The following is a 57384-nucleotide window of genomic DNA, read 5'->3' as shown; positions in this document are numbered from 1 at the left end:
CCCGCCAAGCTGAACAATGCTGCAACAAGGGAGAGGTTTTTATTCACCGGCTTGAAAAGATAATAGAAGAGCGCGGTCACTCCGATATAGCAAATTGTGGCGATGAAGTTCGATATATTTCTCCCATTGGCAAACATCAGCGCGGTCGCTCCTGTAACAATCGTTCCCAGATAAAAAACAGCCGCCAGTCTGGCTTGGATAATAATATTCTGAGTTGTCATTTGATTTCTCCTGACTACGAAGCTTCACATGCGAGTTTATTCCATTGATCCACGTTGACACCCTTGAAGAGCAGCCAGAGTATTTGCGACACGCTCCCGATCAGCGCGGCAAACAGTACGTAAATTAGCAACTGGTTTCCAAGCGGCGGATACAGGTAGGTCAGCCACCCCAAACCTCCCAGGATCGATAATACCCCCAGCGCGCGAGGCAGGAAAGTGGATCGAAAGATCAAAACACCGTTCACGAGCGTGGAAAATCCGAAGAATGGAAGTGCCATGCCAGCCGCCTGGTCATTCACTTCGAGCAAAAGGAGGGTTAACGCCTGCAGCTGATCTACATTAAAGGCGCTCAGGTAGTGCGCATTTCCAAGGACGAGCAGGGGGGCGATGTAAAAGAGGCGGCTAAAGGTTTTGATGACGCATCCTCCAAGACCAAAAACCAGTGCAAGGAGGGAAAAGCTCCCGCTGACTGGCTTGAGCAAAACATACATGAATGCCGTCATGGCAATTTGAGAGGTCATTTCAATGAGGTAGAGCGTAAAACCCAATCGAAACAGATTCTCGTGAGCCAAAATGTTGGCTGCCGTCATCGCGGCGTCATCAATCACGACGATCCTGCCACTGATGAACAATTGGGCAATGATTCCCGCGGCAATGACGATCAAATATAGAATTCCGACAGTCCGCGCATAAATTTGCGGTGATAATCCAGTGTATCTGTTGGTCATTTCATTTTCTCTGGGCACTTATTGAGGATTTCGGAAACCCTGGTTAGGATTGTCGAAGAAATATTCAGCGTACACATTTGGTATTAATGGTTGCTTTCGCCGACTTTGATTTAAGGTGTGGATTGCATCATTGTAGGACCCTGCCCCGTAGAAACCCCCTTGACCAGCATCCAAAAGGCAACTGCCACCTCGAAGACCAGCATCGGCAGCCAGAGTATCCACGTGATCGATGAAGCCCAGCCCGTGCCTGCCAATACTCCCACGAGTTGCAACGGCAGGGTCACTGTCAACAAAGCCGATGCAATGACACCCAGCCACGCCATCCAGGCGGGGATCAACCGTCCGCGCAAGAGGAGCCAGCAAAAGAAAAGACTGCCCAATGCAAAAAAGATTTCACTTTCGCCAGACCCAATACCTTCCGCGATGCGGCAGGTCAGTGCCAGCAATGCGAGGACGGGTCCCTGTCCGCGTGTAATCTCATAAAGAGTCACACCCAGCACAAAAGCCGAGAGCGATTGCAGGAAGTACAACAATTCGACTCCCTGCGCTTCGCCGCCAAGCGAGAGGCTGGAAATCCCGGCTGCAATGTAGAAAAGAAATGTGAATCCGGCGACCCTTGCAGAGGTCTGCTGTGAGGTTGTTTGGTTATTCATGGTTTCGATCTCCCGTGAAGAATCAAGTTGGTCTATTGCATCTTCCAAATTTCCCAATTCCCATTCCCTTCGACGGGCATTCCTTCGGCAAGCCATTCGTAAAGGGAGCCGTCGTACACGGCAACATTTTTGTGCCCCGTCATCAGGTGCGCCGCAGCATTTACCGCCGCCGCGATCCCGCCGCCGCAGTAGGTGATGATGCGGTCGTATTTTGCCGTTTCCGCGATTCGAGCCGCAATCTGATCGACCGGCTGAAGATAATCCATGCCTTGAGTAAAATCCCCCTCCATCAAATCCATGCAGGAGAGATTGACCGAGCCGGGGATGCGCGCGCCTTCATAACTGATCGGTGGAAGAACATTCACTATGGCGATTTTCCCGTCATCGATGGATGCTGCGACCTCCTCTTTATCGGCGAACATCCCTTGCCGGATCGAACCCACAAAAACCGACGGCTCATACTGATTGGGCGTCTGCTCGGTGCCGCCCCCAGCTTTTATCCACCCGGTCAATCCGCCGTTGAGAACGCGGACATTGTTATGCCCTGCATACCGCAAGACCCACCAGGCTCGCATCGCATAAGGGATCATCCCACAGGCATACACCACCACTTCCGAATCATTGGAGATGCCCGCCTTGCCGATCGCATCCACGAGCCGCGCTTCGGACAGGATCGTGCAGGTATGCGGACTATCCGGATCCGAAAATCGCTCGTGGTCGAAATAAACCGCGCCGGGGATGTGCCGCTGCAAGTACACATCGTCTGTGATGGTGGCATCGAAGATGCGGAGATTCTTATCGCCGGTCTTTTTCAGCAGTTCGTCTGCTTCGATCAAAATATCCTTGCGCTCCATGTGTTTTTCTCCTTTATGTGCCGCACTATAGCAATCCAATGTGGAGAAATTATGGATGTTCCAGCCAGAGATTGTGGAGACTGCGGAGGTTGCGTTGGAGATTTATTAATGGCTCAACTCCTGTCGATACCCTGTAACTTTTCACCCCTGTAAGCATCTGATACAATCCGGGCGGTAATAGAAGGCGATTTGCCCTCGTCTCAAGAGTGGCTGTATTCAAAATCAGACTGTTTGCGCGTAATTGGTGTTTGCTAGGACCAAATTACTTCGCAATGTTTTGTGAAAATCTAACAGGTAAAAAATGACGGATAACAGACATGTAAAAGTTTTGATCCTGGGGGCGGGACCGGCGGGGCTTTCAGCGGCGTTGTACGCCGCGCGGGCGGAACTTGCCCCGGTCGTCCTCACCGGGATGCAATTGGGCGGCCAGGCGGCATTGACCCATACGATCGAAAACTATCCCGGGTTTCCGGAAGGGGTGGGCGGAGCGCAGCTAGGCGAACTCTTCCAGAAACAGGCGGAACATTTTGGGGCAAGGGTTGAATTCGACATGGCGCACGAAGTGGATTTTTCCCAGCGGCCGTATAAAGTCACTACAGACAGCGGCGAGTACTTTGCCGAATCCATAATCATCACCACCGGCGCGAGCCCTGTGCATCTCAATGTTCCTGGTGAGGTGGAATTGACCGGACGGGGCGTATCCTATTGCGCCACCTGCGATGGCTGGTTCTTCAAGGATAAAAAAGTCGTTGTCGTGGGCGGAGGCGATAGCGCGTTCGAAGAAGGGCTCTTCATCACCCGTTATGCTTCCTCGGTCACGCTCATTCACCGGCGGGATGAATACCGCGCGGGGGCGATCCTGCAAAAGCGCGCCAAGGAGCATCCAAAAATGAACTTCATCATGAACACAGTCATCACGGAAGCGCTCGGTACCGATAAACTCACCGCCCTCAAACTCAAGAACGTTGTCACCGGCGAAGAAAGCAGATTTGAAACAGACGGGTTATTCATCTTCATCGGTCATACGCCCAACACGCAAATGTTCCAGGGCAAGCTCGAAATGAGCGACCTCGGCTACATCAAGGTCAACGATAAAATGGAAACCAACATCCCCGGCGTGTACGCGGCGGGCGAGGCGGCAGACCCGCACTTTCGGCAGGTGGTCACCTCGGCGGGGATGGGCGCGGCGGCGGCGATCCAAGCGACGCGTTATCTCGAGTCGCAGGAAGCCGAATCTGTTCACGGTTAAGAAAGAAGCGGATGAAGTTCATCGCCTCATCCTACGGGATGGTTGATCCCGTCCGAGACCCAGAATCCAACTTTCATACTTTTCCCACCAACAGACTCGTCATCGACGGGTCTGTTTTTTGACTAAAAAAGTGACATTTTGTACTTTTGGCATGGAATGGTTTCGGATAGAATAGGTGAAAATTTACGGCTTTACACGCCGATCCCAAATGGAGGAACGATGAAAAAAATCTCAATTGTTGGCGCGGGCAACACCGGCGCAACCGCTGCGCATTGGATTGCCGAGCGCGAACTTGCGGATGTGGTTCTGCTCGATGTAGTGGAAGGCATGCCGCAGGGCAAGAGCCTCGATATGCTCGAAGCCATGCCCATTATAGGTAAGGATACGCATGTGATGGGGACGAACAATTACGAAGACACCAAAAAATCGGACATTGTCATTATCACCGCTGGAATAGCCCGCAAACCCGGCATGAGCCGCGAGGATTTGTTGAAGACGAATGCCGAGATCGTGGGCAATGCCGCCAGGGAAACCCTGAAACATTCGCCGAATGCGATCTTCATTGTGTTGACCAACCCGCTCGACACGATGGCATACCTCACCATGAAAGTGACCGGCCTGCCGCGCGAACGGGTCATCGGCCAGGCGGGCATTTTGGACTCCGCTCGTATGCGCGCTTTCGTTGCCATGGAAGCCAATGTATCTGTTGAAAATGTCCAGTGCTATGTGCTGGGCGGCCACGGCGATGAAATGGTCCCGCTGACACGGCATTCCAATATTGCGGGCATCCCCTTAAAGGAATATCTTCCCGCCGATAAACTTGCCGCCATCGTGGAACGCACGCGCAAGGGCGGCGGCGAGATCGTGAATCTATTGAAGACCGGTTCCGCCTATTATGCTCCCTCGCTTGCCTGTGTGCAAATGGCGGAGGCGATCCTGAAGGACAAGAAGTTGATCGTGCCGTGCGCCACTTACATGAACGGCGAATACGGCTTGAAGGATATGTATTTCGGCGTCCCAGTAATGCTTGGGGCAAAAGGAATGGAGCGCATCATCGAATACAAATTCGACGCCGAAGAAAAAGCGATGTTCGAGAAGTCCGCGGCTTCAGTGAAGGAGTCGCACGAAGCGTTGAAGAGCGTTGTCAGCCTGTAGTGCCTGATGTGCCATCCGTAATTGGCAGGCGGGTGATAAGGGTCAACAGTTACGGATCGCGCTTCCCATAAATTTTCCAGGAGCCAGTCATGATTCTATATGAAAAGATCGCCGCACAACTTCCCGCATGGCGGGAACGAATTAAATCCCTTGCCAAGGACCACGCCGAAGTCGTGGTCGACAAGGTCACGGTCGGGCAGATCGTCGGCGGGATGCGCGATATCAAATCCCTGCTTACAGATGTCTCTTATGTCGATTCCAACGAAGGCATCCGCTTTCGCGGATTGTCCATCCCTGAAGTGTTGAAGAAACTTCCCAAACCGCGCAGCGCGAAGGTTCCGCTCGTGGGCGGTTTGTATTATCTTTTGATGGTCGGCGAAATCCCCACCATGGAAGAGGCGATGGCCGTCGAAGACGAATGGGATAAACGTGCTGAAATTCCCGACTACGTCTACAAGATGCTGAAGACCATGCCCAAGGATGCGCACCCCATGATCCTTTTGAATCTGGCGGTCATGTCTCTGGAGCGCAACTCTGCCTTTGCAAGAAAATACAGGGAAGGCATGAAGAAGGACGAATATTGGGAACCCGCGCTGGAAGACAGCCTTGATCTGACTGCCAAGATCCCGGTGATCGCGGCATTCATCTACCGCTACAAATATTTCGGCGAGAAGAAGAAACCGGGTTATAACGCCAAGTTGGATTACGGCGCAAATTTCGCGCGCATGATGAAGATCTCGGATAAAAAGGGTTATGCGGATCTTTCGCGCCTTTACTTTATCCTGCATTCCGATCATGAATCAGGGAACGTATCGGCTCATTCCACCCATCTTGTCGGATCATCACTCTCAGACATCTATTTCGCCTATTCCGCCGGTCTGAGCGGACTCGCCGGTCCGCTTCACGGGCTTGCCAACCAGGAATGTCTTGCCTGGCTTCTCGAAGTGATCAAGCGGTTCGACGGCGTGCCTTCGCGCGACGACTTGTATAAGTTTGCATGGGATACGCTGAACAGCGGCAAGGTCATTCCGGGATACGGTCATGCCGTTCTGCGCGTGCCCGATCCCCGCTTCACTGCGCAGATGGAATTCGCCAAGGCTCGCTTTCCGCACGACGATCTCGTCCGCCTCGCGGATATGGTATTTGATGTGGTGCCGACCGTGCTCAAGGAACAGGGCAAGGCGAAGAACCCCGCACCGAACGTGGACGCGATCAGCGGGACGCTTCAATATTATTACGGTGTCCGCGAATTCGATTTTTACACCGTGTTATTCGGCGTCGGCCGTGCTCTCGGCGTGACCGCCAACTACGTCTGGTCGCGCGCGCTAAGCATGCCCATCGAGCGTCCCAAGTCGGTGACGACGAAGATGCTGGAAGAGGCGGTTGCAAAATCCCTGCAACCTTTGTAAATCAATTCGACAACTCCCGGGCTCAAGAGAAACCCGGGAGTTTTTCTTTATTAACCGCTGCGATGATGGGTGTCTTCCTTTGCGCTCCTGAATTTCACAAGCCGTACGATCCGCGCCTTGTCGCGCAAATACCAGGGAACGATCTGGCGCGCATCTTCATGGGTTTCCGCCTCCACGATGGCCCAACCGGTGTGGTCGTTATCCTTGCAGCCCCATTCGAAGTGGTGCAAATACCCGGCGGCGTGGATGTCACGGATGACCTGTTCACAAGCCTCGACCGCATGAGGCGATTCGATCAAAAACCTTTCCATTCTTCTCTCCTTACTTCTAAAGGATTATCGCATCAGTTGAATTTTATTTCGTTTGAAGATATTTATCAATCAGGCTTTTTCGGTCTTTCCAGGTTAAACCGGTCGAGTAGAAATGCGTAATCCAGCGCAATTTCCCTGATGTAGTCGAACCGGCCGCTTGCCCCGGCGTGACCGGAGTTGTAATTGACATAGAAGACCGCGAGATTATCGTCGGTCTTGAGTTCTCGCAATTTCGCCATGAACTTCGCCGGTTCCCAGAACGCCACGCGCGGATCGTTCAAGCCTGTAGTGATGAGCAGGTTTGGGTAGTCCGTCGCTGTCAAATTGTCGTAGGGTGAATACGAAAGCATATATTCGAACATCATCTTATCTTCCGGGTTTCCCCATTGGTCGTATTCCTGCGTGGTGAGCGGTATGGATGGGTCGTTCATGGTCGTGACCACATCCACGAAAGGGACCTTTGCGATGACGACTTTGAACAAGTCCGGGCGCATGGTCATGCACGCGCCGACGAGCAGCCCGCCCGCCGAAGCACCCTGGATGGCGAGTTTATCTTTCGCGACGTATCCTTCTTGAACCAAATGTTCGGCGCAGGCGATGAAGTCGGTGAACGTATTGCGCTTATGTTCCATCCTGCCTTGTTCGTACCAGTCGCGCCCCATATCATAACCGCCGCGGATGTGCGCGACGGCATAGACAAATCCCCGGTCGATCAGGCTGAATCGGTTCGAGTCGAAGTACGGGTCAATCGTCGCGCCGTAAGAGCCGTAACCGTACATCAACGCGGGATTGGCCCCGTCTTTCTTTTGTAAATCCTTCCGATAGGCAATCGTGACCGGCACCTTCGTCCCGTCCGCCGCTATCGCATGGATGCGCTCCAATTGGTAATTGGTTTTGTCGAAACCTCTGACCTCATCCACCTTTTTAATCTCCCATTCGCCTGTGTCCATGTGAACGTCGACGGTCGTATTGGGTGTGATGAGAGAGGAATATTTCAGACGCAAAAGGTTTATCTTGAATTCCGGATTTCCTTCAGGATGCGCGTTATACGACGGTTCGGGGAATTTTACATACCGGACATTGCTTATTCCGTCAGCGTCGCTGATACGTATTTGCCTCAAACCGCCTTTGCGTTCATAGACGACCAGATGATTCTCGAACGTATCGAGGTAATCCACCAACACATCCTCGCGGTGGGGAATGATCTCTTTCCAATTCTCCTTGTTCGGTGCAACAGCGGACGTCACGCTGACTTTGAAATTCTTCGCGCCGTCGTTATGGACGATGAAAAATCTGCCCATGTGATGCGCCGCGTTGTAATCCAATCCTTCTATACGCGGCTGCAAGATGCGAAATCCGCCGGTCGGATCGTTCGCATCCAAAAAACGGATCTCGCGGGTATCCGTGCTGTAATGGTAGGTCATTATCAAAGCGCGGTCGCGTGTCCTGTGGACGTACAAATGAAACGTCTCGTCCGCTTCATGCAGGATCATCATATCGTCTTTGGGGTCGGTGCCGATGATGTGACGGAATAATTTATCGGGGCGCAGCGTCTCATCCAATGTAATGTAAAAGACGGTCTTGTTATCGTTCGCCCATTCCACGCCGAAACGCTCGTATGCGCTGCCGGACACGTTGCCGATCGTTTCAGGGAAATATTCCCCGCTGAGAAGGTCTTTGATATAAAGCGTAAAAACCTCGCTGCCCTCGAAATCCGCCACGTAGGCAAGTTTCGTCCCGTCTGGACTGGTCTCGAACCCGCTGATTCCGCAGAACGCTTTTCCCTCCGCCAGTTGATTTTGGTCGAGCAATATTTCCTCGTCCGCGTCGAGCGATTTGTATCGGCGGCAAAAGATGGGATATTGCTTCCCCTCTTCATGCCTTTCATAATGGAAATATTCGCCTCGCTTCTCCGGGACGGTTGAGTCCGTTTCCTGAATCCTGCCCTTCATCTCGGAGAAGAGCCGCTCCTGCAGGGATTTCGTATGTCCCATCACCTCTTCGAGGTAATCACTCTCGGCGCGGAGATATTTCATCGTCTCCGGATCGTTCCTGTCACGCATCCAGTAGTAATCGTCGATGCGGGTGACGCCGTGCTGGGTCATTTCATGGCGGCGTTTCGGGGCGGATGGCGCGTTTCTTGTTTTGCTCATGATCCTATTCTTTCCTTGTGTTAAGCAGCCGGAAGATATTTTTCGCGCAAGCTCGCCATGTGATGGTCCACATGACCGACGATCATATAAGCCAACGCGCGGGCGCTGATCGGCGCGCCGCTTGCGCTTCCGACTTCGGCAAAGGCGGAGTCTTTCGTATTTTGAACCATACGGATGGTGGCATGGCGGACGGATTCGAATTCATCGAGCAGGCTCGCAAATGGAAGTTCGTCTGCCATGGACTCTCGTACGAAATCATCCTGCTCGAAGCCGGGCAGGGGGGTCTTATCCTTGCGCGAGACGCGCAGGAACCGATAAGAAAAAACCCGTTCGACGTCTATCAGATGAGAAACGACTTCTTTGATGGACCATTCCGCGGGTCCGGGTTTGAAGCGCGCTTGAGAGTCGGATAACGCTCCCAGCGTGGACCGAATTTCATCGAGCTGATTCGACAGGGAGGTGGAGACATCCCCGCGTGCGGCGGCTCGTTGAACGTAGTCGGCATAGAAGGGAGCGTATTCTTCAAGAGGTGGAGGGGTAATTCTCATGGTGGGGTCCTTTTCGATTTTAAATTAATAAACAGGCAGGAGGTTCGTCAGAACGTTCAAAAAGATCGAATAGACGATCATGCCTTTCCAGTAAGATTTCAAGTCGCTGCTTGAGTTATTAAATCCCCAGGCGATGAGCAGGATCAAGACCGGCAGAAAATCCAGCGAAAAGCGCTGGGTGTTGTATTGGATGTAACCGTTGTTATGATAGAACAACGCTGTTAGTAGAGTCAGGAGCACACTGATCCAGGCTCCCCATTGAATCCATTTATCCGTCCTCGCGCGGAAGGCCGCAATGACGAACGGACTTGCTGCGAGTAGGGATACGCCGAAGCGGCTCAGCCCGACAACCTCAAGCATTGTTTTTCCGCCGAATTCGACGTGATACCCTTGGATGAACATGTGGTAGGCGTTGTAGAAAAAATAGACAGGGTCGAATACCCCGAATTCACTGACCCGCTCGCCAAGGAAATTGCCGGGTCCGCCAAATGCCTGGTAGTTCATCAGTTCATAGCCGCTTCCAAAGGTGCCGAATCTGTAATAGTTGAAACCGAGATATAGCGCGATACTGAAACCAAGCGCGGCGAAAAACCAGCCCAGGTTCGTGATCCGATTTTGTTTTCCCTCGTTCCTCCATAAGAGGACGACGATGAAAAGTGCCATGTAAATGGACAATTGGCGCGAAAGGAATGCCGCACCCAGCAGAAGGCCCGCAAGCCAGCCCCTGCCTTTACACATTGATTCGTAAAAGGCGAGCAGCAAGAAAAGCATGGCGGTGATCTGCGCGAACATCCACACCCATTCGCTTCCGCGGAATATCTGCCAGTATCCCGTTCCCAGAGCGAAACCGGCGAGTACCCAGGCTGCGGTCGGACGATCCAGCTCGAATTTAAGGAGGATGCGATAAAGTGTCAGACAGGTGAGGGCTGCCATGACGAAGGCGATCCAATACATTTTCAGATCCCCTCTTCCGAAGACGGCGACAAACGGTGTGAGAATGACCGCGGGGAATGGCGGGAAAGGGATGTAGATCCGTCCGTGATAATCGATCGTTTCGCCGGGCAGTTTATTCGGCTTCTCCTGGATGGCGAAATCGCCACGCAGGAACGCCTCTGCCTGGTAGGCGTATAAATTGGTCGAGCCGTTGTTTTTGTTAAACGTCCCGATGATGCCCGTCAAAAGAAATAATGAAACGATGAGCCAGGAATACCTGATGAGAAAATTGCGGAAGTTTGCGATGGACATCGGCTGGAACGATCTTTCCGATTGTGGAATTCACCCAGTATAGCACAGCCGATTTTCGGGCAATTTTTATTGTATTTTCATCAATTTCTGCGAAACCAGCGTGCTTTGTTCGATCTCGCTCATTCGCGCATACAGGATCTTTTCATTGACTTCGAGGTTGTTGATGACCTTGAGCGCGGAAATGATGCCTTCGCCAATGTGCTCGCCCTGCACTTCGCCGTATTCGATCTCCATCAGGATGTAATCGGCGCGGGAATCGCTGGCGGTTCCTTTCGGGTCCTGCCAGGTGCCGAGCGCGTCGATCTCCGTCGTTGCCTTCATGAAGTTCAGGGCTTCGATCTTCATCCGCGGCACGGTCAGCGAGAGCAGTTCGCGATGGTCGCGTTCGAAGACGGCGTTGAACTCGGCATCGCCGAATAACAAGGCGAACAGCATATCCTTTGCTTGCTGGAGGAGTTGCTTCCCTTTTTCCGTGCGGAATTCATCGCCGAGCATCTCTCCACCTTTGGGCGGCGCATTATCGAGCAGGAATCCTTTCGCGATCAATTCTTCACGGTTAATTTTCCTGTATGCGTCAATGAATTCATTGAGTTTATTATCGTTCAGCGCCAGTTGCTTGACTCTCTCCCCAAACTCGGCGCGTTTGCGATTCTCTTCCTCTTTGTAATGCTTGCGGTCCATTTCCTGCAGGCTGTGCGCGTCGAGGGTCAACCGCACGATCTGCTCGATCAGCCATTCCTTGTCCTGTTCGGCAAGATAGGCGCGCAATTTTTCCTCGAACTGAGGCACGATCTCGCGGTTGATCTGCCGGACGATGGTTTCGATGTTGGGCATGACGCGCTCCTAAAGAGAGATCGATCTTCCTGAATCTTAGACGGTCTCAAACCCGCTCATTTTCCATTTGTTGATGCCGCCATCCGCCTGGATCACATTCTGGAATCCGCGCCGTTTTAATACCGAGATCGCAACCATGGAGCGGTTGCCGCTCGCGCATTGGATCACCAAAGGTTTGTCCTTCGGAAAATTCAAATCGTCCCATGCGACTCTTCCGCCTTCGAAGTGGATCGCGTTGGGGATGTGCCCGTCGTTCCATTCGCTCAACCGCCGCACATCGATTACCGCCACTTCGTCCAACCGTTCGCGCAATTCTTTCGGGCTGATGGATTGCACCGTTTCAACCGGGAGTTCCTTCGCCCAGGCTTCGATTCCCCCTTCGAGATAACCAGCGATGTCATCGTAACCGATGCGGATCAACTGCCGCGCCGCAGACTCCCTTTGGTCTGCGGATTCCGCGAGGAGGATGATTTTGCTCCCGAACGGAATCACCCAACCCGCCCAAACGATGAGCGGAGCATCGACGCGGATACCGTATGAGCCGGGAATGTGCCCCGCGGCAAATTCCTTGTGATGACGAACGTCCAATACAACGACGCCCTCATCCATCATTGACTTAACCTCACCTGCCGATAACGGTTTGAGAATCGGAACGCCGCCGAGGATTTTTGCGCCTTTTTGATTCAACCCGCGCATGTATTTGTAATAAGTGGGGTAATCCGGCAGACCCGTCAATGCGCGTTCGATGAATTCCTCTTCGTTTTGCGGCTGGGCAAGTTGATTCGTTTTTCGCTCGCGCCCGATGGTCGTCGTCCGGTCGGATGAAGCGGGAGCCACACAGAACGAGCCCGCCCCATGGGTGGGGAAGACGTTTACTTCGTCGGGAAGTTTCAGCAATTTATCGTGAATGGTATGAAACAACAGACTCGCCAGCGGGCGCGTGAGTTCCGGCGTGAGTAGATCCGTCCGCGCCGCGCCGCCGACGATGAGCGCGCCGCCGCTGAAGAGAGCGGCTGGAATTTTGCCATCCGCTTCGGTGAGCAAAAACGAAATATGTTCCGGCGTATGTCCAGGCGTCGTCATCACCCGGATTTGGAACGCGCCGAGATCGATGACCGAGTCTTCGGTAAGCGGCGTGTGATCAAAACCGACCCCTGCCTCTGCGCTGGCGCCGATGATTGCGTTTGTTTGATTCGCGATCTCGCGGTTGCCGGAGATGAAATCCGCGTGCAGGTGGGTGTCAAGGACATGCGTCAGTGTAAGACCCCGCTCGGAAGCGGCATTCAGGTATCGGTCCACGTCGCGAAGCGGATCGATCAAAATCCCTTTCTTCGTTGCGTGTGATCCGATCAGGTAAGCAGAGTTGCCGAGTCCGGTGTCTACAAACGTCTCGATAAAATAATCCGGCATGATTTGTGAATTATACCGCCCGGCGGATGGATCGGTCAGGCGGGTAGATTTAACACCTCTTCGAGGAAAGTCACTTCGGGCGGACCTTTAACGCCCGCACTCTGTGTTCTCTCGCGGAATTCCTGCGACTGGAACATCTGCATGGCTTTCTCTTTATCGGAATAATTGCCGAGGATCACAACTTCATTAGGACTGCCCGATTTGCTGAATGCGCGGACGCCCGTCGAACCGAAACTCTTTCGAAGCGAAGCCGCTTCCTCGAACACGGATTTCCATTTATCAATATCCTCGACGGTAAATCGAACAAGCACGTAGGTCATGGTTTTCTCCTTTTATAAGAATAGATAACTATCCATACAACACTCAATGTGTTGCCAGGGTGCTTTACCCGCCCGTCTTTCGCTGTATAATCGTGTCAGATAATGAAACGGAGTTTTGGATGACTTCCAATCACAATCGCAACCCCGGCGTGCCTCTTGACCTCGACTGGGTGATGGGCGCGCACGTCAACAAGAGCGCGGTGGAGCGGCGTATCGAGACCCTGCAAAAGCGCCGCACCGTAAAGAAGGAATGGCAGGCTGCCTGGCTTCTGCGCGCCGTCACCTGCATCGACCTGACCACCCTCGCCGGAGACGACACGCCCGGGCGCGTTCATCGTCTATGCGCGAAAGCCAGACAACCGATCCGCCCGGATATGCTCGAACGGCTCGGACTGGATGGCGAGCGGGTCACCGTCGGCGCGGTCTGCGTTTACCCGAATCGCGTCCGTGATGCGGTGGAGGCGCTTCAAGGTTCTGATATTCCTGTTGCCTCTGTTGCGACAGGTTTCCCTGCGGGGCAGACTCCTCTGCCGCAGCGGATTCAAGAGATCGAACAGGCTGTGGAGGCGGGCGCTCGGGAAATCGACGTGGTCATTGCCCGCAACCATGTGTTGACCGGCGACTGGAGATCGCTTTACGATGAGCTCAAGCAATTCCGCGAAGCCTGCGGTGATGCGCACATGAAGACGATTTTGGCAACCGGTGATCTGGGAACGTTGAAGCAGGTCTATCAAGCGAGTCTCGTCGCCATGATGGCAGGCTCGGACTTTATCAAGACATCGACGGGCAAGGAATCGGTAAACGCCACGCTGGAAGTCAGTTTGGTGATGACGCGCGCCATCCGCGAATATCTCGACCGCTTCGGCTACAAGATCGGTTTCAAGCCCGCAGGGGGAATCAGTTCCGCCAAGCAAGCGATGGCATGGCAGTCGCTGATGAAGGAAGAACTCGGCGACGAATGGCTGATGCCGAATCTGTTCCGCCTTGGGGCGTCCAGTTTGCTCACCGATCTGGAGCGGCAGTTGTATCACTTCATCACGGGCCACTACGCCGCGAAGCATCACATGCCGATGGGATGATAGTATTTACCGCTAAGAGCGCAAAGAAAGGAAAATAGAAATGGCTGAACAAATTATCGTTTCAAACCCAAAAGTGATGATGGGACAGCCCGTCGTTTCAGGGACGCGCATTACAGTTGATCTAATTCTCGAAGAGCTGTCAGCGGGTGAATCATTTGCCCAATTACTAAAAGCCCACCCGCGCTTGACGAAAGAAGGCATTCAAGCCGCATTGAAATTTGCTCAGGAAGCCCTGCGCGCTGACGTGGTTTATCCCATCTCCGAGTCGGTCTGATGAAAATACTCGCCGATGAAAGTGTGGCTCACGAAATTGTCCTGCGCTTGAGGAGTGACGGGCATGATGTCGGCTATGTCGCGGAGATGTCCCCAGGCATAATGGACGAGGAAATTCTTGTTTTGGCGAGCGACGAAAACACTTTGCTCTTGACCGCCGATAAAGATTTCGGCGAGTTGATTTTCCGCCAGGGATACGTCAAACGCGGGATAGTCTTGTATCGCCTCGCGGGACTTTCGTCGCAGGAAAAGGCGGAGATTGTTTCTTCTGCGATTGCCAAACATGCAGATGAATTGCTTTCGGCTTTCAGCGTGATTACCGAAAAAGCAGTTCGTATTCGGAGAGTTTGATGAAAACCGACCTCGAGCGGCTGTTGTATCACTTCATCACGGGTCATTACGCCGCGAAACATCACGTGCCGATGGGATAAAAATCAACCACAGATAAACACAGATGGACACAGATAGAAGGATGAATTGATGGAAGTAAATGACATCACCGAAAAGATTATCGGATGCCTTTATCAGGTGAGTAATACTCTCGGCTGTGGTTTTCTCGAAAAAGTTTATGAGAACGCAAGTGGAATTGCTATTGCGAAGGCTGGGCTGCGCGTGCAACAGCAGTTCCCCATTCAGGTTCGATATGAAGGCGTCATTGTCGGAGATTACTTCGCAGATTTACTGGTGGAGGAATTGGTATTGGTGGAGTTGAAAACCGTCAAAACCTTCGACGATGTTCATACTGCGCAATGCTTGAATTATTTGCGTGCCACAGGCTTACCCGTCTGTCTTCTTGTCAATTTTTACCGTCCAAAACTCGAAATTAAACGAATCGTTCCACATGACTCTTGGAAAATCCAAATGCCCAACCACAGATAAACACGGATGAATACAGATTTTGGTTTCTTTTGTTTATCACCCATCCGCGTTTGTCTGTGTTCATCTGTGGCTCTAATCTGAAAGGAGTTCTTATGTCTACCCTCCTCGACCTCTTCAAAACCATGGAATACGGACCCGCCCCTGAATCTTCCGCCGCGGTGGATAAATGGCTGGAGGAACATGGACGGAAGTTTGGTCTGTTCATTAACAACGAATGGGTGACGCCTAAAGGCGCTAAATATTACGCGTCGTTCAACCCTGCCACCGGCGAGCAGATCGCAGAGACCGCGCAAGCCGAAAAGAAGGATGTCGATGCCGCCATTGCCGCGGCACGGACGGCTTTCGACTCGTGGAGTAAAACTCCTGGTGTCGTTCGCGCGCGATACATGTACGCCATTGCGCGCAACATCCAAAAACATCATCGTCTCCTTGCTGTGTTGGAATCAATGGACAACGGCAAGCCGATCCGCGAGTCGCGAGATGTGGATGTGCCGCTGTTGGCGCGTCACTTTTACTATTACGCGGGCTGGGCTCAACTCATGGAAACCGAACTGCGCGACTATCAGCCCGTTGGCGTGATCGGGCAGATCATCCCGTGGAACTTCCCGTTGATGATGCTGGCGTGGAAGATCGCTCCCGCCATTGCGATGGGAAATACTGTTGTATTAAAGCCTGCGTCATACACACGTTTGAGCGCCTTGCTTTTCGCCGAAGTCGTTGCTGAAGCGGGACTTCCGCCGGGCGTGGTTAACATCATCACGGGCAGCGGCAAAGCGGGCGAGATGATCGTCACGCACCCCGACGTGGACAAGATCGCCTTCACAGGCTCCACCGAGATCGGGCGCACGCTGCGCCATCTCACCGCGGGATCGGGTAAAAAGATTTCGCTGGAGTTGGGAGGCAAGAGTCCCGTTGTCGTGTTCGAAGATGCCGACTTGGACGCGGCCGTTGAAGGTGTGGTCGATGCGATCTGGTTCAACCAGGGTCAGGTCTGCTGTGCAGGCTCAAGGCTCATCGTCCAGGAAAATGTTGCGCCGCGTTTCATCCAAAAGCTCAAAGCGCGCATGGGTCATATGCGCGTCGGCGACTCGCTCGATAAAGCCATCGACATGGGCGCGATTGTTGATAAATCGCAATGGGATACGGTGGATTACTGGGTGAAGATGGGTGAGAAGGAAGGCGGGGACGTTTTCCAACCCGATATTTCTTTGCCCACGAAAGGACTCTTCTACAAACCCACGCTCATCACGGACCTCGACCCTGCCGCGTCGACGGTGCAGGAGGAGATCTTTGGTCCCGTGCTTGTTTCCTTAACATTTAGAACGCCCGAAGAGGCGATCGCGCTTGCGAACAACACGCGCTACGGACTCGGCGGGAGCGTGTGGAGCGATAACATCAATCTCGCGCTTGACGCGGCCAGCAAGATCAAGGCAGGTGCGATGTGGGTTAACTGTCACAACGTCTTCGATGCGGCGGGTGGATTCGGCGGCTATCGCGAATCAGGTTTCGGTCGCGAGGGCGGACGCGAAGGTTTGTTCGAATATGTCAGACCGAAGTGGATGGATCGTCCGCGCCCGGACTTTGCGCTGGATGAATCGAAGAAATGGGGCGAGCACGTGCCCACGCTTCCTTCCAAGCCGACAGCGACTCGTACAAATGGACATGACCTTCCCCGGGTCGACCGCACCCCGAAAATGTACATCGGCGGGAAACAAGTCCGCCCGGACGGTGCGTACAGCACGACCATCCTCAATGCAAAAGGGAAGATCGTCGGTCAGGTTGGTGACGGAAACCGCAAGGACATCCGCGATGCGGTCGAAGCCGCGCACGCGGTCATCGTTGCGAAATCTGGTTGGGCGATGCGGCACGGATACAACCGTTCGCAGATCCTGTATTTCATCGCGGAAAATCTTGACGCGCGCAATGCCGAGTTCGTCAAACGCATTGTGGAGATGACAGGACGCACGCAAAAGTCCGCGCAAGCCGAAGTGGACGCGGCGGTGGAGCGTCTGTTCACCTACGCAGCCTGGGCGGATAAATACGGCGGCAACATCCAAGAGACCACCCTGCGCGGAATCACGGTGGCGGTCAACGAACCTGTCGGCGTGATCGGAATCGCCTGCCCCGACGAAATGCCGTTGCTTGGATTTGTCTCCCTGATGGCGCCTGCGATTGCAAGAGGCAATACTGTGGTGATGATACCGAGTCAAAAATATCCGCTATCTGCCACGGACTTTTATCAGGTGCTGGATACGTCCGATGTGCCTGGCGGTGTGGTCAACATCGTCACAGGCGACCGCGAAGCCCTGACCAAGACTCTCGTCCAGCACGAAGATGTGGACGCGGTCTGGTACTTCGGCTCGGCGGAAGGCAGTTACTGGGTGGAGTACGAGTCCGCCGCCAACATGAAACGCACGTGGGTCGGCTACGGCCTGCCGCGCGATTGGATGGACCGCGAGCAGGGCGAAGGGCATGAGTTCCTGCACGAGGCGACGCAGGTGAAGAATATCTGGGTGCCGACGGGGGAGTGAGGATGGATTATGTATAATTCCTGTAATCACATACTACCAAGGAAAAACATATGAAAAATGGAGTTTGCCCCAAATGTTCTTCATCGGAGGTTTACTTTATAAAGTATGATTACAGCAACCTACGAGGCAGTGCTGCTCATGCTTTGTTAGATAGTTTTGTTTTTCCCAAAGGTCCAGGAATGAATTTTACTTTGTATATTTGTGTCGATTGTGGATATACAGAGCATTACGTTCATGATAAAAAGCAACTAAAACAGGTTGCTCAAAAAGCTGAAAAAATTAGCAAAGATTAACCACTCTATTTTAGTTAAAACTTGAAATGGAACTATGAGTAATCAAATCATTCTTACTACATCTGTTACTATTCTCTTGGCTTTCTTGGGTTATATAGTTACTTATTTGAACAATTTGCGTTTATCTCAAAGAGCTGAAAGGTTACAAAGAATAAATAGGCAACTAGGCGAACTGTATGGTCCGCTTTTTGCTTTGAACCATGCCTCCGATATTGCTTGGAGAGCATTTAGATCCAAACACCGTCCCAATAATGCGTATTATTTTGGCGAAGGCGCCAATCCATCAGATGAGGAACTGAAAGTTTGGCGGTTGTGGATGAGTTCTGTGTTTATGCCAATAAATAGCCAGATGTATGAGATACTACTAACTAAATCTGATCTTTTGATTGAATCAGAAATGCCAGATTGCTTATTGAAATTATGTGCTCATGTGGCCGCTTATAAAGCCGTGATTCAGAAATGGGAGCGCAAAGATTATTCGGAACATACATCTTTGGTAAATTATCCTGGTCAATCACTTTCTATGTATACTCGTGAGTCTTTTCAAAAGTTAAAGGTTGAACAACGAAGGTTATTAGGAAAACCACATTTTTAAACCAATTGCATTTTCTGATAAACGCATACTCTTAATCTAAGTTGATGCGTCCCTAAGGCAAGTTCAATGAATGGAAGGTTGTTTCGGGGTGGGGGAGGTTGTCCGTGCGGCGGGGAAGGACCTCACCCTGATTGGGTTGAGCAATCGGCATGTCCGCTTGGCCCTCTCCCAGGGGAGAGGGTATGAGGTGGGTTTCTTTTCTGTCTGATGGCATGTTCGGTTTCCAAAGCGGATAACGGATGGACGGTGCTCGGGGGGATGTCGGTTTCGACAGGCTCAACCCAAGACTTCGGGGTGGGGAGGGTGTCCGTGCGGCGGGGGAACCTCACCCTGATTGGGTTGAGCAATCGGCGTGTCCGCTTGGCCCTCTCCCAAGGGGAGAGGGTATGAGATCGGTTTCTGTTCTTGGTGGGTGGGCAAGTCAGATTTCCAGGGCAAATGTTCATTGCTGGAGGGTTTGGCTTCTACCCCCGTGGGGGACATCGTACCGTAGCGTAACGGGTGGTAGACGGGAGGGGGGTATTGCGTTTGTGCTTTGCTGTATAATTATCTGCATGGAAACACCAAATCTTTCGCGTGTAAAAGTCAAGATCCCCAAGCAGGAACTGGCTGAATTCTGCCGCCGTTATCAGGTGCAGAAATTGGCTTTATTTGGTTCCGTGCTGGGGAATAACTTCCGCGCGGATAGCGATGTGGATGTGCTGGTGTCATTCCAGCCAAACGCGCGGATCGGGTTCATCACTTTTTCTAGAATGCAGCGTGAACTTGCCGATCTATTCAAACGCCCAGTGGATTTAGTTCTGATGGACGGTTTGAAACCCGTCATCCGCGACTCTGTCCTCTCAAACATCGAGGAAGTGTATGCGTCTTGAAAAACTTTACCTGACAGATATCATCGAGGCTGCGCAAGCCATTGAGCGCTTTATCATGGGCGAGAGTTATTACGAGTTCGAGCAAAATGAGATGATGAACAGCGCCGTGCTTCAAAAACTGACCGTTATCGGCGAGGCCGCATCCCGTTTACCAAAGGAATTTACGAACCGCTTTCCCGAAATTCCCTGGGTGGATATTATCGGATTTCGCAATATCGCCGTCCATGAATATTTCGCCATCCGCTGGGATATTGCTTGGGTGGCAGCGTCAGAGGAGGTGCCTGTGTTGAAAGGGCAAATCGAAAAGATTTTGCGGGAAGATTTTACAGAGGAATAGTCTTGTTTGGAAACCCATCCCTACCATGTAGGCACCCTCTCCAAATCCGAACGGAGGGGATGTAGGAACTTGCCTAACCTTTTATTGCGGATTTGGGGAGGGACGGGGAGGGGCAGGATATCTGGGTGCTGACGGGGGAGTGAAAGAGCAGAAGATCAGAGATTAGATGATTAGACCTCGGAAGTCTTTGAAGCTCCCGAGGTCTGGTTTTAAAACGAGTCTAGACTCGTTTGCAAACCTCTCTAGACACGATTTAAATCCTCTCTAGACCTGTTTCCAATCCTTCCTAATAACAGGATTTCCCTCCTCTATTGCGTATAGACATTTGAGTTTGATGCTTAATTTAATATGCAAACACCCTCTCCAAATCCGAACAGAAAGATTATAGAATTTTCCCAACTTGTCATTTCGGATTTAGGATGGGATGGGGGAGGGGAAGAATATTCGGGTACTGACGGGGGAATAGCCTCTCGGTATCCTCTGGACACAATCCCCAACACTGCATTTAAGTGAGAAAGGAGTAGCTTGAGCTTTATCGCGGAATTGAGTAGGAACAGAGGAGGGCAGATAGGGGTAAAGAGTGACTTGTCTAGGGTAAGGAAGAACATATTACCTTACCCTAGACAAATTTATAATAATAGTTAGAATTCATTCTAGGTCTGTGGAACCTGCTTTATTTTTTTGGTACTCCTTAAAATTTGAATGAATTGAAATATACAATCAAATTATTCAAATACTGTAATAGCAGAGGATATAGCCAAAATGTCAAAGCAAAATTTCTATCGACTGATAAGTTTAGCTATCGTAATTATTTTATTGGGCACTACTGTAACTTTCATTGTTGGGTGGGTTTCAACTGGTGATGTTGGACAAGCCATTAAATTATCGCTCTATTTTTTTCATCGTTATTAGTTACTGGATTAATTGCGGGAATTATCAAAGATCTCTTGGGCAGATTGACAACCGGACTTGCTGATGTTATTGAAAATATATTGTCTTTACCTGGAAATAGGAAAGATTATTTAACTAGGACGGTACAACGGGATCGTTTCTTCGATGTAAAGGGATTAACCGCCCAAGGGGATTATTATTTAGAATTAGACAGGGTTTATGTAGAATTAGATTTAACAGAAAAAGAAAGCGAAACAGAATCATTAGAAAGGAGTGTGTGGGATTTTCTATTCCCCCATACTGAAAGTGGGAAAAGGCTAGTCCTTATTGGATCTCCGGGTAGCGGAAAAACTACATTATTGAAGCATCTTTCTTTAATATTATCTAAACACGGTTCATACCGCGGGTATAAAAAACTTCCCATATTGTTTCTGATAAGGGAACATGCAGCAGCGATTTGTGAGAATACTAATCTATTGCTTAGTGACGTTGTGGCAATACAAGTTCAGGGCTTAAATGTTAAAACACCTCCTCAATGGTTTCAAAATCAATTAGATCGAGGAACTTGTATTGTATTAATGGATGGGCTAGATGAAATCGCCGATAATGATAAACGATTAACAATCGTTGAATGGGTTCAGAAACAATTGAATAATTTTCCTAAAAGCGATTTTATCGTGACTTCGAGACCACATGGTTATGACAACAACCCATTAGTCGATGTTCAAGTATTGAGAATCAAACCATTTTCCCAGTCTAAGAGAGACTCTTTTATTACAAATTGGTATCTTGCCAATGAGTTGAAGAAGAGCCAAGTTGATGATGATGGTGTCCGTCGCGAAGCGAAGAAGGGAGCGGAAGACTTAATAAGGAGAATTCAACTGCGACCAGACTTAGCTCAATTGGCGGTAAATCCATTGTTGTTGACTATGATTGCGACGGTTCATAGTTTTAAAGAGGTGCTCCCTGGTAGGCGCGTGGAATTGTACAGAGATATTTTCGACGTTTTTCTGGAGAGGCGGAGAAAGGTGATTTGGCTTGATGATCCATTAAGTACTCCGCAGAAATTACAAGTACTTAAAGTACTCGCATATTTTATGATGACTAATCGTTTACGGACAATTCCGGAGCAGGACGCACTTAAAGTCATTCAATCGGAGTTGTTGTCGGTTGTCGATAAAATGGTCAGTGCTAAACTAAGTGCAGATGGTTTTTTAGAGAGAATAAAAAATCAAAGTGGATTGCTGTTGGAAGCAGAGAAGGATGAATATGCTTTTGCCCATCTAACCTTCCAAGAATTTCTTGCAGCATCATATATTTTGGATGATAAAACCCGAGAGTTGGAAAAAAAGTTAATAAGTTCAGTGGATGATGGATGGTGGGCTGAGACAACAAGGCTATATGCTGCTCAAACAGATGCCACCCCAGTTCTAGAAGCTTGTCTTAAAAACACTCCTCCAAAAATTACATCTTTAAGTTTGGCAATAGATTGTTTGGTAGAGGCTCTGAAAATTCAACCGATAGTTCGGGATAAATTACAAAGAGTTATCGATATTGAGGCCGAGTCTATTGATCCCCAACGCAGAGCGCTAATCGCTGAGGCTTCATTATTTTCTCGCTTGCGCTGGATGAATCCTATTGATGAGGATACCTTGGTTGATCCCTCATTAATAAAGAATATTGAATACCAGCTTTTCATTGATGAAAAACGGGGAGAAAAACAGTATTATTATCCTGACCATTGGGTAACAGATAAATTTCCCGAGGGTCATAGTTTTATGCCTGTACTCGGCATACGTGTGTCGGATGCAGTTGAGTTTTGTAAATGGTTGACATCACGGGACATTTGGCAGGCGAGGTACCGACTTCTATATGAGTCGGAAGCACCATCTGTTTTAGAAGAGGATGCTCTTTATTGGATAATGCTAAACGATAATTCTTTTGCTTTAGCTCCGCTTGTAAAGAGAAGAGAAGAGGGAGAAGTTGAACATTCGCCTCGTCATATCACCCAGATTCGTCGTGATAAGATTGTCCAAGTTCTTGAAGGAGATCTGGATCGTTTGGAAAGATTGAGAAAAGCCAGTTTGGAAAGATCCAAAACGCAACCAAAAATAGATGAACTATTGAAATCACCATATATTCCTCAGTCTGTTGGGTATGGCGAAAAAAAACTAGGCGCAAGCGTACGTGATTATGATTTTGAGAAAAGATCACTTCAAAATTTCCAAGATCAGATTATGTTAAAGCAGTTCGAATTGTTTAGCGTTGAACTTGATCTAGAGTTACTTCCCATTCTCGATTTATCATTTTTTATGTTTTTGGAAAATAAAGAGAACAAGGTGAAATATACTAACTGGATATTAACGATAACTGCGCAGAAATATTTCTTTTCTACTGAATTGGATTTGTCACAAAGATGTGCGGCGATGTTACGTGCTTTAGACGACATCGAAAAGCAGATAAATATCGAAAACTTTCTAAAAACTATTTTTTCTCAAATGAGGCGTTCGCTGAACTTATTAATCAAGCGGGAATGGAACATGTTTCCATTTTCTCGAGAGGAAAATAGTAGAGATTACTTAAGCGATCGAGCGAATTGTTATGATTATGTTAGGTGGTTTAGCAGGGTTGTTGTTGTTAATCTCATTAGCTTATTGTTATCATCATCACGACTGAGTTTTGCAACAACCCAAAAATTTATACAAGTGGCTATGAATTTACTAGTGGACATGATGTTCCTTGAGGAGAGAATAAATGGGTTGCAAAATCCCTACGAAGGCTTGCGAATTGTCAAGACAGTTAAGAGACTTGGTAGTGGCTCAGAATAATTAATGACCTTCGTGAGGCGGGGATAGTATCCAGTTAATTTATCGCAATGCAGAATGACAATCTATTCTGCGCTGATTCTTTGGAGGAAGGCAAGGCAAATCGACTAGGATTTCAGTCAGATTCCAGCTGCGCAGCCTGCAACTCATTTATACCAAAGTTTACTAGAGATTGAAAGTCAGCAAGACATTGATGGGCTGGCAAGCATGTATAAGATATCTTGCGCGTTTTTTCATTTTATACCTCTTCGGCTAGTCGCACTCTCTACTTTGCCAGGGTTTTATAAAAGACACAACCACTTGCTCAATGCGGGTGCGCAGCGGGTGTAACAGATCGAGAACGGATGACGGTGCGCGGGTGAAAGGACCTCACCCTGATTGGGTTGAGCAATCGGCATGTCCGCTGGGACCTCACCCTGATTGGCTTGACTAATCGACATGTCCGCTTGGCCCTCTCCTAAAGGGAGAGGGTATGAGGTCGGTTTCTTTTCTGCCTGATGGCAGGTTCGGTTTCCAAAGCGGATAACGGATGGACGGCGCGCGGGTGGAAGGTCGGTTTCGACACTCCCTTCGGTCGCAACCCAAAGCTTCGGGGTGGGGAGGGTGTCCACTTCGACAGGCTCAGTGCAAGCGTTCGGCGGGATAACAAAGAACGAAGGCTGTTCGCATTCAGGCTTCCGAAGGACCAAAGGCTTCGGAAGTCACGTTTTAACGGGCATATCCAACGGATGGCTCCATGTGCCCATTTGGTCATTATTGCCACTTCAATTTTCTACTTTTATGGGTACCATTCGGCGCATCCGACGGATATGATGATATTGCTACGGCGCGAGTATCAAATAAGTGAATGAAGCAAATGCTTCGGTTAGAGGCCTTCGATGTTCAACCATTACAGAAATGGTCCCTTGCGGAAACCTTTGGATGAAAGCGGGAATATCGACTTTGAGTTCAGTTTTGCATTCCAGCCCATTGTGGATGTGGGGAGGCGGGAGATTAGTTCGTTCGAGGCCTTGGTCCGCGGACCGAATGGCGAACCGGCGGCTTCCGTGCTCCAACAGGTTTCGGATGTGAATTATCACAGATTTGATGAAATATGCCGCTGGAAGGCGCTCGAAATGGCCAGCCGCCTGCAGGTCCCCAGAAGATTGAACATCAATATTTCGGCAAAGGGCTTATACCTGGTTGACCTGAACATCACCGCGACATTCAAAGCCTCGCGCACGAGCGGTTTTCCGGTAAAAAACATCATTTTTGAGATCACCGAATCCGAGAGCCTGACCGACCATCACCTCCTGTTCAAGAACCTCAGGGTCCTGCAGGATTTTGGATTCAAAACCGCCATCGACGATTTTGGCATGGGATACTCCGGATTGAAATTGCTGTTGGAATACCAGCCGAACTATATCAAATTGGACCGCGAGCTTGTTTCGCACATCGACAAGAATCCCATCAAGCAGCATGTGTTTTCCGGGATCCAACGCATGTGTCAGAAATTATCCATTGACATCGTGGCGGAAGGGGTGGAAAGGGACGAGGAGTATATTTGGCTGAACAATGAAGGGGTCGATTATTTTCAGGGATATTACTTTGCCCGGCCCGCGTTCGAATCCCTGCCGATGGTCGCATTCCAGGCATAAGCCTTTCCAACCGCCCCTGCCCCCGAACGATCATTTCCTTAAGCGATGGCCCGCCCATGGGCGTTCCGATTGCGAAGACTTCGATCAGTTGTGCGAACGGGATGATAAAAAGCGCTCCGTAGTGGATGGAGAACACTTAGAACCCGCGCTTTTGTCCTTCCCAGGGCGGGGCTTTGCCTGCCTTGAATTCTTCCACACTGGGTCCTTGTAATTTGGCGAGCCGCCAAAGCCCGTAAATGTAACTGACGATCAGCAATACAACGATGAAGGGCCAGCCTAAAAAGATTCGCACCGTGCCGAGCGCGTCCAGCGCATCCTGTTGATAGAGCCAAAATTCAAGGGTCAGGCGCGCGGCGAAAGCTACTGCCCAGAGAATGGTCACTTCGTTGTAGGCGGGCAGGACTTTCGGATGCCAATACCAATTCAACGCCCAGCGTCTGGCGATGAAACTCGTCCATGCCACCAATGGCCGGTTGAACGCCACGCTCACCACGCACAGGATCACCGTCGCAGCGCCTGAGAAAAAGCCGGGCAAAAAGAATCCTGCGCCAGATCCGCTCAACTTGACGAAGAGAGCCGCCAACAGCGTTCCACCCAAGCCTCCGAGAGCATAGGTCAAGTTCTCGCGGCGGATGAGGCGGTAGGCGGCGAATCCGCCTGAGATGGCGAGCGCGCCCCAAAGCGCCGCATCCACATTGGATAATGAATTGATCAGCAGAAACGCCAGTGGAGGGAAGAACGAATCGAGCAGCCTTGATCCACGACCGGAGAGAACGGCTCGCAATTCCTCCCCGAGTTCCTGAAGTTTACCCATTGGCGTGGTGCCCCATCCAGAATTTTTTCCAATCCCCTTTGCTGGCGTTGAGCGCGAGGAAGGCATAGAGACTGCCTGTGAAAAATCCGAGCACCATCATCAAGACCACCCAAACGATCGCGCGGACGATGGACTTCTCGCGATAGACGATCCAGGCCGAGAAGAGGATGAAGCCCGTGTATAGATCGACCATCGAGACGATGCCCCACGGGTTCTGAAGCAGGGCGGCGCCGTCCCTCCCGAAATCGCCGACAGTGAAACCGTAGAATAAGACGGCGGTCATGGCGAGCACGCCCAACCCCGAAATGACTTTGGCAATTTTCATTTTCATTTTCCTTTCGATATCATGTATTCCGTAAATTCTATGCGGGGTTCTTCGAAATGATGGCGTACCCCACCGCGCCCGGACCGATATGCGCACCAATGACCGGGGTGATGTCCATCGAATATGCTACCTCAACGGAAAGGAAATGGGCAGCCTGGTCACGAAATGCCATGGCCTGCTCGGGGGAGTTCGTGTGCAGCAGGGAGAAATGTTCGATGGGTTGATGCTCCTCCAGCATTTTCAAGAGTCTGGCTTCGGCTTTGTGTGCCGTGCGCACCCGTTCGGAACCGGGCAATCCGTTTCGCATGATGAGGATCGGTTTGAGTTCCAGCAGACTGCCGATGCCTGCAATGAATCCGTTCATGCGTCCGCTTCGCCGCAGGAATTCAAGCGTATCCAACCGCGCCGCAACAAAGGTCCGCGCCATGAGATCATCGAGCGCAATTTCGATCTCCTGCATCGACCTGCCTTCTGCCGCCATGCGGGAGGCGCGTTCCACTTGAAGACCCGTTCCCAAGCTAAGCTGACCCGAATCACGCACAGTGACGGGGATCTGTTTGAATTCATGCGCGGCGTTTCTCGCCACGTTTACGGTGGCGCTGAGTTTCTCTGATATGTGAATGGAAAGGATCTCTGTATATCCCTTATCTTTCAGGGTTTGATAGGCCTCTTTGAATGCGTCCGCGCCCGGTGTGCCGGTTGTGGGGTGAACGGTGTAGCCTGGCAGGTTCGTGTAAAAATCCTTTCGGGTGATATCCACACCGTCCAGATAGCCCTTGTCGCCGATATTGATGAAAAGGGGAATGACCTTGATGCCCAATTCATGGATCACATGTTGAGGGAGATCACAGGTCGAGTCGGTAACAATGGCAATGGACATGGCTTATCCTCCGTTCTGCGCTTGTATGAACGATCCCGCTGAGCTGTTCCATTTCGATTATACAATGATATGAGCGCGGGGAGGCGTCATGCAACGTCAACCCTGCTTCCTGAGAAGCACGTCTGTCAATCCGTGGAGAAGTTTGAGGGTGAAGAGGCGCGGAGCTTGTCCAGATATTGGCTAATAATGCTTCTCAATTCCCCCGAACCCGATCTGCTTGTTCTTCGAGGTCATTTCGATGAAATAACGCAGCCGCTTTATGAATTCTGCGGGGCGTTTGCGCGCCGCGTCGATAAATGCAATACGGATGCGGACGTAAGCGTCGGAGAAGCTCTGAAAATTCTTCCAGGCTTCCCTGTCCGCCTGGATGGCTTTCAATATATCGGGCGGGATGACAAATTCCGCGTTCAAGATATCGGTCAGCGTATCGGCTACTTCCTTGATGACCTTCTTTTGCGCGACCAAAGTCCGCAGGCGCTCGATGTTGGCTTGCGAGTATTTCGCCTTTGGCTTGCGCGGCGAAAAGCGCTGGACGGTATGCTCGTCATCCAGTTTCTTGATGATGGAGTCGATCCAGCCGAAGCACAGGGCTTGTTCCACGGCGTCGTTGTATTCGATGCGCGGCTTGCCTGTCGCTTTCTTGGGGTAGACCAGCCAGACCTCCGCTTCGGTTTTGTGATGCTGCTTGAGCCACTTGCGCCAGTCTTTGGGGTTGGTAATGTAGAGAGTCTTTGATATTTCCATGGAGGATTCCTACTCATAATAATAAAACAACATTCTGCTTGAGTTGGATTTAGTGTCCTTCCTTCGCCGCCTTTGCGCTTCCGACTGCGCTCATAACGACTCCTCCCAACACCACCAAGCCGCCGACCAAAGCGAATCGTCCCATACTTTCGCCGTAGAACAGGAACACCCAGATGGGATTAAGCACCGGTTCGAGCGTACCGATCAGATTCGCCTCCAGCGCCGGGATGTGTTTGATGCCCTTTGTAAAGAAGATGAACGCAAACCCGATCTGAAAGATGCCAAGGAAGGCAAGGATCAGCCAGCTGCTCGCCGTCCATGTTTCTTTCAGAATGAATGGAAAGCCGCAGGTCGCGGTGACAAGGAATGCGATCAGATTGCTCTCAGCCGGATTGCCGTTCTTTTGGGCGCGGAAGGAGACCATCATCACCGCTCCCGTCATGCCGCTCAGGATGGCGAGCAGGTTGCCGTAGAACCCCTCGGGGCTGAGTCTGTCTGCAAAGAAAAGCGTCAACCCGAGGAAGATGACGAACATGGAGATATAGTCTGTCCGTGAAGGCTTTTCTCCTAGCAGCCAGTACGCCAGCAGGACCACGTATATCGGACCCGTGTATTGCAGGAAGATCGAATTCGCCGCCGTTGTCATCTTGGTGGAGGTGATGAACAGGAACTGGGTCAGGATGAACATCAAAGCTGCCAGTAACTGCCACAGCCCAAACCGGGCCGGGAGGCGTTTTAGGTAGATGAGGAAAACGACTGCGGCGAAGAGACTTCGTCCGGCAAGGATGGCCAGGGGCTGCCAATCCAGAATCTTGACAAACAGTCCGCTCGTGCTCCAAAGAACGGCGGTGATGACAAGGTAAAAAATCGCCTTGCGGCGTTCTGAAAGAGGGTCCATTGATTTCCTTGTATGAGGATTCTTTCCGACGAATTGCAACCCGGGAAAGTCCCTGTCGTATATGGATTATACTGGCTGAAAGGCTTGATCAAAATAAAAAGGAAACCCAATCATGACCACCCGCTATAAAATCCGCCAAAACCTGATCTCCATCGGAGATGACTTTTGGATCGAGAACGATGAGGGCAGGAAGGTCTTCAAAGTGGACGGCAAGGTCCTGCGCATCCGCAAGACGCTCGTGTTCGAAGACGCGAAGGGCAAAAAACTTGCCCAAATTCAGGAACGCCTGCTGACCATCAAAGACACGATGGTGATCGAAGATGCGGAAGGCAATGACCTGGCAACTGTCAAAAAAGCGCTTATCACGCCATTACGCGACCGTTGGGATGTGAAAGTTAAGAACGGACCCGACCTCGATGTGCAGGGTGATTTCCTTGCCCATGAGTATTCGATCAAGCAGGATGGCAGGAAAGTGGCGGAGGTCTCCAAAAAATGGCTGAGCCTGACGGATACCTATGGGGTGGAGATACAGGCGGGCCAGAATGACATCCTCATCCTGGCTGTCGCAGTTGCGATCGACATGATGGCGCACGGCAACACCAGGAAGAAAAAAGATAGGGTCGCCAAAAAGGACTGACCTGGAATCAGAACCTCCGAAGCCTCGATGACTTCGGAGGTTTCTTGATGACGCGGCTAAGAGCGCTGATCAATTCGGGTGAATCAACATCACCGGGATATGCGCGAGATGCACGACCCTGTCTGCAACGCTGCCCAGCAGCCAGCGTCGAATCCCGGTCCGCCCGTGGGTGGACATGGCGATCAAATCGGCATGGGTATCTTCGGCAACGGAGAGGATGGTGTCCGGAACGGGACCGTCCTGCGTGACGGCTGTCACCTTGATGTTGTGTCTGCTCAATGCCAGTTTCTTGGCATTGATGTATTTCATCGCTTCCGCCTCTTCCTCCTTCTGGATTTTTACCGCCATGGCGGGTTCGCGCGTAAAAAATTCCGCCGCGGGAGTGATCGGGATTCGGAGAAGGATGATCTCCGCGCCTTCCGCTTTCGCAATGGCTTCCGCGTGGGGCAGGGCGGCTTCCGCAAGAGGTGAACCGTCCAGCGGTACGAGAATCTTTTTATACATGATCCATCTCCTTTCCTTAATTACAGGCCCTGAAGCCTGCTTCGCTCTCACACTAGCACATCCCTGTGTCACTTTCAAGTAATGATCGGCATGTTTTCTTCATTTCATGTTTTTTCCCGGCTTAATGATCTCTTTGTCCTGCTTTATGATCTCATCCAGGAAAACCTCCACGATGGCGGGGTCGAAATGTTCGCCGCTTTGCTCGCGGATATATTTGATGGCTTTTTGCCTGCTCCATTTTTTGCGGTAGGGACGGTCGCTGGTGATGGCATCCCAGACATCCACCACGGCGAAGATGCGCGCCGCGAAGGGGATCTGCGCGCCGGATAATTTGCGCGGGTAGCCGGTCCCGTTCCATTTTTCATGGTGACAGAAAGGAATGTCCAGCGCCTCCCTCAGGTAGGAGATGGGACTGAGCAGGTCGTATGCGAATTGGGGATGTTGGCGCATGATATCCCATTCCGCGTCGGTAAGCGGACCTTCCTTGAGGAGAATGTGATCGGGCACGCCCATTTTTCCAATGTCATGCAGTAATGCGCCCCGGCGGATGTGGGGAATCTGCGCCTCATCGATGTTTAGTACACGGGCCAGCTTCAATGTCAAATCCGTGACGCGCTGGGTGTGACCTTCCGTTTCCTTGTCCCTCAGGTCGAGCGCATGCGACCAGCCCTCGATGGTCGCTTCGTAGGCGAGGATGAGATTGGTGTTCGAACGCTGCATTCCCTGCACGAGCAGGGCATTGTCTATTGCAATGGAGGTTTGCCAGCCGAGGCCGTCCAAGAAGTCAAGCCATTCCATGTCCGGCTCGAGCGGAGCCCGGTGAAATATTTCCAGCACGCCTTTTACTTCGCCGCGGGCGGTCAGCGGCACGCCATAGTATGAAACGAAATGCTCCTCTTCGAGAAGTTTGTTGCGGGTGAACTGCGTGTTTCCGGAGCGGATATCTTCCAGAGACAGGACAACACGCTCGAGAGCCACTCGCCCTGCCATACCCTCGCCAAGGCGCAGGCTGGTGGATTCGATCTTGCGGGTGCGGAATCCGCGCCCCATGGCATATTCGAGGCGTCCATTTTCCGGTTTCAAAAGCAGGATGCACGCGGCATCCACGCCGAGTTGTTTTGTTGCTTCCTCGAGCACAACGTTCATGGAGATGCGCATGTCGAGGCTGTTGCTGATCGCCAGGTCGATCGCGCGCAGCGCGGCGAGACGTTCCAACTGTTTCAGCGTTTGCTCATGCAGACGGGTTCGCTCGAGCGCGAGCGCGGCGCGATTCGCAAAGATGGACATCAGGCGCTCGTCGTTTTCATGAAAGGCGTCCAACTCGGGGCTTTGCACATCCAGGGCGCCGATCGCTGTGTTGCCGACCTTCAGGGGGATCACCAACTCGGAACGGGCAAATTCCCAATTGGGCGCATATTCCTCCTCCATCAACACATTGGGCGCATTGATGATCTGCAGGGTTCTCAGGGCTTTCGCCACCAGCCCGGGTTTGTTTAGATTCAAGGAGGCATTGCTGACTGCCCGGGCATATGGACCAGCCACTGCCACGCGTTCCAGATCGCCCGTCTCCTGGTTGAGCAACAGCAGGCTGCAATTCGATTGTTCGAATTCCTGCAATATGGTCTGGACGATGGTCTGTGCGAGTTCGGGGAGTTCGTCCAATGCGCCGGTGAGCAGCGCTTCGGATGCGCGATATAACCGCAGCAGTTCGATGTTGCGCAGTTCCAGTTCCTTATCCCGTTGTTTGAGGGCTTCTTCGGCCTGCTTGCGTTCGGTGATGTCAAGCGCCAGCACCAGTCGCGCCTTGCGCTCCAACCAAAGAATCGTATGCGAAGTGATCTCGACATGGATGAGCGTTCCGTCCTTTTTGCGGTGCAGCCATTCGCTGGACATCTGGTCCTTGCCGCCCAGCCTTTCGATATGGATCAATAAATCAGGCAGATCTTCATCAGGGCGGATGTCTTTGATGGTCATGCCGAGGAATTCCTGATGACTGTATCCATAGCGCGCGATCGCCGCTTCGTTGACCGCAAGGAATTGCAGGGATTCGGTATCGTATACCCACATCGGATGCGGATTGGCTTCGAACAACATGCGGTAATGTTCTTCGCTGCGTTGAAGTGCTTCGATGGCAGCCCTGCGCTCCCGGCGGGACTCAGCATCGCGCAGTTCGCGTTCGATCGCCGGGTTCAACCTTGCGTAATTCCCCTTGACGATGAAATCGTGCGCGCCGGCTTTCAGCGCCTCGACAGCGGTTTCCTCCCCGATCGTGCCGGATACAATGATAAATGGCAGGTCCCTGCCGCTGTCTTTCAGGATTTTCAGCGCCTGCATGGCGTGAAACTGCGGCAGGGAATAATCGCAGAGAATCAGATCCCACTCGTGGTTATCAAGGGCGGCTTGCATTTCAGGAGCGGTTTCAATGCGTTGATAGTCCACCTGATAATCATACTTGTTCAGTTCGCGCAGGAGGAGGAGTTCATCGGCTTCTGTGTCTTCGATCAGTAGGACACGCAGAATTTTCTTCATTGCATTAAAGAGGCGGCGGCTCGTTCAGAACCAGCCAGTACATACCGAGCTGGTGGATCGCCTCCACAAATTGACTGAAATTAACCGGCTTGCGGATATATGAGTTTGCTCCCAAACTATAACTCTTGATCAGGTCCTGCTCCTCCTTGGAGGAGGTGAGGACCACAACAGGCAGAATACGTGTGCGTTCGTCCGCCCGGATCCGACGCAGGACCTCCAGCCCATCCATTTTTGGAAGTTTGAGGTCGAGCAGGATCACTTCCGGCATGATGCGCGGATCGCGTCCGGAATAGGTACCGGTGCAAAAAAGAAAATCCAGCGCTTCCGCGCCGTCGCGCACAACTGTAAGATTGTTCGCTATCTTGTTTTTGTCGAACGCCCGGACGGTCAGCGCTTCATCGTCCGGGTTGTCCTCAACCAACAGGATCATCTTATTGGACATTTATCGCTCCGTTAACTGTAAAGTAGAATGTTGCGCCTTTGCCTTCCCCGCTCTCCGCCCAGATGCGACCGCCGTGAATGCTGATGATGCGATGGACCGTTGCCAGTCCGATCCCCGTGCCGGGGTAATCGCTTACTGAATGAAGCCGTTGAAAAACACCGAATAATTTGTCTGCATAAGCCATGTCGAAACCGGCGCCGTTGTCCCGTACATAGAATGTGCGCTCCTTTGCCCGTTCCTTCTGACCGAATTCGATGACGGCATGTTCGTTCTTTGAAGTGAACTTCCAGGCGTTGCCCAATAGGTTTTCGAAGACGATGCGCATCAGCCGCGGGTCGCCCTCCACCATCAGGTCGGGCGCAATGGTGAAGGTTACATTTCGCTCCGGATCGTTCTCCTGCAGAATGTTGGCGATCTCCCGAGCGATCCCGCTCAGGTTGATGAAGCGGGGCTGGAGGGGAGTACGGGTCACTCGCGAAAGGGCGAGCAGGTCGTCGATCAATACCGCCATGCGCTGCGCCGCAGCCCTCACCCTTTCCAGATAGTTGAGCGCTTCCGGCGGCAGGGACTGGCCAAAATCCTCGAGGAGCGCCTGGCTGAAGCCGTCAATGCTCCGTAAAGGTGCGCGCAGGTCGTGGGATACGGAATAACTGAACGATTCCAATTCCTTGTTTGCCGCTTCCAATTGGGCGGCATGCTGACGAAGATCGTTGTTCAATTTCTTGATATCTTCCTCGTTCTTTTTGCGGTATGTGACATCCCGCACCACGGCGCTGACGAGCAGGTTCCCCTCCGTCTCCAGCGGGCTCAAGCTGATCTCGACCGGAAACTCGCTGTTGTTTTTTCGCAATCCGTACAGGTCCAATCCGATTCCCATCGGGCGCACGGGAGCCTCCACATAATACCCCTGCCGGTGGCCGACATGTTTTTTCCGGAGGCGTTTGGGCACCAGCGTTTCGATGGGTAGACCCACGATTTCATCCCGCATATAGCCGAACATTTTCTCCGTTTGTGAATTGACCAGTTGGATGACCCCCGCCCGGTCCACGACGATGATCGCATCCGGCGCGGACTCCAACAGCCCGCGGAATTTCCGCTCGGCATTCTGACGTTCGGTCACATCGCGGATGGCGGCGATGGCAAACCTGCCGTCTTCGGTTTCCAACGGGCTCAAGCTGATTTCAACGGGTATTTCATTGCCGTCCCGCCTCAAGCCGAATAATTCCAAACCGGTGCCCATGGGGCGAACGCGCATATCCGAGAAATATCGGGTGCGGTGTTGTTCGTGCCTGGCGTGATACCGGACGGGAACGATGCTCTCGATCGGCTGCCCTTTGATTTCCTTCCGACTCCAACCGAACATTTTCTCGAACTGCGTATTGACCAGCGCAATTTGCCCCCGACCGTCAACAATGACCATTGCGTCGGGCGCTGCTTCCAAAAGATGAAGAAATTTTCGATCTTTGAACACAGATTGGCGCCTTATCAGTAAAGGATCCCAGTAAATATGCAGTTTCTGGTGAACGTAAAAGGCATCGCAGTTCATCAAAACCAAAAATAGGACAATATTTGTCTACTTTTCGCAAACTATACACCGGTAGCACAATAAAATCAAGCAATCAACCGGTAGTACTTTTAGGCTATGGATATAATATCCACATGACGCTTTATCTTGGATGCCCCGTCTGGTCGTTCAAGGGATGGGTGGGTAATTTTTACCCGAAAGGCACGACCTCGAAGGATTTTCTTCGCGAGTATGCCCGCCGCCTGACCGCCATCGAAGGCAACACGACGTTCTACGCTGTGCCAGCCGCAAAAACAATCGCGTCATGGATCGAACATACGCCGGAGACATTTCGTTTCTGCCTCAAGATTCCAAAAGCGATCAGCCACAGCGGGAGGTTGGCGGATCAGGTTGAGCGCGCCCTCGGGTTTGCAGATGTCATGCGCCCGCTCGGCTCTCGTCTTGGACCGATGTTCCTGCAGCTGCCCCCAGGCTATTCGCCAAACCGTCAGCCCGACCTTGCCACTTTTTTGAAAGCCTTCCCAAAAGACTTCCGCCTTGGTGTGGAAGTGCGCCATTTGGATTGGTTCGAAGAGCCCCATCGTTCCGCGCTCAACCGATTGCTGGCGGAGCATAACATGGCGCGCGTCGTCATCGATACCCGCCCGATCCGGGAGTTGGCAGGCGATGACCGCATCAAAGGCAGCGCGTATGAAAGTCTGCTCGAGGCGCGCGAACGCAAACCGGATGTGCCGGTCTTTGAAGAAGTGACCGCCGATTTCACCTTCCTGCGATTTATTGGACACCCTGAGATGGGTCACAACCAGCCTTGGATGAACGAATGGACTCCCAGAATCGCCGGCCAGCTGTCGGCGGGGCTTGAGGCGTTTGTCTTTTGTCATTCCCCCGATAATTATCTGGCTCCATACATTGCAAAGGAGTTTCATAGCCAAATCTCATCGCGAATCAAAATCGCCCCGCTTCCGTGGGACGATTCAGAAACTCCAGCCGAGCCTTTACAACCGTCTTTATTTTGACGACAGGCTATGGGCTATCGTCTTTTCTTTTCACCTTGCTCATCGCATATTCCGCCAAAGCGGTGATCGTCAATGAGGGGTTCACGCCCGGGTTGGCCGGCATGACGGAACCGTCGATCACGTAAAGACCGGGATGGTTGAAGACTTCGAAATTCAGGTCGATCACGCCTTCGGTTTCATCGCGTCCAAATGGCACGCCGCCCATCAGGTGCGCGGTCGAGGGAAAATTCAGGAGGCTGTCGGTGAAGACCGTGGCTGGAATGCCGTTTACCTTTTCCGCAAAGGTGCGGGTGATCTCATGAGCGAGTGGCAGGCTTTCGGCACTGTGCTCTTTTTCGTTGTGAATGACAAGTCCTTTGCGCCCGAATGTGAAGAAGCTGCGCCCGAGACGTATGCGGGTAAGGTTTTCTTCGGTTTGCATGACGAGCAGGATCGTGGAAAAACGCGCCCAGCGCGAAAAGAATTTGCTGTAGAGAAAGTCCCAGGGATGGGCGATGATATTCAAAACCGTTTTGATCAGACGCAGGAAAATATTATTTGTGCCTGTGATGAGAGGCGCCGTCATCACCCGGTTGAAGTCCTGCCCGTCTGCAAAACGGACCGGTTCGACGCGGGTCACTTTATCAGCATTGAAGATGGATGTGATGGCGATGCCCTTTGAGAAATCCGTATCCTGTTTGCGCGCGGTAACGCCGAGGATGTTTTCGCTGTTGGTGCGCACGCGGTCGCCGAGGTGCAGGGAGATGCGGCTGAGCGACTTTGTCACGTCACGGCAGCGGAAGAGAAGTTCGAGTGTGCCGATCGTCCCGGCAGAAACGATGACATTGCGCGCGCGAATTGTTTTTTGGGGTTTGTAAAAGAAAGCCGTTGCCGAAGAATAAATGATCTCATAGCGCGCGCCGTCGGCTTGTCCGGGGGGAAGCGGTTTGATATCCCGCGCTTTCACTTCGGGAATCACTTTTGCCCCGTTCTTTTCGGCAAAGTAGAGATAGTTTTTCACCAGCGTGTTCTTCGCGCCGTAACGGCAGCCTGCCATGCATCCGCCGCAAAAGGTGCAGCCTGTGCGTTCGGGTCCCGCACCGCCGAAATACGGATCAGGGACGGTTCTATTTTCCTCGCCAAAGAACACGCCTACCGGAAGCGCTTCGAACGTATGACCGTAGCCGAACGAATCAGCGATCTGTTTGCATACATCGTCCGCGGGGAAGAGGCGCGGATTTTTCGCCACCCCCAGCATTTTGCGTGCGGTGTCATAGTACGGCTGGAGTTCCTTCTTCCAGTCGTTGAGATGACTCCAGGAAGGCGATTCGAACAGATGGTCATCGGGTTCGATAAGAACATTGCCATACACAAGACTCCCTCCGCCCACACCGCTGCCGTGAAAGGCGAGCAGACCGTTCATAAAGGTCATTTCGAAGAAGCCGTGGAAACGCAAGGCGGGAAGCCATAGATATTTCGGTAGATTCCAATTGGATTTTGGGAAGTCCTTATCTTCGAAGCGCTTGCCGCGCTCGAGAACCAGCACCGAATAGCCTTTCTCTGTGAGCCGCATTGCCGAAACGCTCCCCCCGAATCCCGAGCCGATGATGACGTAATCATATGCTTTTTCGCTCATGCCATATTGTCCGCTTGAAAGTTTTGTTGAATTATACTTTAGGCATATTGGTGAAAACGAGGCAATCATGACCCTCTCAAATTTCAATTCACATCGGTCACCTGTTTATAGTAAACGCGGAATTGTCGCCACCTCGCAGCCGCTGGCTACTGCTGCGGGGCTTGAGGTGCTTTCCAAGGGTGGCAATGCCGCCGATGCGGCTGTGGCTGCTGCTGCCGCGCTCAACGTCACTGAGCCAACTTCCACGGGGATTGGCGGGGATATGTTCGCCTTGTATTTTGACGCGCAGACTCAGCAAGTGACTGCGCTGAACGGATCGGGGCGCGCCTCGTCCGCGCTGACGCTTGATCGGCTAAAGAAGGAAGGTTTATCTACGCTGCCGCCGTTTCATCCGCATACGGTCACTGTCCCTGGGGCGTGTGCGGGTTGGTGTGACTTAATTGCAAAACACGGCTCGCTCTCGCTGACGGAAATCCTCGCGCCTGCGATTCGACTCGCGGATGAAGGCTTTCCCGTCGCGCCGCTCACGGCCCACTTTTGGGCGCGCGGCGCGGAGCGACAGTTGAAGTCCGCGTTGAATGGGCATGAGTTGACCATTGATGGGCGTGCGCCGAAGGCGGGTGAAATCTTTCGGAACCCCGGCTTGGCGCGCACGTTCAAACTCGTCGCGGAGCGGGGCGCTCTCGGCTTTTACCAAGGCTCGGTTGCAGAATCAATTGTCGCCGTGATTAAAGAGGCGGGCGGATGTATGTCCGCTGAAGACCTCGCGGTGCATGTGTCCACGTGGGAGAGTCCCATATCCGTTGATTATCGCGGGTTGCGCGTGTATGAATGTCCGCCGAATGGACAGGGCATCACAGCGCTCATCGCGTTGAACATCCTAGAAGGCTTTGACCTGGCTTCAATGGATTTGCTCTCGACCGAAAAAATGCACCTGATGATCGAAGCGATGCGCCTCGCGTTTGCCGATGCGAAATGGTATGTGAGTGACCCCGCTTTCTTGATGATCCCGATGCAGGAATTGCTCTCGAAAGAATATGCGAGTGAGCGCCGCAAGTTGATCGACCTGAAACGCGCCTCGGTTGACCCGAAACGTGGCTCGCCGGTGAATGCTTCGGGTACGGTCTATTTGAGCGTGGTGGATGGGGTGGGGAATGCGTGTTCGTTCATCAACAGCAATTACATGGGCTTTGGTACGGGCATTGTACCGAAGGGCTGGGGCTTCACCCTGCAAAATCGCGGACATAACTTCAGCCTCGACCCGAATCATCCCAATGCGCTTGCGCCGAATAAACGCCCGTACCACACGATCATTCCGGCAATGGTGACTCGTGTATCAGATAATTCATTGTATGCTTCGTATGGGGTGATGGGCGGCTTCATGCAGCCACAGGGACATGTGCAAGTTTTATCGGCGTTGAAAGATGGCGGGCTAGACCCACAGTCTGCGCTGGATCTGCCACGCTTCTGTTTCGATGCTGAGTCAGCGGGCGGGCGTGTCGCGATCGAAGAAGGAATGCCAAAAGAAACAACGGACGCCCTGCAAAAGATGGGACATCCGTTGTATGAAGTGTTTGGATATGAACGCGCATTGTTTGGGCGAGGCCAAGTAATTTTGCGCGACAACGAAACAGGTGTGCTGTGCGGCGGCAGTGATCCGCGCGCGGATGGGTATGCGGGAAGTTTCTAACCAAGTGACAGTCACCTCGCAGGTGACTGTCACTTGGGTTTGCACGCTCATCGACGGGGAAGTCGACTCCCTTTCTTGAATGCCCTCTCATCTATTCAGGCGAACACACAGGGGCACACCCGGGTCACCTCACGCGCTCAAGGCGCTCCTGACATGTCACACACCGTATGGCGTGCGGCATGGCTTCCAGCCGGGCGGGGTTGATAACATCGCCGCATTTTTCGCAAATCCCATAAAGTCCCTCATCCAGCCGCTTCATTGCGATCGTCACCTGACCCAAACGTTGCTCCAGTTTCGCCAGCCAGTCCAGAGCGATACTCTGACGCGCACATGTTTCTGCCAGATCCAACAGATCCGGATTTGGTTCGGAGTTGACATGGAGATTATCCTGTTCACTCTGAATGTTGGCGGTGATGGTTTCGATTTCAACGGCGAGGGTATTGCGAATCGCTGCCAAATCTATTTTTGTCATTTCATGCTCCTTTCCGTCACGCATAATAGGTAAAACGGTTCGACTTATTTTTTATGCAACCACCTGAGTTGAAATTCCACTTCTTCGGTGGAGGCACCGCGCTCATGTTCGATGTTGATGACGACCGTCGCGGGGATCGAGATACGCTCCCCTGCTACCTGGATCCGAAATTTCTGTCCCTGTTCGAGGCAGTCGGCAAGGCGGCGCAGTTTTTTGACGAACTGGTCTACAGGGTAGTTCTTCTCGATATCGCGTTTATGTTTTTTTCTTTGCTTTGCCATTTGTAATCTCTATTGATCCTGATCTGGCAGTTTCAAGCGTTTCCACATGGCGCGTACAACGTTGGTTTTCAGCCAAAGATACGCATAGGCAAGGAGGATGAAAATGTCCATGAGAAGAAATATGAGTTGAAGTTTCAATTTTTCTCCTTTTGTCCATGCGGGCGGGCGCTAAAGCATGATTCAGGTTACTCCATTGCTCCAAGCCAGCCTTTACGGATGAACCACTTGACCAGTTCCAGTACGGGGGTGATGGAGGCTGCGACTGCAAAGATGATCACCCAATCTATCAGCGGCAGGCTGTAGGTGTCGAACGGTTCGTGCAGGAATGGCAGATACACGATCAATAGCAGCAGCAGGAATTCCCACAGAATGGCAAGGTTCAACCATTTATTTCGGAATGGTCGCTCGAATACAGAGCGATGCTCCGAACGATGGTTGTACGCCTTGAAGAACTGGATGACAACCAGTGACATAAATGTCATCGTCATCGCCTCTTCGATGCTGCGACCGGAATTCGTCGCCCAAATGAACAGGCTGATATTCACGAAGCCAGACCAAAGCCCGGCAATGCCCAGTATCCATTTCACCGGACGGGTGAAAATGCCTGTGCGCGGATTGCGCGGTTTGCGGCGCATGATATCTGAATCGGGTGGGTCTACTGCCAGAGCCAGCGCGGGCAGACCATCGGTGGCAAGGTTGACGTACAAGATCTGAACGGCGGTCAAAGGCAGCGGCAGTCCCAGCAGGGTTGCGGCAGCCATCAGTGTAATCTCACCGATATTCGAAGAGAGAAGGAACATCAAATATTTCTTGATGTTGCCGAACACACCGCGACCTTCCTCCACTGCCGCAACGATGGAGGCGAAATTATCGTCGGTCAGGTTCATCGCGGCAGCTTCCTTGGTGACGTCTGTGCCGGTGATGCCCATTGCTATGCCGATGTCCGCTTTCTTAAGGGCTGGCGCGTCGTTCACGCCGTCACCGGTCATGGCAACGATGTGCTCGTTGGCTTGCAGCGCCGTCACCACGCGCAGTTTGTGAGCAGGGGAAACACGCGCATATACGTCGATGGTTTCGACTTCACGTTTGAAATCTTCATCGGAAATATCATCGAGTTCTGCGCCGGTGACAACGCGTCCGTTCTTGAGCAAGCCGAGTTCGCGCGCCACTGCCTGCGCCGTGAGCGGATGGTCGCCCGTGATCATCACAGGGCGAATGCCCGCGCTTTCACAGACCGCGATCGCCTCCCTGGCTTCGGGGCGCGGCGGGTCGATCATGCCAGCCAGCCCGAGGAAGGTCATACCGGTTTGGGCAGATTCAAGCACTGCATCCGGTTTGGAAGCGACGGCAAGCACGCGCAATGCCTGGCTTGCGAAATTCTGCGCAGTGTCCAGCACCTGTCTGCGGGATGTGTCGTCCAATCTCTTCACGCCGTTCATCGTGAGGATCGAGTCGCAATTTTCCAAAATGATCTCCGGCGCGCCCTTGGTATATGCGACGAAACCCTTCCCGTTATTATGAAGGGTGGTCATCCGTTTGGATTCGGATGTAAATGGGATTTCCTGCACGCGCGGGTAGGTTTCTTCCAGCGCCTCCTTCCTTAGCCCGGCCTTGGCTGCCGCTACGACGAGCGCCCCCTCGGTGGGATCGCCTTTGATATCCCAATCGTTCTCGGATTTTCCGGTTTCATTTTTGATCAATGTCGCGTCCGAAGCCAGGGTTGCGGCGGTAAGCATGTGCTTCAATTCGGCGGCGATCTCGTTGGGGGTGCCTCCGTTGTTGGAGAAATGCCCGACCGGTGAATAGCCTGAGCCGCTCACGCTGTATTCCCCGCCCCCGACATAGATTCTGCGCACGGTCATTTCGTCTTTGGTGAGCGTGCCGGTTTTATCGGAGCAGATCACGGAAGTGCTGCCAAGTGTCTCCACGGCGGGCAAACGACGAATGAGCGCATGGCGTTTGACCATCTTCTGCACGCCGATGGCGAGCGAGATCGTCACGACCGCAGGCAGGGCTTCGGGCACAACCGCAACCGCTAGCGCGATGCCGAAGATGAGCATTTCGATGAAGGGCTGTCCGCGCAGGAGGCCGAACGCAACGATGATGGCGACGACAATGAATGCAGCGCGCGCCAGTGTCGAGCCGACCTTGTCCAGGTTTTGTTGCAGCGGCGTCCTGCTGGTTTCGACGGTTTGCAACAACTGCGCGATCTTGCCGAATTCGGTTTGCATGCCTGTGGCGACGATCAAAGCGCGTCCGCGCCCGTAGGTGGCGGCGGTCCCGGCGTAGACCATGTTCTTGCGGTCGCCAACGGGCATCTCTTGAGTTGGAAGCGCGTCGGTGTGTTTTTCGACGGGGACCGATTCGCCGGTCAGTGCCGCTTCTTCGATTTGTAAATTTATCGATTCGATGATTCGCCCGTCTGCGGGGATGCGGTCGCCCGTGTGCAATATGACCACGTCGCCGGGCACCACTTCGCGCGCGGGCACTTTCACATCGATGCCGTCGCGAAGGACGGTGGCGGTCGGTGCCGCCATCTGGCGCAACGCATCGATGGCGCGTTCGGCGCGATATTCCTGGATGAAGCCGAGCCCAACTGCAAAGAGCACGATGATGGCGATGACGATCGACTCCACGCCGTGCCCGAGAAAAAACGAAATCGCTGTAGCGCCGAGCAGGATCAGGATCAGGACATTTTTAAATTGCTCGAACAGGATCTCCCAGGGGGATATGCGATGCGCCGCCTGGATCTCGTTCGGACCATACTTTGCCAGACGCGCATCCGCTTCCTTCGCGCTCAAGCCTGTTTCTGCGCTGTTGAGTTGGGCATACACCTGGTCCGTGGACCGTGTATGCCAGAGATTATTTTGTTCCATAAATGATTGTGGAGCTCCTTGTTATTTTGTTTTGTCTTTAAGCGTTGGGGTAGCCGCTTTGAAAACGAAATGGTTGAAAAGATAGATCGGAGCTGCCAGCAGGAAAATGGCGAACACGGCAAGGATATCCAGCCCGAAGAGAATGATCTCTTCGAACCAGATGACGATGGACGTGCCGCCTGCGCTGGTGGCAAGGGCGGGTTTCCAATATTTCCGCAGGGCGGAGTTTGCATTGGCAGGCATTGGGGTACTCCTTTCTGTTTGGTTGAACAAATCAGATATGGGGGCGGTGGAAAAGAAAAAGACCACCGCCTATCAGGCGATGGTCTTGCGCTTTAGTCCGTTCAGCCGGGAAATCTCTTTCCGTATTGACGACTGCCGGGCCCGAAACCAGTTCGGGGGCTACTCCCCATCGGAGTAATTAAAGTTTACAGCGGAAGTTCGGATGTGTCAATTACATTTTCGAAAAGGGAGGGTCCAATATCAAATATTGGAAATGTCATGGCGAGTCCGATGGGGCGAAGCAATCCCGGATTCCAGGGGAAGATTGCTTCCCCTCGGCAGGCTCAGGACAGACGTCGGGCTGCCGCCCTTCTCGCAGCGATATTCTGATGTGTCGGATGTTAGACACTCCCTTCGAAAATCACGCTGATGGTTGGATGTATCCTTCCGCCTTCAAAATCCCCTCGAACGCCTGCTCTGCATCTTTGACGGCTTTCTCCTTCCAATCGGCTGCGGAGGGGTTGAACAGTTCTTCAAATCCACGTTTGGCATCGGCGTGGACTTGTTCATTACTCGTTCCATGCCAGTAGGCGCGGTTCTCGTGGATCATCACCCGCGGACTTTGGAATAAGCCGTAGAGCGTGTCGCCGAGAGTGCCGAATTCAAACGATGTGGCGTACAGTCGCTTGGTGGGATAGTCGCGCTGCTTCAAGGCGTAGATGTAATCGATCATGTCGCCGCGAATGGCGTAAAACTCGTCTGCAGTGGCGGCGACCACGAGCGGATAGTCGAAGCGGTCTTCAAAGTAATTCGATGGGTTATTATCCAATGCTGAATTGACCAAACTCATCTGGTACCGCGGACCGTAGCCGGTGTGCATGTCGAGGTGCAAGACTTGCGCGTAGTCATGTAATGCTATTTTGTACAATTCCATGATCGTGCGCGTCTCTTCGGGCATGTCCCTGCCGCCGTAATACAATCCATTGGAATGCCGGTACTGTCCGAGCAGTAACGCATTGCGGAAATTCTTCATCCCCATGCTGGATACGTGCCAGATCAAACTGAACAAATATGCGAGATTGTTGAAGAACGTATTCGTGAGTTTCCCCGCCGGGTTTAGAAATCCGTGAATCCTGTCGTAGGCAGGATTGAATGTCGAATCGAAGAGCGGGTCGAGCATGAAGGTACGGTTCAGGTCGATGTTGTCGCGGTTGCCGCGGCGATGATTTTTCATGCCCCACGGGTTGATGGCATGCACAAGCAGAATGCCCGTCGTGCGCGGGTCGAGCTTTGGCAGGTACTCTTCCACGAATTTGTGCATCATTGCCGAACCGACATAACATTCCACGCCGTGTTCGCCCGTGGTGAAGACGAGGACCTTCTCGTTCTTTTCTGCTGCGGGGGAGTAGATCCAGTCGATGGTCAGGCTGTTGTCGTAGGTCATGGCATGTTGTTGCAAAGCCGCCTTGTTCCACATTTTTTGAATGGCGGACAAATATCCGCGGAATCGCTCGCGGGAGGATTCATATGTGGTGGGGAAGAGGGAGATGTTGGTGGTCATGATTTTCCTGACGATGGACGATAGACCATTGACGACAGACGAACTTCCATCGTCCATCGTCCGTGGTCCATTGTCATTACTTTTGATACGGTTCCAACTTGTATTCCGTATAAACCGTCTCGCACGGATGCCCGCGCCCGATCCAGGCGGTGAGCGTTTCCACCTGGACGATGATGCTAAAGACGGTCACGCTGTTGAATCCGTGTTTGCAAATCGAAGTGGGATACCCGCCGTGGTCGGCGAGCAGTTGCTTGAACAGTTCGGGCGTCAATTTGCCGTAATTCTCTTTGAGCAGGTACTCGGCTCGGTTGTGGCGGATGATCGAGTTGGCGATCGTGCTCCGGTCCAGTTCGAAGCGGCGCATGGCAGGATGGGTGTAATGATTTGCGTGCGCCAGATAATCCTTTTCGATGTAGATTGCTTCGAGGTCGGTGGCGCTGCCTTCCATCGAATAAACTTCGCCCGTGCCATCGGCAAGTACGTTGTTATAACTCGACGCGCGTTCCTTGAGCAGACAGGCATCCATCGCTTCGCTCAGAGTCTTCGCCCCGAGAATGGCGCGCACGATTAGAAGTCGCGGCACGCCGTGGCGGACGTCGTTGCTGTTGAGTTGGTTGCCGGTGAGGCTGATCTTCGCTGCGTTGTAGCCCGCGCTGATTCCAACTCCGCCCGCCGAAACGCCGATGAACTCCGGCTCATCGCCTGCCTGCACTTTGAGAATGACCAGGTCTTCTTCGGTCTTGGCGGAGAGGTCGTTGGTGTGCGCAATGAGGGTGGTGCCGTCGAGAGTGGCGCGTCCGCGGGCTGCCATGTCGGTGCAGCCTTTGCCATAGGGCGGGGTTTCCCAGAGTTCTTCCAGCATCGATATGAAAAGTTCGTCGAACGGAACACCTGCGGCTTCGGCGATGCCTTCAAGTTCGTCCATGTATTGCGGGTAAACGGCGCGGCCGTGGGTTTGATAGATGCGGCTTTCGTTCACGAGCATGTCCCAGGTTTTGCCCGGGGGCAAACTCTCACGCAGTTGACTCATCATCTTTGCGATGTGGGATTTACATTGCCCGCCGATCTGCCTGCCCACTTCGCGGTACGTTCCGCGCGCTTCGATGATGGGAATGGGGTGGTTGGACATACGTTCTCCTTTTAGAAGATTCACCACAGATAGACACAGATGAATTTAATTTATTGGATCAACCCGTCCTATTTATCTGTGTTCATCTGCGGTTTAAATCAAAATGACCCGTCAAGTGTATCAGAACACCGGGCGGGTCACATGCTGGTTTGCTACGAATTAATCCACGACCACTTTGCTTCTGTTGAATGTGATCGTGTGAATGGCATCCTCGTTCAACTTGAAACCGCCGGTGAATTTTATTCCCCCCACCCAGGCAACGTAATCGATCCAGCCTGCCGGGATGCCTGCCACCACTGTTCCATCGACTGGATATTCGTTGATGGCATTCGTCCCATCAGCCCGGGAGGTGCGCAGGGAGATGTACACCTCACCGCCCGATTTGTTCACGAGGCGCACGGTGCCGTCAGGCGCGTTCTTTGGGATGTCTCCCGGATAGGAAATCGGTTTCGGCTCATCCGTTACGGCAACCGGGACTGAGCCCGGGTAGGGAACGTACCAGAAGGGGATATTCAGAACCTGCCCGACGTAAAGTATGTTGATGTCGATGATGTATGGATTCGCCGCCCACAGGTCGTTGATCGAAACGCCGAAGCTGTAGGCGATTCCTGCAAAAGTATCGCCCGGTTGGACGATATACGAGCCGTTCACGACGGCGTCGGGAGAAGAGATATTGGATGTGTAGTAGTTGTAAGTGTAGTAGTAATTGTTCACCACTGTTACGGGCGTCGGAGTAACCGTGACCGGTGTCGGCGTGACGATTGGGGTCAGCGTTACTGTCACCCCATAGTTCAGACCGGGAATTGTGATCACCTGCCCAGCGGCAAGCGGTTCCTTCAACCCGGGATTCGCCGCAAAAATGGCCGATGCCGTCGTTCCGCACATCGCCGCCAGTTTCTCGACGGTATCTCCGCTTTCGACGGTATACGCACCGCCGCACACGCCTCCCGCGTGGACCTGGAATGGAATCAGCGCTGCGAGCATTATCAGGAAAACCAGGGTTGGCAGAATCAAAGGTTTACGGGACATCACAGCCTCCTTGCACATGGCAATGATAAGTCAAAACGACTCTCTTTGCAATCGCACCTCAAGGCAAATTGCTTGCAAACGCATGACATCTCAATAGGTTACTACGGGATCGCGGGATCGCCACCCATCCTTGTTGAACCGCAGCGAATACGTGACCCGCGGCGGCGATGAGTCGAAATCCACACGGACGATGCCAAAATTTTGTCCCGCCTGGCGGAAGAGTTTCTTTTGCCTCCCGATCCATTTCGAGAAGATCGGATGATACGAATTGCTGATGAAAAACGACGATTGCTCGAACGGGGTGGCGCAGAACTCCCAGATGGGAATGCGGCGTCCGCTTGGACAGTTGAGTTCCGCGGAGACGGCATGAGCCGCATGCAGATCCCCTGTCAGGATGCGGACTCCTTCGATCTCGTTGACCGCCAGGAATTCTAGCAGGCGTTCACGCTCGGCCGGGAAGCCAGACCAGCGGTCCTGGGTGATATCGAGCCAGAAGGGATAGAGGATCGAGCCCGACGAGACCAGGAATTTTACAGGATATTGCTGGTTGACCTTCAACAGCCACTCCTGCAATGCCCTCCATTGACCTTCGCTCAGCAGGGACCGCTCCCGACCTTTCACGCGCATCGTTCGCGTATCGGTCACGAAGAAAGCCGCGCCGCCGCAGGTGAACGAATAGGCGAGCGAGCCTTCCATTTCCGCATGGAAATTGTATTTCCCCTCCTCATCCGCTTGCAGGGGAATCAAAGGGTCCGGCGAGTGCATGCCCTGGTGTTCCTGGTAGGCTTTGAGCGCGGCGCGGATGCGGCCCGGGTACAGGTGACGCTGTTGCGGCGGGACGCCTTTCAACCAGCGCAGGAATTTGTTATGCCGGGGGATGTCCGCCCATTGCCTGGCGGAGTCGCGCCAATGCCAGTCGTCGTCAACTTCATGATCGTCGAGGGTCATGAACAGCGGCAGGTTCGGCAGGAGCGACTTCATGGCCGGGCGCGACCAGGTGTATTCGTAGACGCGGCGGTAATCGTCGAGCGTGACCGCGATGCGGCCCAACCCGTTGCCTTTTGCATCATCGGCATAGATCTGATCGCCGAGGAACAAACCGAATTGCAGGTTTTCGCTTTCGACCTGCTTCATTAATTCGTCGAGGGTGCCGCCGCCGTGCTCGTCCGGCGGGAGATAGCACGAGCCGAAGACGAACGAAAAGGAACGCCTTGTGCGCGGCTTGGGGAGGGTGGTGAAGCGGTGAAAGTCTTCGCGCTTCGGGCGGATCCTGCCCAGGCTGACGGCGTAGTAATAAACCGTTTCCGGCTTGAGCCGGGCCACCCTGACGACGCCTGAGAATCCATCCCTCGCCGTAAGGTCTGCCCTGCCCGTGGACTTGGCGTCTTTCAAGTCGCTCCGGGTTGCCAGCCAGACCTGCATCGATGCCGGTGAATTCGCACGCGCCCAAATGTTCGCGCCGGTATGACTGAGTCCGCCCACGATTGGACCGAGAAGAAGGGAAGGGATTTTTGCCATGGCGTATCCTTTCATTGCAGGGTGTGGTTGGTATATTGCAGCGGCGACCCATCGCGTCGCCCGTTAATGGGATTATTGAATTACATCAGGGATGTTGGGCTGCGTCAATTCGAAACTCTTCGATTGGTTAAATCGAGTTGGCTTATTTGGCGGTCGTTTTGTGTTGCATTTCTGAAATTAATAAATATTTTGGAATACGCTCTTTGGCTCCTCCCCTTCAGGGGAGGCGGGGGAGAGGTTTGTCCGCGATTGGAGGGATTTAGTTTATCTTCGCCGTCGCCTTCAAGGTCTGGTCGTCCATTCCCAAAAACGCATCAACAACTTGTGGATCGAAATGTTTTCCCGCATCATCACGGAGTTTTTGTTTTACATCGCCGGGTTCGAGTCCCTTGCGGTACGGACGGTCCGAGACGAGCGCATCCCACACATCGACAACGGCGAAGATCCTCGCCGCCAGCGGGATGGTCTCTCCGCTCAACTTGCGCGGATACCCGCTCCCGTCCCATTTTTCGTGATGACAATAGGGGATGTCCAATGCCGGGTGCAGGAACTTGATCGGGCTGAGCATTTCAAAGGCGTAGACCGGGTGCTTCTCGATCAGGATCCGCTCCTCCGGGGTCAGAGCCGCAGGCTTCAAGAGAATCCCGTCGGGGATCGCCATCTTTCCGATGTCGTGCAATAGCGCGCCGCGTTCGATGTGAACGAGGCTGGTTTCATCCAGCCCCATCCTGCGCGCGAGTTCGCCGGTGAGCAATGTGACCCGCTTGGTGTGACCTTCCGTTTCCTTGTCGCGCATGTCGAGCGCGCGCACCCAGCCTTCGAGAGTCGCCTGATACGCCGTTTGCAGTTCCTCGTAAAGCCGCGCGTTCTCGATCGCCACCGCCGCCTGGTTTGCAAAGGTGGAGATCAATTCCAATTCATCGCGGGTGAAGATCCCCTTCTGGGCGCGGTTATCCACATAGATCACGCCGATCAATTTATCCTTGACCTTCAATGGCGCGCAAAGGATGGAGAGCAGGCTGAACGCCGCCACGCTGGCTTGCTGCCCGAAGCGCGGATCGTCCTTGGCGCTGGTCGTCAGGACTGCCTCCCCGTTCTCGAGCACCTGGCGGACGATGCTTTTGCTGATCTCAAAATCGTCCTTGGAGACAACGTTGTGCTTTACGTCGCGCGCGATCTGTACCTGAAAGTCTCCCTGATCGTCCTTCAACATCAAAAAGCCGCGTTCGGCCTTCATCAGACCGATCAATGCATCCATCACCTTGTCCATCACGCGTTTGTGATCGAGCGAGGAATTGATGACCGCCCCGATCCCGGCGAGCGCTTCCAATCGTTCCTGCTGTTTCTTGAATCGCGCTTCCATTTCGTCGCGGTCCTTCTCGAATCGTTTTTTCAAATCCTCGCGGACCTGGTCGAGTTCGCGCACGAAATCCTTTAATTCGAGGTTGATGGAGGTGACTTGCGGGTTGCCGGAACCCGCCAGCCTTCCAATCGACTGGATCATCTTCCTTTGAAGGACCTCGATTTCATTGATGATGTTATCTTCCGGACGAATATTGGACATGGCATTGCTCCTGGTTGATGGAACGGCTTCCGGGCTTCACAACTTCGGCAGGACGATGGACTGTTGTTTTTGATACTTGCCTTTCTTGTCGGCGTAGGAGATCTCGCATTCCTCGTCCGCTTCGAAGAAGAGCACCTGGGCCAGCCCTTCGTTGGCGTATATCTTGGCGGGCAGGGGTGTGGTGTTCGAAATTTCGAGCGTGACGTACCCTTCCCATTCCGGCTCGAACGGTGTGACGTTGACGATGATCCCGCAGCGCGCATAGGTGGATTTTCCCAGACAGATCGTCAGCACCTTGCGCGGGATGCGGAAATATTCCACCGTGCGTGCCAGCGCGAACGAATTGGGCGGCACGATGCATACATCCCCGCTGAAATCCACCATTGAATCCGTGTTGAAATGTTTGGGGTCCACCGTTGCCGAAAAAACGTTCGTGAAGATTTTGAACTCATTCGCCACGCGGATGTCGTATCCGTACGACGAGACGCCGTAGGAGATCACGCCGTTGCGCACCTGCCTGTCCACGAACGGATCGATCATGCCTTGCTCCAGCGCCATTTTTCGAATCCAATGATCGGGTTTCAAACCCATGCCCTGCTCCTTAAAGTGAATTTTGTCTTTTGCCGCAGTGAAACTGCATGAATCATTTTATCAAAAACGAAAGCCCTCTGCTCATGCAGCCCTCCTTTGATATAATTTTTCAATATGCCCGACAAGACATACCGCCAGATGATTGCCCGGTGGCGAAAAGAACGCAATGAAAACATCCGCAGGGAAAACAACTGGCTTGCCCTCGCCGGCCTCTACTGGTTGAAACTCGGCAGGAATCATTTCGGTTCCGACCCCGGGAACGAGATCGAACTTCCCCGGCGGGTGCCCGACAAGATCGGTTATTTCGAATACAACGGCAGATCGGTCTCGCTGCGAACCAATTCCGGGCAGAGGATCATTGTCGACGACAAACTGACCGATTTTGCCGTCCTCCAACCGGACATTACCGAAAACCCGAGCTTCATCAAACTCGAGGGGATTCAAATGGTCGTCATCCAGCGCGGAAACCGGATGGGCATCCGCATGTGGGATAACCAGACGAAAAAGCGCGCCTCGTTCCCCGCCCGAACCTGGTACGACATCGACGAAGCCTTTCGCATCCCGGTGGTTTTCAACGCGTATGACAAACCCAAGATGGCATACTTCCCGGACCTGACCGGCGAAAAAGCCGAATTCCCTGTGGAAGGATTTGTCTCCTTCGAGTTCGAGGGAAAGCAATATAAATTGGACATCAACAAGGAGGACGACGGCACGTTCTTCCTCCGCTTCCGGGACCCGACCAGCGACGACGAAACCTACCCGACGGGCCGCTATCTTGTTGCGGATGTCGAGCCGGACGGAAAGATGTTCCTCGACTTCAATAAGGCCTACAACCCGCCCTGCGCCTTCACCGATTTTGCCACCTGCGTCTTCGCCCCCGAACAGAACCATATGGAATTGAAAGTCAAAGCCGGAGAGACATATCCGCGTGATGTGTTCACATAATTCTCCTCACCTGGGGGCGCGGCGTATTGCATGGCTTGATTAATTAGACCGTTCGCATCCGTGCTTCCGCTGCAGTCCCCGGCGGCGGGCAGGCTGACTTGAGTAGGGTAAGAATGTGGCTTTTGCAATAAGCAAATAAAAAACGCCGCTCCGAGCGGCGTTTTTGTTCAGACGAACAAACTCATGAAGAAATCCGGTACGAAGTACTCGCCGATACCGAACACCCATTTCAGCACACAGCAACTGACAAACGCCGCCACACCTATGCCCAGGATCAGGTAATCGCGCGGCGCATATTTCAGGTTGTCTTTCACCCATGTCCTTTGCTTGGTGCCGAACGCCCGTAGATCCATTGCGTCGATCACCTCTTCACCTGTGACCGTGGACTGCATGACGACAGGGATGATCAACGGGGCAAGTTTCCGGATGCGCGTGGGGATCCCTCCCTTGAGCTTTTCCATTTCATACCCGCGTGCGCGCTGGGCATCCATTGTGATCGTAAAATCGCGCGCAAAGGTCGGCAGAAACCGGAACGCCAGGTCCATGGTGAAGGACACTTTGTCAGACGCGCCCATCCTTTTGAACGCTGTTCCATAGATATTTGGATCCATCGTATACGGGATGGGAATGGCAAGGATCGCCATCGTGATCATGCGCGTCATCTGATTCAACGCGAACCAGATCTTCGACACGGTCACCGGGACGTCCCAGCCGATGTCGGTGAACGGGATTTTTATGGGTACTTCGAAGACTATGGGGGAGGGGAGGTTGGTCACCGAGGAAGGACCGCCGCGCCCGGAAAGCAGGCCGTTCAATCCCACGATGAAGAATACAAGGATGAAAATGTATATCCACGCGCGCCGCACATCCTTCCACTCGATGCGTGCCATAAGGTACAGGGTCAGCGATATGGCAAAGAGCGGAAGAATGATGCGGTAGTCCCAGATCTCGGGGATGGTAAATGCAAAGATGATGCAGAGCATGAAGATGAGTCTGGTGCGCGGATCCAGCCGCTGGATGAACGTATTTCGCGGGCGGTACTTCCAGGTGACCAACATGGGATTTAGCGGCCGCGCCTCGATGCAACGGCGGCGAAGGCGACCATCAGGATGGGCAGGAGGACGATGGTGACGATCGCGTTACCGAGGAAGGCGGGCGTGAAATAGCCGAACAGGGCGGTATTGAAGTCGATGCCGCCGGTGAACATTTCTGTCAGGGAAGCGAACAGCATGCCGACAGCGATGCCGATCAAGCCGTAAATGACGGCTTTGATGATCTGACCCTGCGCGCGGAAGTCCGTGATCTGTGACATCACCAGACCCGCGACCAGGCCCATCAATCCGTTGCCGAGGCTCCAGTTCCAGTAGAAGCCCCATCCGCTCAAGGCATCGCCGAGCGTGTTGCCGATGAAACCGGCGAGCAGGCCCACCCAGGGACCGTATGCCACGCTGAAGAAGATCAACACGGCGACCGCGGGGCGGAAGGTGATGTTTCCGGCAGCGGGGAGGGGGAAGATATTGGTGACCCACGAGAGGACGCCGTACAACGCGGCGCCGATCGCCCCGTAAACGACCTGACGGGTTCCAAATGCCCAGGTGCTGTTATCGTTCATGATTTCTCTCCTTTTTGAATTATCGAATTGAACAAACGCTGACCCTGTATGAATAAACCCTGCAGATGCCTCCGCGTTGCAGGGGGATTCACTATGCATAAGCCGCCAACGATTCGGCGGGCAGAAAACGCCCGGTGCGCGGCAGCAGGTCTAGGTTAAGGCGAAGAAGCGAAGTGGGACGCACACGATACCTTCGGAGAAGTTGGTCGTCCTTCAATACATCCTGTGGTTTGCCGTCGGCGATGATGTGTTTGTCGCCGAACAATAATACGCGGTTGGCGTAGGTCACTGCAAGGTCGAGATCATGCGTAATGAAAATCGTCGCGGCAAAATTCGCGGTCAGAATGGATTGCGCGTTGTCCGACGTGTCGCATAATGCCTTCATGAAACGGGTGTAATTTGCAAAATCCTGCCCGGCGGTCGGTTCATCCATGATTAGGATCTTTGAACGCATCGCCAGCACCGCCGCGATGGTGGTTCGTTTTTGCTGTCCAAACGACAAACCAAGCGGAGGGTATTCCTCGAACCCTTTCAGGTTGACCGTTGACAGACTTTCGTTCACGTATTGCGGGATCGACGTCGGGTCGAATTCGAGATTCTTTGGACCGAATTCCAACTCTTCCCTGACCGTGGGCGCATACAACATGTGGGTCGGGCTTTGAAAAACGTAACCCAACGTCCGCGCAATTTGGGCGACGCTCAACCTGCGCGTGTCCTCGCCTTGGACCAGAACGCGCCCTCCCGTGGGTTTAAGTAGCCCGATAGCATGTTTGACCAGCGTGGATTTCCCTGCACCGTTCGGACCCAACACAGCGATCAGATCGCCGGGATAGATCTTCAGGTTGACGTTTTGCAAAACGAGCGGATATTCCTCATCGTAACAGAAATCCACGTTCTCGAAGACGACCAACGGCTCGCCTCTTTCCCCGGCTTCGGGTTTGGGTGGCGCGGCCGGGACTTTATCCAACGCTTTGACCCTTTGCACAACCCAGGGGGCGGGCAGTTTCACTTTTGTATGATCGATCTCCGGCGGAAGGTCGCGGATGGGACCAAGATATTTGATTTTTCCATCTTCCATGTATAAGAGTCGATCCGGCCTGGCGTCGATCGCATCCTCGACCCGGTGCTCCACAAGGATGACCGTTTTGCCTTCATCTGCGAGGCTTCGAAAAACTTCGAGGGCTTCATGAGCAGATGCAGGGTCGAGAGAGGCGAGGGGTTCATCCAGCAGCAGGATGGACGGGTTCATCGTCAGGACGCCCGCCAGAGCCACCTTCTGCTTTTCACCACCCGATAGATTGAACGTCTCGCGTTCGCGCAGGTATTCGAGATTCAACCGGCTTATCGCCTGGTCGACCCGATTGATGATCTCTGCGCGTGGAAGCCCCAAATTTTCGGGACCAAATGCGATCTCATTGAAAACATTGCTGGCGACGATCTGCCGCTCCGGGTCCTGCAATAACGTCCCCACAACCTGAGCGATTTCGGAGATCTGCATGTCGGCAACTTCCCTGCCATGCAGGAGAACCTGGCCGCTTCGTTCGCCGCGGTAGCTTCGCGGAATCAGGCCATTGATGCAGCGCGCGAGAGTCGTTTTGCCGCATCCGCTCGAACCGGCGATCAATAACAATTCCCCCGGGTTTACCTTTAAGGATATGTTCTCCAAAGCCAGCTCGGGACGGGTACGGTATTTGAACGTGAGGTTTTCGATGATTAAGGGCTGGTTGGGCATCTCGTCAGTATTTTACTCGGAAAGAAGGACTTCTACCATATCACCAACGGAGGCGTTTAGCGTTTCCTTCGCGCTTCCGTTGACAACGGCGATCTCGAGATACTCCTCGCTGTCCACCACGACAACCAAATCACCGGCGGGTTTATGCCCATACGACTCGACAATGCCGGAAACCTCCCTGCCCTTCAACCGGAAGCGGACATCCGTCCGGCCGTCGAGGGCTGCGGCGGGCAGGTCGAGCGTCATGTTCCCGAACGAATCGATCACACTGATGTGCGCTTCCCAACCGATTTTCGTCTTTACAGGCCTGGATAATTCCAGCCTTACCGGGTCGGTGATGAATTTCCCCATGTCTGCCAATGATGCGCCGCCTGCCAGGTGGGCTCCCACCGGCGAAAAAATATCGCGTCCGTGAAAAGTGCGACTGACTTTTTCCAGCCAGTATTTTTGATTCTGCAAATGGACGACCTCAACAGATTTGCCATCCCGCTCAGCATCTTCTATGACGGGTGTCAACAAACCGTTATCGGGACCCACGAAATATTGTCCGTGGAGGTGGGCCGCGATTGGGCGCCGCTTTGTGCCCACGCCAGGGTCCACGACGAATATGTGAACAGTACCCTGCGGAAAGTACGGATACGCCCGCCAGACTGAGATGGCGCCTTCCCTGACGTCATGCCGCTTGATGTTGTGCGTAAGATCGACGATCCTGGCGTCAGGCGCGATCCGGTAGATCACGCCCTTCATCACCCCTACAAATTCGTTGTCCGTTCCAAAATCTGTGAGAATGGTTACGATGGATATTTCAGCCTCCGATCATATCGAATAATGTTTGATAATCCGCCGGGATGACCTGCGGAGTTTCGAACGATTCTGTGATGATGGACGGGTCTTTCATCCCGTGGCCGGTACAGACGATAACCACTCGCCTGCCTTTCGCTTCGATTCTGCCCGAGCCTGCCTCTGCGATCAAGCCCGCCATTCCCGCCGCGGATGCCGGTTCGACCCAGATGCCTTCCGATGCGAGGATGCGTTGCGCATCCAAAATCTGCGCATCGGAAACAGCAATGATCTTTCCATTGGACTCATGCGCGGCTTCCAAAGCCTGTTCGCCCCTCGCTGGTTTTCCAATTCGTATGGCGGTGGCAACGGTTTCGGGTTTTTCGACCGGACGCCCGAGCACGAGCGGAGCCGCCCCTTCCGCCTGCACGCCAAGGATGCGCGGTAATCCTTTTTGGTATTGCTTGAAGCCTGCCCAATAGGAAGTGATGTTTCCGGCATTGCCCACTGGCAGGCACAACCAATCCGGCGCGGACCCAAACTCATCGCAAATCTCGAATGGGGAAGTCTTCTGTCCCTCGATGCGATAGGGGTTGATGGAGTTGACCAGCGCGATGGGTGTCTTTTGGGTTATCTCAACGACGAGGGTCAGCGCATCGTCGAACGAACCCTGAATTTGAATTACCTCCGCGCCGTGGGCAATTGCGCCTGCAAGTTTTCCCGTTGCCACCTTTCCCTCTGGAATCAATACAACGCACCGCAACCCGGCACGTGCGGCATACGCGGCAGCGGAGGCGGCTGTATTCCCCGTCGAGGCACAGATGACCGTTTTTGCCCCGCGTCCGAGCGCTTCGCTGATGGCGGCGGTCATGCCGCGATCCTTGAAGGAACCGGTGGGATTCAAGCCTTCGAATTTTACGAACAATTCGCAATTCAGTTCGCGCGCCAAACGCGGCAAGGGGATGATCGGCGTGTTCCCTTCAAGGAGGGAAACGATCTGGGTGTGGGCGGGAAGATTTAGATACGGTCCATAGCGATGGATCAAACCTTGATACGGCATTTCAACTCCGGGGTCGAATTGAGGCGATTATAATGTCCCGCATGATTAAAATCCGGGTGCCAGCCACATCTGCGAACCTGGGTCCGGGATTCGATTGTCTCGGATTGGCTTTGGATATCTGGAACGAAGTCATCTTCGAAACAGGGGAGGGATTGAATTTTCGTGCAAGCGGTGAAGGCGCTGAAAAATTGAACAAGGGGAATAGAAATCTTCTTACAAAAGCGTATGCGCGAGTCCATCAATTGTGCGGAAAGAATATGGAAGGGGTATCGATCTCTTCGTACAATGGAATCCTGATGAGCAGCGGGATGGGCTCGAGCGCAGCAGCGATCGTGGCCGGAGTGCTCGGCGCGAACGAAATGCTCGGCAATCCTTTAAGTCAGGGTGAATTGCTGAAACTCGCGGCGGATTTGGAAGGTCATCCCGATAATATTGCCCCGGCGCTGCTGGGTGGATTGGTGATTTCGACGAAGGCGGATGATGGATTCCTCTGGAAGAGGCACGAAATCCCCGAATGGACGGTCGTCGTGGTAAAACCGCAATTGGAGTGGACGACAAAGATGGCAAGGGCGGTCCTGCCGAAGTCCGTTTCACGCGCCGACGCGATCTTCAACATCGGCCGCTCGGTGTTGGTTGTCGAGGCGTTGTTGAATGGCGACCTGGAATTCTTAAGGAAGGTAATGGACGACCGGATACATCAGTCGTATCGTTTGCGGCACATCTCCGGCGGTATGGCGGCTTATAAAACAGCCGGGAGGTTCGGTGCGGCGGCGCTTTCCGGCGCGGGACCGTCCATAATTTTGTTTACTGTTCCTGATCATGTTGAAGACGCTAAGGCACAGATTGCTTCAGTATTCGAAGAGCGAGGTATTCGGGCGAAATCCCTTGTGACCAAGCCGGTGAAAACGGGCGCGTACCGGGTGGAATCATAGATCCCCCCCAACAGCATCACCATTGGGGCGGATCGTCATTTACTTCTTCTTTTTACCCTTTGATTTTACGGCTGGAACTTTTTTTGCTGTCGTTCCTGCTGGTTGCAGGACCATGGCGGGCTGTTTATACGCGCTGCGCAATGAGACGGGTTCGATCTC

At 52.9% G+C, this 57384-nt stretch carries 57 protein-coding genes (2 of these 57 only partly in view); 19 read left to right on the top strand and 38 right to left on the bottom strand.

Annotated features, from left to right (window positions below):
- From HS100_20740 to HS100_20725, 4 genes are all read right to left on the bottom strand, one after another.
- Window positions 1–221, bottom strand: the beginning of a protein-coding gene (locus tag HS100_20740; protein MBE7436355.1) for a DUF4386 domain-containing protein. 316 nt of this gene lie to the left of the window's left edge; only the first 221 of its 537 coding nucleotides appear in the window; it begins with the start codon at window positions 219–221; its stop codon lies beyond the left edge, outside the window.
- Window positions 222–235: 14 nt separating this feature from the next.
- Entirely contained in the window at window positions 236–949 is a 714-nt protein-coding gene (locus HS100_20735; protein MBE7436354.1) for a DUF4386 domain-containing protein, read from the bottom strand.
- Window positions 950–1059: 110 nt separating this feature from the next.
- The gene (locus HS100_20730) at window positions 1060–1602 is read right to left on the bottom strand and encodes a DUF4386 domain-containing protein (GenBank protein ID MBE7436353.1); all 543 of its coding nucleotides are present in this window, start codon (window positions 1600–1602) and stop codon (window positions 1060–1062) included.
- Window positions 1603–1634: 32 nt separating this feature from the next.
- Complete coding sequence (locus HS100_20725) at window positions 1635–2456, bottom strand: sulfurtransferase (GenBank protein ID MBE7436352.1); 822 nt, start codon at window positions 2454–2456, stop codon at window positions 1635–1637.
- A 301-nt stretch (window positions 2457–2757) separates the two neighbouring features.
- On the opposite strand from HS100_20725, the gene trxB reads away from it, so the two are divergent.
- The 3 genes from trxB to HS100_20710 all read left to right on the top strand — a co-directional run bounded on the left by trxB (window position 2758) and on the right by HS100_20710 (window position 6269).
- The gene (gene trxB, locus HS100_20720) at window positions 2758–3705 is read left to right on the top strand and encodes a thioredoxin-disulfide reductase (protein ID MBE7436351.1); all 948 of its coding nucleotides are present in this window, start codon (window positions 2758–2760) and stop codon (window positions 3703–3705) included.
- Between the two features lie 219 nt (window positions 3706–3924).
- A complete protein-coding gene (gene mdh / locus HS100_20715) occupies window positions 3925–4860 on the top strand; it encodes a malate dehydrogenase (GenBank protein ID MBE7436350.1) in 936 nt (311 codons plus the stop codon).
- Between the two features lie 89 nt (window positions 4861–4949).
- Window positions 4950–6269 (top strand): citrate (Si)-synthase, encoded by a 1320-nt coding sequence (locus HS100_20710; protein ID MBE7436349.1) that lies wholly within the window; start codon window positions 4950–4952, stop codon window positions 6267–6269.
- Window positions 6270–6319: 50 nt separating this feature from the next.
- Here HS100_20710 and HS100_20705 read toward each other — a convergent pair whose 3' ends face one another.
- The 7 genes from HS100_20705 to HS100_20675 form a co-directional block, all read right to left on the bottom strand.
- Window positions 6320–6580: a hypothetical protein gene (locus HS100_20705; GenBank protein MBE7436348.1), complete on the bottom strand. Its 261-nt coding sequence runs from the start codon at window positions 6578–6580 to the stop codon at window positions 6320–6322.
- Window positions 6581–6645: 65 nt separating this feature from the next.
- A complete protein-coding gene (locus HS100_20700) occupies window positions 6646–8733 on the bottom strand; it encodes a S9 family peptidase (protein ID MBE7436347.1) in 2088 nt (695 codons plus the stop codon).
- Window positions 8734–8753: 20 nt separating this feature from the next.
- Window positions 8754–9281, bottom strand: a complete 528-nt coding sequence (locus HS100_20695; GenBank protein MBE7436346.1) for a DinB family protein — start codon at window positions 9279–9281, stop codon at window positions 8754–8756.
- Window positions 9282–9305: 24 nt separating this feature from the next.
- Complete coding sequence (locus HS100_20690; protein ID MBE7436345.1) at window positions 9306–10526, bottom strand: glycosyltransferase family 39 protein; 1221 nt, start codon at window positions 10524–10526, stop codon at window positions 9306–9308.
- 66 nt (window positions 10527–10592) lie between these two features.
- Window positions 10593–11360, bottom strand: coding sequence for a hypothetical protein (locus HS100_20685; GenBank protein ID MBE7436344.1), 768 nt, complete (start codon window positions 11358–11360; stop codon window positions 10593–10595).
- Window positions 11361–11396: 36 nt separating this feature from the next.
- Window positions 11397–12770 carry an MBL fold metallo-hydrolase gene (locus HS100_20680; GenBank protein MBE7436343.1) on the bottom strand — a complete coding sequence of 458 codons (1374 nt, stop codon included), beginning with the start codon at window positions 12768–12770 and terminating at the stop codon, window positions 11397–11399.
- A gap of 35 nt (window positions 12771–12805) precedes the next feature.
- A complete protein-coding gene (locus HS100_20675) occupies window positions 12806–13090 on the bottom strand; it encodes a cyclase (GenBank protein MBE7436342.1) in 285 nt (94 codons plus the stop codon).
- 119 nt (window positions 13091–13209) lie between these two features.
- On the opposite strand from HS100_20675, the gene deoC reads away from it, so the two are divergent.
- From deoC to HS100_20625, 10 genes are all read left to right on the top strand, one after another.
- A complete protein-coding gene (gene deoC, locus HS100_20670) occupies window positions 13210–14169 on the top strand; it encodes a deoxyribose-phosphate aldolase (GenBank protein ID MBE7436341.1) in 960 nt (319 codons plus the stop codon).
- Between the two features lie 40 nt (window positions 14170–14209).
- The gene (locus HS100_20665) at window positions 14210–14443 is read left to right on the top strand and encodes a DUF433 domain-containing protein (protein MBE7436340.1); all 234 of its coding nucleotides are present in this window, start codon (window positions 14210–14212) and stop codon (window positions 14441–14443) included.
- The gene (locus HS100_20660) at window positions 14443–14793 is read left to right on the top strand and encodes a DUF5615 family PIN-like protein (GenBank protein MBE7436339.1); all 351 of its coding nucleotides are present in this window, start codon (window positions 14443–14445) and stop codon (window positions 14791–14793) included. Before HS100_20665 ends, HS100_20660 begins: the two co-directional genes overlap by 1 nt.
- A gap of 129 nt (window positions 14794–14922) precedes the next feature.
- Window positions 14923–15321, top strand: coding sequence for a GxxExxY protein (locus HS100_20655; protein MBE7436338.1), 399 nt, complete (start codon window positions 14923–14925; stop codon window positions 15319–15321).
- Between the two features lie 122 nt (window positions 15322–15443).
- Window positions 15444–17852: an aldehyde dehydrogenase family protein gene (locus HS100_20650; protein MBE7436337.1), complete on the top strand. Its 2409-nt coding sequence runs from the start codon at window positions 15444–15446 to the stop codon at window positions 17850–17852.
- Between the two features lie 50 nt (window positions 17853–17902).
- Window positions 17903–18145: a hypothetical protein gene (locus tag HS100_20645; protein MBE7436336.1), complete on the top strand. Its 243-nt coding sequence runs from the start codon at window positions 17903–17905 to the stop codon at window positions 18143–18145.
- Between the two features lie 49 nt (window positions 18146–18194).
- Window positions 18195–18740, top strand: a complete 546-nt coding sequence (locus HS100_20640; protein ID MBE7436335.1) for a hypothetical protein — start codon at window positions 18195–18197, stop codon at window positions 18738–18740.
- A 554-nt stretch (window positions 18741–19294) separates the two neighbouring features.
- On the top strand, window positions 19295–19612 hold the full coding sequence (locus HS100_20635; protein ID MBE7436334.1) for a nucleotidyltransferase family protein: 318 nt from the start codon (window positions 19295–19297) through the stop codon (window positions 19610–19612).
- Entirely contained in the window at window positions 19602–19949 is a 348-nt protein-coding gene (locus tag HS100_20630; protein ID MBE7436333.1) for a DUF86 domain-containing protein, read from the top strand. Before HS100_20635 ends, HS100_20630 begins: the two co-directional genes overlap by 11 nt.
- A 947-nt stretch (window positions 19950–20896) precedes the next feature.
- A complete protein-coding gene (locus HS100_20625; protein MBE7436332.1) occupies window positions 20897–23668 on the top strand; it encodes an NACHT domain-containing protein in 2772 nt (923 codons plus the stop codon).
- 278 nt (window positions 23669–23946) lie between these two features.
- Here HS100_20625 and HS100_20620 read toward each other — a convergent pair whose 3' ends face one another.
- Window positions 23947–24105, bottom strand: a complete 159-nt coding sequence (locus HS100_20620; GenBank protein MBE7436331.1) for a hypothetical protein — start codon at window positions 24103–24105, stop codon at window positions 23947–23949.
- Window positions 24106–24600: 495 nt separating this feature from the next.
- On the opposite strand from HS100_20620, the gene HS100_20615 reads away from it, so the two are divergent.
- A complete protein-coding gene (locus tag HS100_20615; protein MBE7436330.1) occupies window positions 24601–25302 on the top strand; it encodes an EAL domain-containing protein in 702 nt (233 codons plus the stop codon).
- 136 nt (window positions 25303–25438) lie between these two features.
- On the opposite strand, the gene HS100_20610 is transcribed toward HS100_20615, so the two are convergent.
- The 5 genes from HS100_20610 to HS100_20590 form a co-directional block, all read right to left on the bottom strand.
- Window positions 25439–26116: a DUF3159 domain-containing protein gene (locus HS100_20610; GenBank protein MBE7436329.1), complete on the bottom strand. Its 678-nt coding sequence runs from the start codon at window positions 26114–26116 to the stop codon at window positions 25439–25441.
- Window positions 26109–26441 (bottom strand): DUF1475 family protein, encoded by a 333-nt coding sequence (locus HS100_20605; GenBank protein ID MBE7436328.1) that lies wholly within the window; start codon window positions 26439–26441, stop codon window positions 26109–26111. The genes HS100_20610 and HS100_20605 overlap by 8 nt, the downstream gene beginning before the upstream one ends.
- 37 nt (window positions 26442–26478) lie before the next feature.
- On the bottom strand, window positions 26479–27321 hold the full coding sequence (locus HS100_20600; protein MBE7436327.1) for a DegV family protein: 843 nt from the start codon (window positions 27319–27321) through the stop codon (window positions 26479–26481).
- Between the two features lie 180 nt (window positions 27322–27501).
- Complete coding sequence (locus HS100_20595) at window positions 27502–28065, bottom strand: YdeI/OmpD-associated family protein (GenBank protein MBE7436326.1); 564 nt, start codon at window positions 28063–28065, stop codon at window positions 27502–27504.
- 49 nt (window positions 28066–28114) lie between these two features.
- Window positions 28115–28963 carry a DMT family transporter gene (locus tag HS100_20590; protein MBE7436325.1) on the bottom strand — a complete coding sequence of 283 codons (849 nt, stop codon included), beginning with the start codon at window positions 28961–28963 and terminating at the stop codon, window positions 28115–28117.
- Between the two features lie 112 nt (window positions 28964–29075).
- On the opposite strand from HS100_20590, the gene HS100_20585 reads away from it, so the two are divergent.
- Window positions 29076–29600, top strand: coding sequence for an LURP-one-related family protein (locus HS100_20585; GenBank protein MBE7436324.1), 525 nt, complete (start codon window positions 29076–29078; stop codon window positions 29598–29600).
- Between the two features lie 69 nt (window positions 29601–29669).
- Here HS100_20585 and HS100_20580 read toward each other — a convergent pair whose 3' ends face one another.
- The 4 genes from HS100_20580 to HS100_20565 form a co-directional block, all read right to left on the bottom strand.
- The gene (locus HS100_20580) at window positions 29670–30104 is read right to left on the bottom strand and encodes a universal stress protein (protein MBE7436323.1); all 435 of its coding nucleotides are present in this window, start codon (window positions 30102–30104) and stop codon (window positions 29670–29672) included.
- A 99-nt stretch (window positions 30105–30203) separates the two neighbouring features.
- Window positions 30204–32633 carry a GAF domain-containing protein gene (locus tag HS100_20575; GenBank protein MBE7436322.1) on the bottom strand — a complete coding sequence of 810 codons (2430 nt, stop codon included), beginning with the start codon at window positions 32631–32633 and terminating at the stop codon, window positions 30204–30206.
- Window positions 32634–32637: 4 nt separating this feature from the next.
- Window positions 32638–33075 carry a response regulator gene (locus HS100_20570; GenBank protein MBE7436321.1) on the bottom strand — a complete coding sequence of 146 codons (438 nt, stop codon included), beginning with the start codon at window positions 33073–33075 and terminating at the stop codon, window positions 32638–32640.
- Window positions 33065–34546: a PAS domain S-box protein gene (locus tag HS100_20565; GenBank protein ID MBE7436320.1), complete on the bottom strand. Its 1482-nt coding sequence runs from the start codon at window positions 34544–34546 to the stop codon at window positions 33065–33067. The genes HS100_20570 and HS100_20565 overlap by 11 nt, the downstream gene beginning before the upstream one ends.
- A gap of 188 nt (window positions 34547–34734) precedes the next feature.
- On the opposite strand from HS100_20565, the gene HS100_20560 reads away from it, so the two are divergent.
- A complete protein-coding gene (locus HS100_20560) occupies window positions 34735–35616 on the top strand; it encodes a DUF72 domain-containing protein (protein MBE7436319.1) in 882 nt (293 codons plus the stop codon).
- Between the two features lie 7 nt (window positions 35617–35623).
- Here HS100_20560 and HS100_20555 read toward each other — a convergent pair whose 3' ends face one another.
- On the bottom strand, window positions 35624–37231 hold the full coding sequence (locus tag HS100_20555) for a GMC family oxidoreductase (protein MBE7436318.1): 1608 nt from the start codon (window positions 37229–37231) through the stop codon (window positions 35624–35626).
- A gap of 67 nt (window positions 37232–37298) precedes the next feature.
- Between HS100_20555 and ggt the strand changes: the two genes are divergently transcribed.
- Window positions 37299–38921, top strand: coding sequence for a gamma-glutamyltransferase (gene ggt, locus HS100_20550; protein ID MBE7436317.1), 1623 nt, complete (start codon window positions 37299–37301; stop codon window positions 38919–38921).
- A gap of 124 nt (window positions 38922–39045) precedes the next feature.
- On the opposite strand, the gene HS100_20545 is transcribed toward ggt, so the two are convergent.
- The 10 genes from HS100_20545 to HS100_20500 form a co-directional block, all read right to left on the bottom strand.
- Window positions 39046–39393 carry a TraR/DksA family transcriptional regulator gene (locus HS100_20545; protein MBE7436316.1) on the bottom strand — a complete coding sequence of 116 codons (348 nt, stop codon included), beginning with the start codon at window positions 39391–39393 and terminating at the stop codon, window positions 39046–39048.
- 44 nt (window positions 39394–39437) lie between these two features.
- On the bottom strand, window positions 39438–39674 hold the full coding sequence (locus HS100_20540; GenBank protein ID MBE7436315.1) for an amphi-Trp domain-containing protein: 237 nt from the start codon (window positions 39672–39674) through the stop codon (window positions 39438–39440).
- Between the two features lie 185 nt (window positions 39675–39859).
- Window positions 39860–42550 carry a cation-translocating P-type ATPase gene (locus HS100_20535; GenBank protein MBE7436314.1) on the bottom strand — a complete coding sequence of 897 codons (2691 nt, stop codon included), beginning with the start codon at window positions 42548–42550 and terminating at the stop codon, window positions 39860–39862.
- 21 nt (window positions 42551–42571) lie between these two features.
- Entirely contained in the window at window positions 42572–42793 is a 222-nt protein-coding gene (locus HS100_20530; protein ID MBE7436313.1) for a hypothetical protein, read from the bottom strand.
- 400 nt (window positions 42794–43193) lie between these two features.
- Complete coding sequence (locus HS100_20525) at window positions 43194–44333, bottom strand: DUF2817 domain-containing protein (protein MBE7436312.1); 1140 nt, start codon at window positions 44331–44333, stop codon at window positions 43194–43196.
- A 76-nt stretch (window positions 44334–44409) separates the two neighbouring features.
- Window positions 44410–45462 (bottom strand): hypothetical protein, encoded by a 1053-nt coding sequence (locus HS100_20520; protein ID MBE7436311.1) that lies wholly within the window; start codon window positions 45460–45462, stop codon window positions 44410–44412.
- A gap of 159 nt (window positions 45463–45621) precedes the next feature.
- Complete coding sequence (locus tag HS100_20515; protein MBE7436310.1) at window positions 45622–46491, bottom strand: LysM peptidoglycan-binding domain-containing protein; 870 nt, start codon at window positions 46489–46491, stop codon at window positions 45622–45624.
- A 90-nt stretch (window positions 46492–46581) separates the two neighbouring features.
- Complete coding sequence (locus HS100_20510) at window positions 46582–48009, bottom strand: alkaline phosphatase D family protein (GenBank protein ID MBE7436309.1); 1428 nt, start codon at window positions 48007–48009, stop codon at window positions 46582–46584.
- A gap of 259 nt (window positions 48010–48268) precedes the next feature.
- Window positions 48269–49573, bottom strand: coding sequence for a GAF domain-containing protein (locus HS100_20505; protein ID MBE7436308.1), 1305 nt, complete (start codon window positions 49571–49573; stop codon window positions 48269–48271).
- 36 nt (window positions 49574–49609) lie between these two features.
- The gene (locus HS100_20500; protein MBE7436307.1) at window positions 49610–50164 is read right to left on the bottom strand and encodes a dCTP deaminase; all 555 of its coding nucleotides are present in this window, start codon (window positions 50162–50164) and stop codon (window positions 49610–49612) included.
- Between the two features lie 114 nt (window positions 50165–50278).
- On the opposite strand from HS100_20500, the gene HS100_20495 reads away from it, so the two are divergent.
- A complete protein-coding gene (locus HS100_20495; GenBank protein ID MBE7436306.1) occupies window positions 50279–51109 on the top strand; it encodes a DUF1684 domain-containing protein in 831 nt (276 codons plus the stop codon).
- 167 nt (window positions 51110–51276) lie between these two features.
- Here the strand turns inward: HS100_20495 and HS100_20490 are convergent, their stop codons facing one another.
- The 5 genes from HS100_20490 to HS100_20470 all read right to left on the bottom strand — a co-directional run bounded on the left by HS100_20490 (window position 51277) and on the right by HS100_20470 (window position 56293).
- The gene (locus HS100_20490) at window positions 51277–52167 is read right to left on the bottom strand and encodes an energy-coupling factor transporter transmembrane protein EcfT (protein ID MBE7436305.1); all 891 of its coding nucleotides are present in this window, start codon (window positions 52165–52167) and stop codon (window positions 51277–51279) included.
- 5 nt (window positions 52168–52172) lie between these two features.
- Complete coding sequence (locus HS100_20485; GenBank protein MBE7436304.1) at window positions 52173–52721, bottom strand: ECF transporter S component; 549 nt, start codon at window positions 52719–52721, stop codon at window positions 52173–52175.
- Between the two features lie 91 nt (window positions 52722–52812).
- Window positions 52813–54453: an ABC transporter ATP-binding protein gene (locus tag HS100_20480; protein MBE7436303.1), complete on the bottom strand. Its 1641-nt coding sequence runs from the start codon at window positions 54451–54453 to the stop codon at window positions 52813–52815.
- 12 nt (window positions 54454–54465) lie between these two features.
- Complete coding sequence (locus HS100_20475; GenBank protein MBE7436302.1) at window positions 54466–55257, bottom strand: SAM-dependent chlorinase/fluorinase; 792 nt, start codon at window positions 55255–55257, stop codon at window positions 54466–54468.
- Between the two features lies 1 nt (window position 55258).
- Window positions 55259–56293 carry a threonine synthase gene (locus tag HS100_20470; GenBank protein ID MBE7436301.1) on the bottom strand — a complete coding sequence of 345 codons (1035 nt, stop codon included), beginning with the start codon at window positions 56291–56293 and terminating at the stop codon, window positions 55259–55261.
- Between the two features lie 32 nt (window positions 56294–56325).
- Here HS100_20470 and HS100_20465 point away from each other — a divergent pair, with 32 nt between their 5' ends.
- On the top strand, window positions 56326–57225 hold the full coding sequence (locus HS100_20465) for a homoserine kinase (GenBank protein ID MBE7436300.1): 900 nt from the start codon (window positions 56326–56328) through the stop codon (window positions 57223–57225).
- Between the two features lie 39 nt (window positions 57226–57264).
- On the opposite strand, the gene HS100_20460 is transcribed toward HS100_20465, so the two are convergent.
- Window positions 57265–57384, bottom strand: partial view of a TerC family protein gene (locus HS100_20460; protein ID MBE7436299.1) — the end only. The gene runs 723 nt beyond the window's last position; only the last 120 of its 843 coding nucleotides appear in the window; the start codon falls outside the window, past its right edge — the gene reads right to left on this strand; the stop codon is at window positions 57265–57267.

The organism is Anaerolineales bacterium (assembly GCA_015075725.1).
GTDB lineage: Bacteria > Chloroflexota > Anaerolineae > Anaerolineales > Villigracilaceae > Villigracilis.
Note: the sequence above shows the minus strand (reverse complement) of the source record. Positions and strands in the feature narration are given on the sequence as shown.

What these genes read in the sequence shown, in the direction of transcription:
- HS100_20735 (MBE7436354.1), bottom strand. Translation starts at nt 949, where the DNA reads ATGACCAACAGATACACTGGATTATCACCGCAAATTTATGCGCGGACT.
- HS100_20730 (MBE7436353.1), bottom strand. Translation starts at nt 1,602, where the DNA reads ATGAATAACCAAACAACCTCACAGCAGACCTCTGCAAGGGTCGCCGGA.
- HS100_20725 (MBE7436352.1), bottom strand. Translation starts at nt 2,456, where the DNA reads ATGGAGCGCAAGGATATTTTGATCGAAGCAGACGAACTGCTGAAAAAG.
- trxB (MBE7436351.1), top strand. Translation starts at nt 2,758, where the DNA reads ATGACGGATAACAGACATGTAAAAGTTTTGATCCTGGGGGCGGGACCG.
- mdh (MBE7436350.1), top strand. Translation starts at nt 3,925, where the DNA reads ATGAAAAAAATCTCAATTGTTGGCGCGGGCAACACCGGCGCAACCGCT.
- HS100_20710 (MBE7436349.1), top strand. Translation starts at nt 4,950, where the DNA reads ATGATTCTATATGAAAAGATCGCCGCACAACTTCCCGCATGGCGGGAA.
- HS100_20705 (MBE7436348.1), bottom strand. Translation starts at nt 6,580, where the DNA reads ATGGAAAGGTTTTTGATCGAATCGCCTCATGCGGTCGAGGCTTGTGAA.
- HS100_20700 (MBE7436347.1), bottom strand. Translation starts at nt 8,733, where the DNA reads ATGAGCAAAACAAGAAACGCGCCATCCGCCCCGAAACGCCGCCATGAA.
- HS100_20695 (MBE7436346.1), bottom strand. Translation starts at nt 9,281, where the DNA reads ATGAGAATTACCCCTCCACCTCTTGAAGAATACGCTCCCTTCTATGCC.
- HS100_20690 (MBE7436345.1), bottom strand. Translation starts at nt 10,526, where the DNA reads ATGTCCATCGCAAACTTCCGCAATTTTCTCATCAGGTATTCCTGGCTC.
- HS100_20685 (MBE7436344.1), bottom strand. Translation starts at nt 11,360, where the DNA reads ATGCCCAACATCGAAACCATCGTCCGGCAGATCAACCGCGAGATCGTG.
- HS100_20680 (MBE7436343.1), bottom strand. Translation starts at nt 12,770, where the DNA reads ATGCCGGATTATTTTATCGAGACGTTTGTAGACACCGGACTCGGCAAC.
- HS100_20675 (MBE7436342.1), bottom strand. Translation starts at nt 13,090, where the DNA reads ATGACCTACGTGCTTGTTCGATTTACCGTCGAGGATATTGATAAATGG.
- deoC (MBE7436341.1), top strand. Translation starts at nt 13,210, where the DNA reads ATGACTTCCAATCACAATCGCAACCCCGGCGTGCCTCTTGACCTCGAC.
- HS100_20665 (MBE7436340.1), top strand. Translation starts at nt 14,210, where the DNA reads ATGGCTGAACAAATTATCGTTTCAAACCCAAAAGTGATGATGGGACAG.
- HS100_20660 (MBE7436339.1), top strand. Translation starts at nt 14,443, where the DNA reads ATGAAAATACTCGCCGATGAAAGTGTGGCTCACGAAATTGTCCTGCGC.
- HS100_20655 (MBE7436338.1), top strand. Translation starts at nt 14,923, where the DNA reads ATGGAAGTAAATGACATCACCGAAAAGATTATCGGATGCCTTTATCAG.
- HS100_20650 (MBE7436337.1), top strand. Translation starts at nt 15,444, where the DNA reads ATGGAATACGGACCCGCCCCTGAATCTTCCGCCGCGGTGGATAAATGG.
- HS100_20645 (MBE7436336.1), top strand. Translation starts at nt 17,903, where the DNA reads ATGAAAAATGGAGTTTGCCCCAAATGTTCTTCATCGGAGGTTTACTTT.
- HS100_20635 (MBE7436334.1), top strand. Translation starts at nt 19,295, where the DNA reads ATGGAAACACCAAATCTTTCGCGTGTAAAAGTCAAGATCCCCAAGCAG.
- HS100_20630 (MBE7436333.1), top strand. Translation starts at nt 19,602, where the DNA reads ATGCGTCTTGAAAAACTTTACCTGACAGATATCATCGAGGCTGCGCAA.
- HS100_20620 (MBE7436331.1), bottom strand. Translation starts at nt 24,105, where the DNA reads ATGTCGATTAGTCAAGCCAATCAGGGTGAGGTCCCAGCGGACATGCCG.
- HS100_20610 (MBE7436329.1), bottom strand. Translation starts at nt 26,116, where the DNA reads ATGGGTAAACTTCAGGAACTCGGGGAGGAATTGCGAGCCGTTCTCTCC.
- HS100_20605 (MBE7436328.1), bottom strand. Translation starts at nt 26,441, where the DNA reads ATGAAAATTGCCAAAGTCATTTCGGGGTTGGGCGTGCTCGCCATGACC.
- HS100_20600 (MBE7436327.1), bottom strand. Translation starts at nt 27,321, where the DNA reads ATGTCCATTGCCATTGTTACCGACTCGACCTGTGATCTCCCTCAACAT.
- HS100_20595 (MBE7436326.1), bottom strand. Translation starts at nt 28,065, where the DNA reads ATGGAAATATCAAAGACTCTCTACATTACCAACCCCAAAGACTGGCGC.
- HS100_20590 (MBE7436325.1), bottom strand. Translation starts at nt 28,963, where the DNA reads ATGGACCCTCTTTCAGAACGCCGCAAGGCGATTTTTTACCTTGTCATC.
- HS100_20585 (MBE7436324.1), top strand. Translation starts at nt 29,076, where the DNA reads ATGACCACCCGCTATAAAATCCGCCAAAACCTGATCTCCATCGGAGAT.
- HS100_20580 (MBE7436323.1), bottom strand. Translation starts at nt 30,104, where the DNA reads ATGTATAAAAAGATTCTCGTACCGCTGGACGGTTCACCTCTTGCGGAA.
- HS100_20575 (MBE7436322.1), bottom strand. Translation starts at nt 32,633, where the DNA reads ATGAAGAAAATTCTGCGTGTCCTACTGATCGAAGACACAGAAGCCGAT.
- HS100_20570 (MBE7436321.1), bottom strand. Translation starts at nt 33,075, where the DNA reads ATGTCCAATAAGATGATCCTGTTGGTTGAGGACAACCCGGACGATGAA.
- HS100_20560 (MBE7436319.1), top strand. Translation starts at nt 34,735, where the DNA reads ATGACGCTTTATCTTGGATGCCCCGTCTGGTCGTTCAAGGGATGGGTG.
- HS100_20555 (MBE7436318.1), bottom strand. Translation starts at nt 37,231, where the DNA reads ATGAGCGAAAAAGCATATGATTACGTCATCATCGGCTCGGGATTCGGG.
- ggt (MBE7436317.1), top strand. Translation starts at nt 37,299, where the DNA reads ATGACCCTCTCAAATTTCAATTCACATCGGTCACCTGTTTATAGTAAA.
- HS100_20545 (MBE7436316.1), bottom strand. Translation starts at nt 39,393, where the DNA reads ATGACAAAAATAGATTTGGCAGCGATTCGCAATACCCTCGCCGTTGAA.
- HS100_20540 (MBE7436315.1), bottom strand. Translation starts at nt 39,674, where the DNA reads ATGGCAAAGCAAAGAAAAAAACATAAACGCGATATCGAGAAGAACTAC.
- HS100_20535 (MBE7436314.1), bottom strand. Translation starts at nt 42,550, where the DNA reads ATGGAACAAAATAATCTCTGGCATACACGGTCCACGGACCAGGTGTAT.
- HS100_20530 (MBE7436313.1), bottom strand. Translation starts at nt 42,793, where the DNA reads ATGCCTGCCAATGCAAACTCCGCCCTGCGGAAATATTGGAAACCCGCC.
- HS100_20525 (MBE7436312.1), bottom strand. Translation starts at nt 44,333, where the DNA reads ATGACCACCAACATCTCCCTCTTCCCCACCACATATGAATCCTCCCGC.
- HS100_20520 (MBE7436311.1), bottom strand. Translation starts at nt 45,462, where the DNA reads ATGTCCAACCACCCCATTCCCATCATCGAAGCGCGCGGAACGTACCGC.
- HS100_20515 (MBE7436310.1), bottom strand. Translation starts at nt 46,491, where the DNA reads ATGTCCCGTAAACCTTTGATTCTGCCAACCCTGGTTTTCCTGATAATG.
- HS100_20510 (MBE7436309.1), bottom strand. Translation starts at nt 48,009, where the DNA reads ATGGCAAAAATCCCTTCCCTTCTTCTCGGTCCAATCGTGGGCGGACTC.
- HS100_20505 (MBE7436308.1), bottom strand. Translation starts at nt 49,573, where the DNA reads ATGTCCAATATTCGTCCGGAAGATAACATCATCAATGAAATCGAGGTC.
- HS100_20500 (MBE7436307.1), bottom strand. Translation starts at nt 50,164, where the DNA reads ATGGGTTTGAAACCCGATCATTGGATTCGAAAAATGGCGCTGGAGCAA.
- HS100_20495 (MBE7436306.1), top strand. Translation starts at nt 50,279, where the DNA reads ATGCCCGACAAGACATACCGCCAGATGATTGCCCGGTGGCGAAAAGAA.
- HS100_20490 (MBE7436305.1), bottom strand. Translation starts at nt 52,167, where the DNA reads ATGTTGGTCACCTGGAAGTACCGCCCGCGAAATACGTTCATCCAGCGG.
- HS100_20485 (MBE7436304.1), bottom strand. Translation starts at nt 52,721, where the DNA reads ATGAACGATAACAGCACCTGGGCATTTGGAACCCGTCAGGTCGTTTAC.
- HS100_20480 (MBE7436303.1), bottom strand. Translation starts at nt 54,453, where the DNA reads ATGCCCAACCAGCCCTTAATCATCGAAAACCTCACGTTCAAATACCGT.
- HS100_20470 (MBE7436301.1), bottom strand. Translation starts at nt 56,293, where the DNA reads ATGCCGTATCAAGGTTTGATCCATCGCTATGGACCGTATCTAAATCTT.
- HS100_20465 (MBE7436300.1), top strand. Translation starts at nt 56,326, where the DNA reads ATGTCCCGCATGATTAAAATCCGGGTGCCAGCCACATCTGCGAACCTG.